Here is a 44451-nt window from a genome sequence, read left to right as displayed (position 1 = left end):
TTTTTGTATCTCCTTCGCAGATTCCCCGGAGCGGTTGCCGCCGCTGGTATCCGGGGTGTCGAGGCGGTATTGCTTCGACGTGGTTAGTATCTCAAATCGGGGCGCTGTCGTCAACTGTTGGTCAAACAATCTTTGACGAATAATTGACTTGACGCGGCGCGCTTTTCGGAGCTGCTTAGATGCCGAGGTGGGAGCGGGAGGTAAACATAAAGCGCGCCCGCGAAGCGGGTGCAGCCCCGCTTTTGCCCTGGAGCGTGAGTCTCCCCCGGTGGATCTGCTCGTCAGCCTTCGGTTGGTCGCGGTAAGCCCCGACTACCCGGAGCTGGGCCGCCGTCATGGGGACCGTGGAATAGCGGAGCGACCGAAGGGAGTGAGCATATGCCGCGAAAGCCCCTTGACGGCATAGGCCCAGCGGAGGGTAGGCGATTAGGGCTGATAGCGGCCAGCCGGAGGGTGATGAGCACACCCAGGACGCGCAGGGGCGGCAAGGTGGCCAGCAGGCCGCCGCGCAGGCCGACAGGCCGGAGGGCAAGCAGAGCGCGCAGCACCTGGCGGGCCAGGTGCGCAGGCGAGAGGGATTGAAGCCCGAAGGGGCGAGACGCGGCGCAGCCGTGGCTCGATGCGTAGCACGAAAGCCCGGGCCGCAGGCCTCGCACTAGATCTTCTCGCTGGCCAGGTGGTGGAAGTACCAGGCCAATTCGGGACGCCCCCCGCCCATTTGTTGCTTGATGGCAGTCACCAGATCCTCGCGAACTTGGCCGGTCGCTGTTTCCAGGCGCTGGCGGATCTCATCAACCTCGGCGCTGGCGACCCATTCAAGGCAAGCCAGGTAATCGAGCACGCCCTTTTCCTCTGTTGGTGTAAGCATCTGCAAATCCCTCAGCAGTCAAACTGTCCGTGACAGAAAGGCGCCATCTAGGCCTTTTTCTGTCGGTTAGGTGTCTTCTTTGTGGTCCCTGGTTGGGCCTCCTTTGGCTGCTCATGCTTGGCGGCCATCTGCTTGACCAGCTCGGCTTCCTCGGGGGTGAGCCAGACCATGACGGGCACAAGGCCGACTGTTTGGCGTTCCAGCACGGCGGTTACGCGCTTGATTGCAGCGTGTACAAGCTGCCGCGACTGGCCGATGTTGTTGGCCACCTCGATAGGTTCCTTGCCCTCCACCAGCACCGCCCTGGCAATGTCCAGGGTTTTGGTGGACATGCCCCGGAGCGCAGGCAGGGAAGCGGTCCATTGTTCGGCGGTGTATTTCGGCTGGGTGGGCTGCATTCGCGGTTCCTTACTGTTGGCTAAATGCCCTGCTACCGGCAGGGCTACGGGTCAAGCGTGCTACTGGTTCATTTGCTCGATGAAGCCCCGCGCATGCGCTTCCAGGCGGCGGGCGTCTGTGGTGCCGGCATGGAGCCGGTGCCGTTTGACGCCCTGGGCGGTGGCTTTCCAGATGACGTAAAACGTCCCCTCGTTGTTGCGCTCGATAGTAATGGCAACGCCCTGGTCACTGGTACCAACCTTGGCGGCGACTGCCGCCACGGTTTCGCTTTCCAGTGTCTGGCGGTCCCATACCAGCAGGGGCACAAACTGCGGGTCGTTGATCGCGTCGGCTGTCTCCAGGCCGCCCGCATCGCACAACCACGCTTCGTCGTCATCGTCCCAGGCTTCGGCGGTGATCGGAAACGTCCACGCCAGAAGTGGCCGACCGCCCTGCACCTGGCAGGCGTAAAGCTGGTCAGAGTCGAGCAGAAACGCCACGCAATCCCCAGGGATGAGCAGGCCATGCCCAGGGTTGGCCTTGAGTAACGATCGGTAGGCTTCCAACGTGCGTTCGTAAGTCATGGTCGGTTCCTCGATCTTAGGCCTTGGCCACGGCCAGGGAGTGGGTAGCGATGCGGCGCATGATGAGCAGGTGGGGCAGGGTGGCCAGGCCCGTCAAGGTCCAGTAGCGCCCGCCCCACTGGGCAAAAATGGTCGTCATGTTGCCGTGGTCCAGGTCGGCCAGCTTGAACGACGCGCCCAGCTCGTCGGCGTGGTAGTCGATGACGGGCCGCTGCGAAAGGTTGAACTCGAAACGGGCGGCGGTCGTGCGTGCCGGTGGCGTGCCATAGGCGCGTTCTTGATCGATCAAAAACGCCTCTTCGTCGCCCAGGATGGCGCCGGGGTAACGCACGCGCAGCTCGGGCAGCATCAGGCCGGAATGCTGGGCCATCCACATGTTTGGCCCGATCTGGCGGGCATAGTCGATGATCGCGGTATGGCCAGGGACATAGAAGACTTTGCACATGGTTCGATCCTCCAAGGGCGGGGGAAAGCCGGGCGTTAAACGCCCGGCTCGCCAGTTACGCGGCGGCTTGGCCGCTGCGCAGGGCCTGGGCCAGTACCCACAAGGCGCGATTGAGTTTCACGTCTTGGTCAATGCCGTTAACGGCGCGGGTAGTTGTCCGGCGTCCTTGCTTGTTGCGGCCACGCAAGCCGCCCTTGATGGTGTTTTCCTGCACGCGGTTGAACGTGGTCCAGAGATCGCTTGCGCGGTCTTCGGCACGGCGTGGCATCAGCAGTTGCGACGGCGTGACCGGGGCAGGGCCTTCGGATGGGTCGTAGCGGTAGGCCAGGGCCGCCATGGCGAACGCTTCTTGCTCTTCCTGGCGCAAGTGGTAGTGCTGCATGTCGTCAAGGTTGGCGTCGATCTGCTCGAACTGGCCCAGCACCTCATAGGCACCTTCGATAACGTCGTTAACAACGTCAATGCGGCCGCTGTGGCGCACTTTCTGATCCATCGCCATGTCGCCCAGGACCAGCCCGTTAGCGCACACGAAACGGAACTTGCCGGCCATCATCTGGTAGCTGCTGCTGCCGTCGTGGCTGTTCAGCAGAATGATTTCGTTCGCTTCCTTGCTCATGATGTTGCTGGCATGGCGCAGGCGAATCATGTGCTTGGTGTGCTCGCGTTTGTCGGTGTTGCGGACGCGGGTCTGGCACGCCATGAACGGCTGAAAACCTTCTGTGCGCAGCGCATCGAGCACCTTGACGGTTGGAATGTACAGGTAACGTTCCGAACGGCTGTCGTGCGCTTCCTCGGCAAAGATCGAGGGCGCCACGCGGGCAATCTCGTCATTGGTCAGAGGGGCATCGCTGCGGATCATGCACGGATTACGGAAGTTGCTGGAAAGACGCATTTTTGTATCTCCTTCGCAGATTCCCCGGAGCGGTTGCCGCCGCTGGTATCCGGGGTGTCGAGGCGGTATTGCTTCGACGTGGTTAGTATCTCAAATCGGGGCGCTGTCGTCAACTGTTGGTCAAACAATCTTTGACGAATAATTGACTTGACGCGGCGCGCTTTTCGGAGCTGCTTAGATGCCGAGGTGGGAGCGGGAGGTAAACATAAAGCGCGCCCGCGAAGCGGGTGCAGCCCCGCTTTTGCCCTGGAGCGTGAGTCTCCCCCGGTGGATCTGCTCGTCAGCCTTCGGTTGGTCGCGGTAAGCCCCGACTACCCGGAGCTGGGCCGCCGTCATGGGGACCGTGGAATAGCGGAGCGACCGAAGGGAGTGAGCATATGCCGCGAAAGCCCCTTGACGGCATAGGCCCAGCGGAGGGTAGGCGATTAGGGCTGATAGCGGCCAGCCGGAGGGTGATGAGCACACCCAGGACGCGCAGGGGCGGCAAGGTGGCCAGCAGGCCGCCGCGCAGGCCGGCAGGCCGGAGGGCAAGCGGAGCGCGCAGCGCCTGGCGGGCCAGGTGCGCAGGCGAGAGGGATTGAAGCCCGAAGGGGCGAGACGCGGCGTAGCTGTGGCTCGATGCGTAGCACGAAAGCCCGGGCCGCAGGCCTCGCGCTATGCCTCGGATGACGGCAGGGCGATCACTCGCCGGCACCCTGCTCCAGCTCCAGCAAGCGCGCTGTGGCGGCCTGCTCGATCAACAAATACAGGCGCTCAACCTGCTGTTGTTCCAGCGCTTTCAACAATTCCAGGGCCTCCACCATGCCCTCGGCGCGGGCCTGGGAAATCAAGCAATTCGCCGCGCTGGTGGCGGTGTTCACTTCGGCCAGGCGCCTGCGCAATACAACCTGATAGCTCGGCGGCAGGATCAGGCCAGGCATCAACTCCGGTTCGTTTCGGATACCGGCCTCCCTCAGTTTTCGCCGACGACCTGGCGCACTTCGGCCATAACCTTGTTCCACTCGTCCACCGCATCAAACATCGCGCCGACCGCTGCCAAGGCGTGCTGTTGCTTGGTGTAAGTGCGGTTCATGTGCTCGGGCACGATCACCACGGTATCCGGGTTGCCGTAGTCCATGAAGCCAACGGTAACGCTGCCATCTTCCATATCGAACATCCGCACAACATCGAGCAGGCGGTTATAGCCTTTCGACTCCCACACCAGCAGGTAACGCACAGCATCTTCCTTGCTTACAACCTTGAAATCGTAATCACTGGACATGTTCAGTTCTCCGCTTGGTAGAAGGTTTGCGCCCATTGGTGCGCTTGTGCAGGTAACGCAGCACGCCCAGGGTCATGCGTGCGTCGGCTAGGGAACGGTGGGCGCCATCCTCCAGCACGCCGCAAGCTCGGGCGGCCTCGATCAGTTTGATCCAGCGCCACTGCCAAGCCCCATAGCGGCCCTCAACCCATTCCCCATGCCATTCGGCATACAGCAGCATGGCGCAGGCGGTGGCCAGTGCAGGCGCGACAAGTCCGTGCCGCTGGTGGGTCTGCGACAGCAGGCGCTCGTCAAAGGAGGCGTTGTAGGCGACGACCGTTCGGCCCGAGACGATAGAAGCGTATTGCTCTGCGATCTCCGGCCAGGCCGGCGCGGTGGCCACCATGTCATTGGTGATGCGGTGAATCCCTGTGGCCTCCGCTGGAATTGGCTGAGTAGGGCGTATCAGCGTGTTGAGTAGGGGCGTGCCGCTCGCGTCGAGGATCGTGATTTCGCACACCTCGTCGCCATCACCCACGCCCGTTGTTTCAGTGTCCAGCAGCAGACAATCCCCCTCGATCAGCGCCTGGGCACGGGCGGCCACGGCCTTCCGCCGAAGCTGCGCCGCGCTCGGCTCCCATTTCCAGGGCACGCAATCGGCGGGATCGTATACATCGTAGGCCCCGCGGCCTTGCCAGACGCTGCCGGCAGGCCGGGTGCTATACCCCGGCATTAGTCGGTGGCGTGCCTTGAGGTCACGGCAGCAAAGCCAGCCGTTGGCCTCCGCTTCCGCTGGGGTGAGGTGAATACGCGCCCTTGCCATGCCGGGGCCTCCTGTCAGTTGTCGCCAGTGATGATCGTGTGACGGGCCTGGGAAACGTCCAGCGTGCCGGCGCGACCGTCTGCAAAGCGAACAGCCATGGTCGTTTCCGGGATGCCGGCGACAGCGTGCGCATCGGCGCGCAACCCTTCCTCGCTGCGGTGGGCCAGCAGCTCGAAAAGCACAAAGGCGTCATTGGCGGCGTCCACGCTATCCCGTGCCAAGGCTTCGTTGAGGCTCTGCTTGAGCCAGTTCGAGGCGGTGGGGTCGGCCAGCGTGGCAGCGATGCTATCGGCAAACTGTGCGGTACCGGATGGCTCGCGGTTGCTGCTGACGGCCTGGGCGGCCTCACGGTCAATAGCGCGCAACTGATCGCGGGCGGGCTGGCTAAGCCCGCTGTGGAACTCGGCAAGCTGGGCCAGGCCGGTGAGCTGCCACCAGGCTGAGGTAAAGCCGTCGCTACGTTCGGGGCCATTGGGCAGGGTAAGCGCACCTTTCAACTGAGTGAGGTGCAGTTGGGCGCAATCAATGATGGCTTGTTCCAGTTCGGTCATGGCGTATCAACTCTTGGTAATGGCGGGTTGGGTCCAGTCCTCAAGGACTAGGCCAGGAACGCGAGCAAATTCGCGAGTGTTGTTCGTGACCAGAACACACCCAGCGGCCAGGGCATGGCCGGCTATCGCTGCATCGTTGTTGCCAATGGGCGTACCCAGGCGGGCGAGGGCGGTGCGGATCTGCGTTGTTTGATCTACGGCGGCGGCGTCCCAGGACAGGATGGCGTCCAGGCGCTGGATGAAGGCATCGACCATCGCTGCAACCTTGGGCGATGCCTTGGGGTTGGCGGCCCCGAAACGCATTTCGGAGTAGGTGATGGCCGAAACGACAATCCGGTGCTGATTAGTGACTGCCTGTTCCAGCTTGGCCAGCACCGCGTCGGGGCGCTCGCGCATGATGAACGAACAGATGTTCGTATCGAGCATGTACGTCTTTTTGCTCATGTGAAGTCACCCAGGAAACGGTCTTCCTCGATCACATCCTTTCGCTCGGTCAGAAAGTCAGGATCTGCGGCCGCCACGTCGCGCAACGATGCCCAGGAGGGGCGCACAGGGCGCAGGATCAGCGTTTCGCCGTCGCGGATAATCTCCAGCTCGGAAACGCCCTGGTACTCCATATCCCGAGGGATGCGGATCGCCTGGTTTCGGCTGTTCATGAAAATGGAAACGGTACGCATGGGAACCTCCTACAAGTTGAAACACGTTGAGGCGGTGATGGTGCTGCCGCGCTCGATGCCCAGGTTTGCAAGCTGGCCGCGTGGCACCTCGATAATGCCGAGGGCGGGCCGCAATGATGAATGCTTGGCGGTTGTGTGTGGCTCCAGCTCTTGTACGCTCTGGATAACCCCGTCTGCTCCGATCCAAGCCGCGTCTAATGGGGCAGGGGTGTTCTTCATCCACACAAATCGCACTGCCGGCGTAGTCCAGAGAAACAGCATGCCTCGCCCTGGATCTGGCCTACCGGCGAGGCCCTGCGCCTGTGCGGCTTCGGTGGTGGCCACGGGTAGGTCGAGTGTCGCGCCATTCTGGAACGACAACCGGCAATCATCGCTATAAGCCGGTGTGGTGAGCACGGCCCCCAAAAGCAACGCAGGTAAGCAGCGGTTGAGCATCGGAACCTCCTTCAATCTCTAAGAGAATCCTAGCATATGGCAAGCATATGTCAACTGAGCAATTGAGCGCTCTGTGGTGCGTCGTTATACTGCGGGCATGCGCTCCTTCGCAGAGCACTAGAAGCCCGTTTTGCATTGCCGTGCAGCGGGCTTCGCCATTTCTGGCCCCCATGTAATCCCTCCCCAAATATCCCCAAATCGTCGTAGAGCCTGGTGCGCGTGGCTGACTAGCGAGGCTTGCCCGAGTCTGTCCGGTGCGAGCGGCTGGCCGCTGCCGGCAGGCAAGAAAAAGCCCGCATCGCGGGCTTGGGGAAGTGCTGATACCGATCAACTCATTAAGTCGGGGATGGTTCGCTTGTGGGTTACTTGCCCTTCTTAGCCAGGCCAAGCTGTTTTTCCAGAGCCTCTACCTGTCCTTCGGCGCGTGCTGCGCGGTCCAGGGCCTGGCGTTCGTTCTTGCGTGCCTCGATAGCTTCTGAGTCCTTTTCGTTGGCCCTGGTGACAGCCCGGTGGATCTCCTGGGCGCTGTGCTCCTTCTGGTGTTTCAACTCCAGCTCGGCGCGTTCCTCCAGAGCATGGTATTTAGCCTGTAGCTCCCGGTATAGGGCTGCGGTTTCCTCCAGGCTGGCGATCTTGGCGCGCAGCTCGTTCAGTTCTGCATCCATGCTGTCAGCCAGTGCAATAGCTTCCTCGGCCTGCTCGCGGATCTGCGCGGCATTCTCTTCGATCACCCGGCGTTTCCCGTCCAGGGCCTGGTCGGCAGCAACGCGGGCCAGATTCCAGATATCGGCGCCGAAGTTCTCAAGCAACTGGGCCAGGGCAGCCGGTGGTGGGTCGATGAGTGGTTGGGCCTCTTGTTGCTTGCGGTTCTTCCACTCGCTCATGGCCTCCTGAATGGTCGTAAAGCTGCCGACGCCACCCAGGCGCTTGCGCACGTTGGCCAGGGTGGGCTTAGTGCCGTCAGCGTCCAGTTCGTCGGCGGCTTTCCAGATCATTTCCTTCGTGAGTGCCATGGGCGTGCTCTGCTGTATGTTGTAGCGTGTAGTATCATACAACATACTACAAAATACAATATAGGCTAACGCGGCCAGTTGGCCTTGTTGGCTCCGCTCCAGCGCGGCGGGCGAGCCACCTCACCAGAGCGCAGCAGCAGATGGGAAGGGTGTCGGGTTGGCCAGGCGTGCCGGTTCGGTGTGCGCCGTGCCGGCGTCGAACGCTACCCGTGAGTTATCCACAAGCCAAGCCAAACCAAGGCCGTTAAAGATTTAAGTTAAAGGGTTAATACGCGCGCGCGTTGTTAGCGTTTTGCGAGGCCTTGATTTACCTGGGCTGGAGGGTGGTTCTGGTCCCCGAAGTGACGAAATTGGCGGTCCCTGGAGTGACGAACCCTAGTCCCCGAAGTGACGAACCGACGGTCCCTAGAGTGACGAATCGTGGTCGCCGAAGTGGTGGAGCGTTTGGGGCGCGATATTCGGTGCGGTCCCTGGAGTGACGAATGCGCAGATAAAGCCCCCGAAGGGGCTGCGGTACAGTTCAAACATATATGAATCAATAGAGAAAAACCCTTACACATCAGTCCATTGCCCCCTTCCGGTCCCTGGAGTGACGAATTGCCATGACTCATGCAGCGGGAGCGGCCTTGGCCTTGCGTGGCTTCTTGATACCGTTGCGCGTGGCTTTGAGCAAGGCCGCTTTGCCGGCGTCGGACTTGTTGAAGAACAACACGGCGTCTTCGTCGGGCAGGTAGGTCATGAAGTAGTCGAGCAAGCTGCCGGCCTCGGCCAGCTCCTTGACCTTAGCGCGAAACTTCTTTTCGGCCTGGGCGCTTCCGACCTTCTTTTGCAGCAGAGCCAGGCCAATCTTCCATTGGCCCTGATCGCCGCAATGTTTCCGGCAAAGCTCATAGATGCGTTTGGCAATGGCGCTGCGCAGCCCAAAATAGTCGCCCGGAATGGTCAACACATCCATGGCCTTCGCGGCGTTAAACGTGGTGTCGGATACCTTTATCCGAATGGCGCACATGCGGTTCTTGGCGCCCCTAGTGATGATCTCCACGTCATCGAGCAGGCCAACCCAGCGACGGCTGCCGTCACGGTCTTTCGTCGACTCAAAGGTGGCCCGCATGCGAGTACCGGTGAGTCTGTCGAAAGCCTTGCTAAGCAGCTCATAGCCGCGCTCGCTGGTACTGCTGCGCGTGAAGCTCAAAAGTTCGTGAGCGGTCGTCTCGATAGTCGGTGATACGGCTATGCCGGCGTTGATCGCAGCCACTAGCTTCGATACGCAAAACAGCACGATATCTTTGTCATGCTGGGTCGCCCGACCGGCAACGCTGGGAGTGATCTCGATTTTGTTCCCGTTGTGCTCGTAGGTGATCTGCCTGGTATCTCCGTCTTCCACGGCGTAGATCGGGTGCTCCATCGTAGGTCGCTCATCTTTGGGGATCGCCGGCAGGCCGGTCGCGATCCAGAAATCGAGCTGCGTTTCGAGCACCACTACTTGTTTGCGTCCCGCTGAGGTCTTCACCGCTTCGCGCCCTGGTGCCTTGTCCTTCGGTTGCTTGGCCTCTTCGCGTTTCAGCCGCTCCGCCGCCTGCTGGTAGGTTTCGCCTGGTCGTGCTTCAGCCTCGATGCGCTTGCGCCACTTGTCGATGTTGATTGCGTCCTGCCCGACCAAGGGGCCTCTGGCCGCTGGCCGACGTTTCGGTGGTGGGGTGGTGGCCACGTCGGGGTCGATATCAAACAACTCATTGGACGACATGCTGGGCCTCCTTGCTCAGATACTTGTAGATGGTTGTTCTGCTGACCTTGAACCTGGCGGCCACGTCGCTCACGGTCGTCAAGGGGTCGGCCAGCAGTATCTTGATATCGCGGATCTCCTTCGCGCCTAGCGTTGGCTTTCGACCCCCTTTGCGTCCCCGTGCGCGGGCGGCCTCCAGGCCGGCCATGGTTCGCTCGCGGTTTAGTTCGCGCTCGTACTCCGCCAGGGTGGCGAAGACGTTCAACTGCATCCGCCCGCCCGCCGTGCTGGTGTCGATGTGTTCGGTGAGCGATTCGAAGCGAACCTGCATGGTTTCCAGTTGGGCCATGAGCTGGAGCAGGTGGGAGAGACTTCGACCGAAGCGGGAAAGCTGCCATACGACAACGGTGTCCCCTGGGCGAAGTGCTTTTAGCATCTGCTCCAGCTCGGGTCGGTTGGCCCTGGCCCCGCTGATCTGTTCCTCATATATCCGCGTGCAACCAGCGGCAATAAGCGCGTCCCGCTGTAGGTCCAGGTTCTGGTCCTGCTTACTGGTCCGCGCATACCCGATGCGCAAGCCACCCGTCAGTATGTCTAGGGTGGACGTGTCTTTGCTGCTACGCATGCAGTTCCTCCTTGTCGGGCTTGCGGGTTCCTGTTTGCGAACACCTAATGATTACACTGAAAAGTTTACGGGAAAGTTTACAGTTTTGTCCCAAAAAAAACGCCCTGGTGTCGTTTTCAGAAGGCGACTGCACCAGTTCACTGGGCTGGCCGCCGTGTGTGCATAGAACTTCTGACCGGGAACGGTCAGAAGTTCTATGCACGAAGCGCCGCGAGAGATCGGAATTGCTCAGAACTCTTGTGCACGGCGCGACAAAGCCGGAACCGCCGAAAATTCCGGCGATCAACCGGCAAGCTGCTTGATGCGCTCGGCCAGGCGGCCGAAAGCCTCGTTCACGTATTCCAGCACCTTGGGTTCTGCGCCCTGCGTGCGCAGCGAGTCTTTGAAGGCTTCCAGGTCGGACAGCCATTGCCGATGCAGGCGGCCCAGCTCGTCGAGCTGAGGCCGGAAGTCTTGGAGACTGCCGCTCGCACGAAACGCCTGGTAGCCACGCTCAAGCGTGGCCGCCGTGGTCAGCAGTTGCGCGCCCATTTGCTTGTGCTGTTCGGAGAACTCGGCCATGCCGTCATAGGGCCGCGAAGCCTTGCGGCGCTCGGCTTCGGATGCCTCTTCCATGATGCGGGCGTAGCGGTAGAACCCTGGGAACTCGCGGGACAGCGCCATGAGCTGCTGATCGGATGTGCCGACCCAAATCCTGTGCAGGTCAGGCCCGTACCCCATCATGCGATTGATGATGGCATGGGCCTCGCTGACACCCTGGGCGGCAAGCTGCTGCATGTGTTGGTCGATCTTCGCGGCCAGTCGGCGGAATTCGTTCATGCTCATGTCCGTCACAAAAGGCGCGTTGATTGCCCTTGCGCCGTGAGAAGTGCCACCGCCTTCTTATCGAAGGAAACGAAGGTTTCCCCGCCAAGCCAGTTGCCTTCGTAGGCAATGACGCCATCGGCAAAGTCTCCGCCCGCGTCGAGCACCAGCAAGCCAGCCTCCACGGCAGGCCGGTTCACTTCCACATTCGCGGCGGCCAGTAGTGCCCGGATCGCGCTGGCCGCGTCGGCTTGCTGGAAGCCGTAGACACGCAGCAGCACCCAAACAAATTCGCATAGGCACGGCAGCGCGACCGCGATCAACTCGGCGTCGGTCAAGACTGCGGCGGCAACGTCCGCTTGTGCGGGATCGTCACGCACAACCGCACGCACAAGGACGTTGGTATCGACTGCGACCTTCATTGCTTACCTGCCCAGCCTTGCGCCGCCGCCTCGTTGATTTCTTCGATGGTGGCAACCTTCTGCGTCTTGCCCGCGAGCAGGCCGACAAAGCTGGCTATCGTCCCTGCGGGCCGTGCCGCCTTGAGCACGCCCCGACCGTCTGGCAACAAGTCCAGCTCGATCTTGTCGCCTGGCCTGATGCCGAGGTGTTGCAGTACGTCCTTCCGAAACGTCACTTGTCCCCGTGCGGTAACGGTCAATGTGGTCATGGTGGTTTGCCCTCGCAATCAAGGTTGATGCTTCACATAGTAATGCAAAAATGCCTTACCGTCAATGTCCGTCAAACGATCATTAGTCGGCCATGCCGGACACTGTCCAGCAAAGTTATTGCACAACGGGTTGTCGGACATTAAGATAGGCGGACGGAATGACGGACAAGAGAGGCGGCAAATGGCACTGATCGGCTATGCGCGGGTATCGACGGCGGAACAGGACACCGCCTTGCAGACGGATGCGCTACGCAAGGCAGGCTGCGAGCGCGTTTTCGAGGACACGGCTTCCGGGGCCAAGGCCGACCGCCCCGGCTTGGCTGATGCGCTGGCCTACCTGCGCGACGGCGACGTGCTGGCCGTCTGGCGGCTGGATCGGCTCGGGCGCTCTATGCCGCACCTAATCGAAACGATAGGCGCGCTGGAAGCGCGAGGCGTCGGCTTCCGTTCTCTGACGGAAGCCATCGACACCACCACGCCAGGCGGGCGGCTCATCTTCCACGTGTTCGGCGCGCTGGGCCAGTTCGAGCGCGACTTGATCCGCGAGCGCACCAAGGCCGGGTTGACTGCCGCCGCCGCTCGTGGGAGGAAGGGCGGGCGAAAGCCGGTTGTCACCGCCGACAAGTTGCAGCGAGCGCGGGAGCACATCGCCAACGGGCTTAATGTCCGAGAGGCCGCTACACGGCTCAAGGTGAGCAAGACGGCCCTGTACACCGCGCTGCAATCCACCAGTGCAGCCGACTCCTGATATTCCGTGCAGTCGTCTTCTGAAAATGACAGCTCACGCGCAGGTAGATGCGTGCGACTTTCATGCGGGCCTCCTGGTCATTTTGGGTATAGGGAAAATGACCATTGTTTCACGCCTAGCCAAAAAGGGAAGGTTCCCGGTTCAAATGTCGTTTTCAGAAGACGGCTGCACGGAATATCAGAAGCCGACTGCACTATAGCAGCGGAGGGGTTGGATCCATCAGGCAACGACGGGCTGCTGCCGGCCATCAGCGGACGCAGGGAGGACTTTCCGCAACCGGCCGTTCGATGCGGCACCGATGGCCTTCGCGCAGGGGTAGTGAATCCGCCAGGATTGACTTGCGCTGCCCTACCTCTCACTAGTGAGGGGCGGCAGCGCATCAAGCGGTGAGCGCACTCCGGCACCGCCAACTTTCAGCACATGCGTGTAAATCATCGTCGTAGAGACGTCGGAATGGCCGAGCAGATCCTGCACGGTTCGAATGTCGTAACCGCTGCGGAGCAAGGCCGTCGCGAACGAGTGGCGGAGGGTGTGCGGTGTGGCGGGCTTCGTGATGCCTGCTTGTTCTACGGCACGTTTGAAGGCGCGCTGAAAGGTCTGGTCATACATGTGATGGCGACGCACGACACCGCTCCGTGGATCGGTCGAATGCGTGTGCTGCGCAAAAACCCAGAACCACGGCCAGGAATGCCCGGCGCGCGGATACTTCCGCTCAAGGGCGTCGGGAAGCGCAACGCCGCTGCGGCCCTCGGCCTGGTCCTTCAGCCACCATGCCCGTGCACGCGACAGCTGCTCGCGCAGGCTGGGTGCCAAGCTCTCGGGTAACATCAAGGCCCGATCCTTGGAGCCCTTGCCCTCCCGCACGATGATCGTGCCGTGATCGAAATCCAGATCCTTGACCCGCAGTTGCAAACCCTCACTGATCCGCATGCCCGTTCCATACAGAAGCTGGGCGAACAAACGATGCTCGCCTTCCAGAAAACCGAGGATGCGAACCACTTCATCCGGGGTCAGCACCACCGGCAAGCGCCGCGACGGCCGAGGTCTTCCGATCTCCTGAAGCCAGGGCAGATCCGTGCACAGCACCTTGCCGTAGAAGAACAGCAAGGCCGCCAATGCCTGACGATGCGTGGAGACCGAAACCTTGCGCTCGTTCGCCAGCCAGGACAGAAATGCCTCGACTTCGCTGCTGCCCAAGGTTGCCGGGTGACGCACACCGTGGAAACGGATGAAGGCACGAACCCAGTGGACATAAGCCTGTTCGGTTCGTAAGCTGTAATGCAAGTAGCGTATGCGCTCACGCAACTGGTCCAGAACCTTGACCGAACGCAGCGGTGGTAACGGCGCAGTGGCGGTTTTCATGGCTTGTTATGACTGTTTTTTTGTACAGTCTATGCCTCGGGCATCCAAGCAGCAAGCGCGTTACGCCGTGGGTCGATGTTTGATGTTATGGAGCAGCAACGATGTTACGCAGCAGGGCAGTCGCCCTAAAACAAAGTTAGAAAAGGAAAAGTATGAGCAAGTTATCTGTATTCTTTATATTTTTGTTTTGCAGCATTGCTACCGCAGCAGAGTCTTTGCCAGATTTAAAAATTGAAAAGCTTGATGAAGGCGTTTATGTTCATACTTCGTTTGAAGAAGTTAACGGGTGGGGCGTTGTTCCTAAACATGGTTTGGTGGTTCTTGTAAATGCTGAGGCTTACCTAATTGACACTCCATTTACGGCTAAAGATACTGAAAAGTTAGTCACTTGGTTTGTGGAGCGTGGCTATAAAATAAAAGGCAGCATTTCCTCTCATTTTCATAGCGACAGCACGGGCGGAATAGAGTGGCTTAATTCTCGATCTATCCCCACGTATGCATCTGAATTAACAAATGAACTGCTTAAAAAAGACGGTAAGGTTCAAGCCACAAATTCATTTAGCGGAGTTAACTATTGGCTAGTTAAAAATAAAATTGAAGTTTTTTATCCAGGCCCGGGACACACTCCAGATAACGTAGTGGTTTGGTTGCCTGAAAGGAAAATATTATTCGGTGGTTGTTTTATTAAACCGTACGGTTTAGGCAATTTGGGTGACGCAAATATAGAAGCTTGGCCAAAGTCCGCCAAATTATTAAAGTCCAAATATGGTAAGGCAAAACTGGTTGTTCCAAGTCACAGTGAAGTTGGAGACGCATCACTCTTGAAACTTACATTAGAGCAGGCGGTTAAAGGGTTAAACGAAAGTAAAAAACCATCAAAACCAAGCAACTAAATTTCTAACAAGTCGTTGCAGCACGCCACTACGTGGCTGGACAGTTTGTAAGTTGCGCTTTTGTGGTTTGCTTCGCAAAGTATTCCACAACGCGCAACTTACAAACTGCCGCTGAACTTAGCGTTAGCGCCCATGAAAGGACTCAGCCACATCACCTTTATCGTCCGAGACCTCGACCGCATGGCCATGCTTCTTTGCAAGGGTCTTGGAGCACGCGAGGTGTACGACAGTTCACGCCACAACTTCTCACTGTCCCGCGAGAAGTTCTTTCTGATCGGAGATATTTGGTTAGCTGCTATGGAGGGTGAGCCGCCCACTGAGCGCTCTTACCAACATGTCGCTTTCGCCGTTAGTGAGACTGATCTGCCCGCCTATCAGGCAAGGCTAGAGGCACTCGGTGTAGAGATTCGCCCGCCGCGTAGCCGCGTTGACGGAGAGGGACTATCCCTGTACTTCTACGACTTCGACAACCATCTCTTTGAGCTACACACGGGTACGTTAGAGCAGCGTCTGAGCCGGTATGGGGTTGGGCTCTAACAATTCATTCAAGCCGACGCCGCTTCACGGCGCGGCTTAACTCAGGCGTTAGATGCACTAAGCACATAATTGCTCACAGCCAAACTATCAGGTCAAGTCTGCTTTTATTATTTTTAAGCGTGCATAATAAGCCCTACACAAATTGGGAGATATATCATGAAAGGCTGGCTTTTTCTTGTTATCGCAATAGTTGGCGAAGTAATCGCAACATCCGCATTAAAATCTAGCGAGGGCTTTACTAAGCTTGCCCCTTCCGCCGTTGTCATAATCGGTTATGGCATCGCATTTTATTTTCTTTCTCTGGTTCTGAAATCCATCCCTGTCGGTGTTGCTTATGCAGTCTGGTCGGGACTCGGCGTCGTCATAATTACAGCCATTGCCTGGTTGCTTCATGGGCAAAAGCTTGATGCGTGGGGCTTTGTAGGTATGGGGCTCATAATTGCTGCCTTTTTGCTCGCCCGATCCCCATCGTGGAAGTCGCTGCGGAGGCCGACGCCATGGTGACGGTGTTCGGCATTCTGAATCTCACCGAGGACTCCTTCTTCGATGAGAGCCGGCGGCTAGACCCCGCCGGCGCTGTCACCGCGGCGATCGAAATGCTGCGAGTCGGATCAGACGTCGTGGATGTCGGACCGGCCGCCAGCCATCCGGACGCGAGGCCTGTATCGCCGGCCGATGAGATCAGACGTATTGCGCCGCTCTTAGACGCCCTGTCCGATCAGATGCACCGTGTTTCAATCGACAGCTTCCAACCGGAAACCCAGCGCTATGCGCTCAAGCGCGGCGTGGGCTACCTGAACGATATCCAAGGATTTCCTGACCCTGCGCTCTATCCCGATATTGCTGAGGCGGACTGCAGGCTGGTGGTTATGCACTCAGCGCAGCGGGATGGCATCGCCACCCGCACCGGTCACCTTCGACCCGAAGACGCGCTCGACGAGATTGTGCGGTTCTTCGAGGCGCGGGTTTCCGCCTTGCGACGGAGCGGGGTCGCTGCCGACCGGCTCATCCTCGATCCGGGGATGGGATTTTTCTTGAGCCCCGCACCGGAAACATCGCTGCACGTGCTGTCGAACCTTCAAAAGCTGAAGTCGGCGTTGGGGCTTCCGCTATTGGTCTCGGTGTCGCGGAAATCCTTCTTGGGCGCCACCGTTGGCCTTCCTGTAAAGGATCTGGGTCCAGCGAGCCTTGCGGCGGAACTTCACGCGATCGGCAATGGCGCTGACTACGTCCGCACCCACGCGCCTGGAGATCTGCGAAGCGCAATCACCTTCTCGGAAACCCTCGCGAAATTTCGCAGTCGCGACGCCAGAGACCGAGGGTTAGATCATGCCTAGCATTCACCTTCCGGCCGCCCGCTAGCGGACCCTGGTCAGGTTCCGCGAAGGTGGGCGCAGACATGCTGGGCTCGTCAGGATCAAACTGCACTATGAGGCGGCGGTTCATACCGCGCCAGGGGAGCGAATGGACAGCGAGGAGCCTCCGAACGTTCGGGTCGCCTGCTCGGGTGATATCGACGAGGTTGTGCGGCTGATGCACGACGCTGCGGCGTGGATGTCCGCCAAGGGAACGCCCGCCTGGGACGTCGCGCGGATCGACCGGACATTCGCGGAGACCTTCGTCCTGAGATCCGAGCTCCTAGTCGCGAGTTGCAGCGACGGCATCGTCGGCTGTTGCACCTTGTCGGCCGAGGATCCCGAGTTCTGGCCCGACGCCCTCAAGGGGGAGGCCGCATATCTGCACAAGCTCGCGGTGCGACGGACACATGCGGGCCGGGGTGTCAGCTCCGCGCTGATCGAGGCTTGCCGCCATGCCGCGCGAACGCAGGGGTGCGCCAAGCTGCGGCTCGACTGCCACCCGAACCTGCGTGGCCTATACGAGCGGCTCGGATTCACCCACGTCGACACTTTCAATCCCGGCTGGGATCCAACCTTCATCGCAGAACGCCTAGAACTCGAAATCTAACGTCCGTTCGGGCATCGAGGTCCATGTCGGGGTGGGACGGGCCCGTGGCACGCATCTGGCCGATCATGCGGAACAGCGCCGACTCATCCACCTGTTCGCGCCCTTGCTGCCGCAGTTTCGCCAGCGCCTGCCGTTGTTCCCAGAGGGTGACAGCCGGATGCGACAAGGTACGGTAGGGAATTTCCAGGTAATGCTGTCCCTCCGGTTCCAGGACCCAGATACGGCTGATGTCGCGCGGATCGCGCCGGATCAGAAAGGACGGCCAGCGTTCACGCCGCGCAATCCACGGCTTGAGCGCATCGGCGTAGTAGTGGATGTGGTCGATGACAAAGCCGGTGCGGGTCAGCGTGCGCCGGAGGATCGGCAGAAAATCGACCAGGAACGAAGTAGCGCGTGTGACGACGGCCGGTACGCCGACACGCGCCACGGCCTCGGCCCAGCGCGCGGCCGGCGGTTGGAGCAGGCCGTTGTGCACCGAACCGTGGTAGGTGCCGACCGCCAATGTGAGCCAGCGCTCTAGCTCGCGCAGCGTCAGGGCGGCCTTGTTTTCGGAATCGTAGTCGCCGCGCTGGTCAGGGTTGGAGAAGGTCGTTCCCGGCAGTTCGTCGTGAATCATCTGCATCGCCGTGCCGATGATCCGTTCCACGATGCCGCCATAGTGCGGCTGTCCCAGCGGGCGATAGTCCAGCCGGATGCCATGCTGCTCGCAACCCCGGCGCAGGGCCTCGCTCTTGAACTCGGCCGCGTTGTCTAGGTAGAGCAGCAAGGGCTTGCCGCTCATCTGCCAATCCATTTCCACGTTCAGTCCTTCCAGCCAAGGGCGCTTGTCGCAGGCGACATGCACGAGGCACAGGCCAACCGAAACGGCAGACGGCGCTTCCAGCGTGACGACCATGCCGAGCACGCAGCGGGTGAACACGTCGATGGCGAGGGTCAGGTACGGGCGGCCAATAGGTTGCCGGTCGCGGTCATCGACCACGATCAGGTCGATGACCGTATGGTCTATCTGCACCTGCTCCAGCGGCGCGGTCACGGCAGGAGGCTCGCCGCCCACACCTTGTAGGTCACGAGCGGCATCCTGGCCTTCCCGCCGGCGGATGACCTTGCGCGGGTCAAGGCTAGCGATCCGTAAGGCCACGGTATTGCGCGCCGGCACTCGCAGTTTTTGAGCCTTGCACACCTGAGTGACTTCGCGGTGAAAGGCCGCTAGGCTGCGCTTCTGCTTGGTCAGGAACCGCTTTTGCAGTAGCTCGTGGATGACGCGCTCGACCGGTTCCGGCAAGCGCCCCTTACCTTTACCTCCACCGGACTGGCCGGGCACCAGATCCGTCACGAGGCCGCTGCCTTGCCGGGCACGCCGGATCAGAACGTATACCTGGCGCCGAGACAAGCCCAGCGCCTGAGCCGCCATATCGGCCGCTTCGTGCCCGACCGTCTCCGACTGCGCCAACGGACTGATGATCTCCGCACGACGGCGCGCACGCTCCCAAGCCTCATCAGGCAGAGTGGCCACGCCTTGTTCTGGAATCCGTGGGGTGTCCGTCGCCATGCTCACCTCGCTTTGGTGCACACGAGTATTGAGCATAGTCGAGATTGGTGCAGATCACTTCTGATATTGAACTGTCAGGAGCTGGCTGCACAACAGCCATTACGCCCAATCAACTGGTGCAGTCGTCTTCTGAAAATGACACCTGGGGCGCTCTTTTTGAAGTGTGCAGCAAACGACCGTTTTCTGCACACTAGATGCAACCCTTTAGGACTTGTCCTTATCTGGCAGGTTGGTGTCCAAAATCGAAACGTCCTCGGCGAGCAAAAATCGGGTATCAGACGATGACTGGTCGATGACGGCCCGTGCGGAATCAACCTTGCGGGTATCAGTAGGCAGCACGTTGTTTTGCAGGGCGCGATGCTCTGCGATGACGGTGCAGTGATCCAGGGAGACAGCTCCCGAAACATCCTCCACCATGATGACCGCTTGGCAGCACATGACGAATGCTCGACCGCAGGTTTTGGTCTGGATCGTCTCGCCCGAACCAAGCAACTCTTCATAGTTCACGGTCACGCCTTCCTTGTGCTGGGCGTTCCAGTCGTAACACTGGATCTTGGCTGCGTCCTCCTGCTCGCGCAGGGTCATATTTGGGCGCATCGGTTTCGGCATAACGGCAGTCCTATGTAGGTGGGTTCTGTGTAGAGATCGCTTGGCGTAGCGCTGACTCGGCAGCGCTATCGTCCATGTCCATGTAGTAAGCATCCGCCACCAGCTCGTCGATCTCGCGGGCGCTCACATTAGCATCGAGCGCGGCGCGTAGCAGGCCGGCGTCGAGTCGGTCGTACTTGTAGGCCATGGCCAGCGCCGGGTTGTCCTGGGCGTTGTTGGCCATGAAGAAGCCGTAGGAAAACCCTTCCGGGGTTGCGCTGCGGGCGTTCTTGGTAGCGAGGCGGTTGCCGCCGAATTTGCGGTGCATCTTCGAGCCGTCCGAGGCCTCGACCGGGGCAATGGGCAGGTTTGCATTGAAGCGGCCCCAAAGCAGGGTTTTCTTCGTGTACGGGTCGCCCAGGTGGTGCGGATCGAAGGCCAGGCGCCACGGCGGAAGACCGCCCAGCTTCTCGATCCGGCCTACCGGGTTCTCGATGGCCCATACGGCAGGCCGGAAATATTCAATGGTGCGCAATGTCTGGTGAACGAGCTGCACGGCGGCAACCGTGCGCCCGTCTGCGTCTTTGGCTGCGAAGTGTCGGGCGCCACTGGTGGCGAATTCTGTGCACGGGCACGCGGCGAGAATGGCGTAGATATCCAGGCCGTCGAAGTCGCCAAACCAGTCACCGAAGAAGCCGGCGCCGAACTCGTTTACGTCGCCGGTAACGGGGTTGTCCTGTATGTCGAAGCGCAGGACCTGGTAGCCGGCATCCTCCCACGGCTGCGACCACTGCCCAGTGTGGTCGAACAGCGACAGCACTACCTTGTCGGCATTCGCCCGCCCTTCGCCCTGGGCGAAGGCGTGGCGTTTCCATTCGGCAATGCGGGCTTGGGCGGCGGCTTGGTCAAGCCAGCCGTGTGACCGGGTGTGGCGGGCCACCTTGTCGGCCAGGCGCACGATCTCGGACGGCCTGGGCGCGTCGAACAAGTGGTGCTCCAGCTCGCCCGAATTCATGGCGCTGAACTCGGCAGCGATCTGGCTTAGCTCGAAGTCGTCAACGCCCAGGGCCTGGCCGGTGAACAGCCCAGGTTGTGCTGGGCGGATCTGCGTACTGAGCATGGTTCACTCCCCCTTGAAGTAGTCGGGGCGCTGCTCCAGCTCGCGGGCGATCAACTCGTCAGCGAACAGCGGCGCGGCCTTCTCGATGCGCTTGGCCATCTTCTGCTTGCGCACCCGGCCTTTGGCCTCGGCACTCCAGCGCTTGACGGCGCGGGACTGGGGGAAGTCCAGGCAAACACCGTAACCCTCGGGGCGGTGCTTCCAAGCCTGGTGCATTTCTTCCGGCATTCGCGTCCCCGCTGGGGCCTCGATCACCAGCAACTCGAAGTCGCCAGGGCAGGGCTGGTGCGGCAGGCACCACCGAAGGGAGTAGCGCCACATGGGCGCTACGTGCTGGGTGGCGGGGGCCATCAGGCGTAATCCCATTTGGCCTGGTCCCAACCGGGCAGCTTGCGCTGTGCCGACTGGCGAATTGCGTGCAGGGTGCGAAACGCAGGGGTCGAGTAGTAGTCGCTGGCCTCGCTCGACTGGTGCTCAAGGCATTCGATCAGCTTGAGGACTTCCAGGGCCGAGAGCCGGCGCACGTCGGTATCCAGCAGGAACAGCTTGTCGGGGGTGTTTTCGCGGGGGTAGCGGACCCGCACAGAACGCACGTTTTCATCCAGCAACTGCTGGCCCTGAGTCTCAAGGATCTCGCGGGCTTCGCGGCCAGGCCTGCCGGTACAGGTGAACATCAGGATGGCCGAAATGTGGAAACGATCGACAACGTAAGCGCTCATCGGTGTATCTCCTTCGCAGATTCCCCGGAGCGGTTGCCGCCGCTGGTGTCCGGGGTGTCGAGGCGGTATTGCTTCGACGTGGTTAGTATCTCAAATCGGGGCGCTGTCGTCAACTGTTGGTCAAACAATCTTTTACGAATAATTGACTTGACGCGGCGCGCTTTTCGGAGCTGCTTAGATGCCGAGGTGGGAGCGGGAGGTAAACATAAAGCGCGCCCGCGAAGCGGGTGCAGCCCCGCTTTTGCCCTGGAGCGTGAGTCTCCCCCGGTGGATCTGCTCGTCAGCCTTCGGTTGGTCGCGGTAAGCCCCGACTACCCGGAGCTGGGCCGCCGTCATGGGGACCGTGGAATAGCGGAGCGACCGAAGGGAGTGAGCATATGCCGCGAAAGCCCCTTGACGGCATAGGCCCAGCGGAGGGTAGGCGATTAGGGCTGATAGCGGCCAGCCGGAGGGTGATGAGCACACCCAGGACGCGCAGGGGCGGCAAGGTGGCCAGCAGGCCGCCGCGCAGGCCGACAGGCCGGAGGGCAAGCGGAGCGCGCAGCACCTGGCGGGCCAGGTGCGCAGTAGGAAAGCCGTGGTCAAGGTTTCGCACGGGCAAGAAAAAGCCCGCTTACGCGGGCTTCTGTGGAGGCTTATCGCCGTGGATTGGTGTGCAGGCCCCAGCCGTACACTGGTGGTTGGTCGCTGATGCGAATGCCGCGTGTGTCTTCGCAAATCCGGCCCGCGACTACTGCGCCTGGCGAGTAGATCTGACCGCCCAGCAGGCAGCCACGGGCAGGAGCTGGGGCAGGGCGGTTTGCCTTCGCTTCCAGGGCGGCGAGCTGGGCTGAAATGTTGACCAGCCCCTGATTGACTTGGTGTAGCTGCTCGTTGGTCTGATCCACCTGTTTCGACGTGGCGCAGCCAGTTAGGCCAACGGTGGCCAGCAACAGTGCCGGCAGCAGTTTGCTGATAGTGCGAGTCCTGTTTTCCATAGAGATTTCCTTAACGTGTCATGCCGAACATTGAAATGATCGGGCTGATGGTGCCTTGGTTTTTGTCCGAGCCAGGGCAGGAATTCAAGAATTCTTCCCTGGCCCGGGCTGTTGCCTCGGGTTTGAATTTGCCCTTCTTCTTGACGACGATTGAGAAGAAGTCGGATACCGCTCCGCTGCAATCGCTGTCTGCCAGCGAACCGCCCTTGAGACCTGCTTTGCCTGCCATGCACATCATGGTCTTGCACGGGTCACGGGCTTCTGCGGTGCCTACCAGTGCCAGGCTGGCCAAGAAGGCGACGACGACCGTTGATCGTTTCATAGGACTACTCTCCTTTTAGTCTGTGCTCGATGTGGAAAAATGCGCGGGCCAGGCGGTCGTAGCCGCCTGAGGCGGCAAGGAAGGCGATCAAACCGACTATGGACAGCACAACCAGCTTTGGATCAGGCCAGCCATTGAAGGCCTGGATCACGAACACCACTAGCATCGACACGGCGCCGAACGTCAGCACTAGGCTGATGGGGCGGCGCACAAGCCAAAGCAGCCTGCCTGCGAGGCCGAATAGGTTGCCGGTGGTGATACGCAAAGCATCGATGGCGAAGCGTTTAGCGCCCGAGGCAGCCTTTGCCAAGAACGACGGTTGCTTACCGTTCGCTGCTCGATCCTTCGTGGCCACAGTGCGGATCTTCTGCACCTGGCGGTTCCGCTTTCTGCCTGCGGGCAGTTCAACGACTTCGCCCATATATCAGTCCTCCTTTTCCTGTATCTCGAACTCCGCGAGCTGTCTGCCGGCGTCCAGATACTCCTTCAACCAAGCGGGGCGTTTACCCCTGCCGCTCCACGTATGAAACGGATTGGTTGGATCTCTATACCTGGCCTGGCCTCGCGGCGGTCTTTCTCCCAAAGGTACGAATTCCAGTTCGCGTGTTGTGGGCACGGATTTCGGTTTCCCCGCTGGTTTGCTCTTGTCGGCATCTTTGTCATCGCATTCGCTTGACATGTTCTCAACTGCCCTCATAATAGCGGTTACTCACTGAAATTGCAATTTCAAGGACAAACGGAATGGCCAACCATCAAACCTTCACCGCAGTCATTGCTCTTGCGCTCGTCGCCGCCGGAAATCCATTGCTGGCTAATGCGAACGGTAAATTGTCGATGAGTGTCATGGCTTTAGCAAAGCAATGTGCGCCGAACGTGGCGCCTGAGACGGTCGGGTATGTGGTTAGCCATGAGTCGAGAAACAATCCATTTGCAGTCCATGTAAACGGCGTGCCCTGGAGTAAGCAGCCAAAGACAGAAACCTTCGAGGACGCGAAGGCAGTAGTCGAAAAGCTTGCTCGTGAAGGCGCCAGTTTCGATACCGGCTACGGGCAAATCTGGTCGGGGAACTTGGCAGCGTTAGGGGTTTCTGCTGTGGACATGCTTGAGCCGTGTAAGAATCTGGCCGCCCTGGACCGAATCTTGTCGGACTGCTACCGGGCCGCTGTTGCGACTAATCAGGACGGGCAGGCTGCTTTGCGAAATGCCCTTAGTTGCTACAACACCGGTAATCAGAGGGACGGTTTCACAAATGGATATGTGGGAAAGATTCTGGCGGTGGCTCAAGCCAATAACACTATGAGAGTGCCTGCGCTGCGCCTCGATGGAGTGGAGAGTGAAGGCGGCCAAGTGGGGAGTAGCGTTGAGCAGGAGGACGCGCTACCCGCTGAGAACGCAAGGCTGGGCCGGTCTGATGGGTTCGACGATTCAACCCCGGACGGATTTGCCAATAGCACTCAAGACGGCTTCGAGGTGATGGCGCGGCAACATGACGGAGCGCCAAATGAAGGTCTTTCTCATCCAGCAAAAACAACTAGAGGAAATGAGCAGCAAGAAGAAATTAATACGGACATGGATTCAGAGATTGGAAGAAAAGAAATGGCTTCCACTCTTTGAAGTCATTAGCGACGACGGGCAAACGGTGTGCTGTTCGTTGCGTGTAAAGGATACAGGGGAGGTTAGAACGTGGGCTGATCTTCGACTGTTGGCCGAGTGGCTGAGGGAAAAGCTAAGCATCGAACGGTGTGAGCTTCTATTAACGGACTTTGATTTACCAGTAACGGAGTGAAATATGGACAAACTGAATGTTGGTGTAAACGGCAAGAAACTGGGCATGGTCTGCATGGTTCTGCTGTGCATCTTCGGGTCGAGTCTGGCCCAAGCAGCGGGGGTTGATACGGCAAACTCTTCGCTGACCTCGATGAAAACCTGGCTCGATACGTGGATTCCGCTTGCCTGCGCCGTGGTACTGGCGGTGCTGTGCATCCTCTGGTGGGCGCACGTTGTTCGCGCTGACTTTGCTACCCGTGGCGCCCTGGCAATGATCGGTGCTGGCTCTGCCAGTTACATCGTCAGTTTCTTCTTCGGCTGATACCAGAAGGGTGGGACCTGCTGGTCCCGCCCTTGGGAGGTTATCGAATTGAATTTCTCACAAGGACGGTTCCCCTTGTTCAAAGGGGCAACTCGGTTGCCGACCTTAGCTGGTGTGCCTAGAACTGTGTTGCTCGTCACCTTCATGTTCTGCGGCGCGTTGTTCCAGTTCATTCACCTGTGGGCCATTGGGGTATTCGTGTTCCTGTTTGTCATCGAATGGTGCATCACCAAGCACGATGACCGAGCTTTTCGGATTCTCTACCTGGCTTGGAAGACCAAGATTGTGAACAGGTCTGAATCGTCTTTTACGAACTTGTGGGGCGGGTCTAGTTACTCGCCCAGGGACTACGGAGATCAAGACTAATGGCCGTAACAGCCCGCGATGTAAAGAGCGTCAAAAAATTCACGAAGGAACCTTCCTTCAAAAAATTCGTACCGTATCAACACCACATCACCGACCACGTAATCAGCACGGAAAACGGCGAGCTGCTGACGATCTTCAAGCTTCGTGGTCGCACGCACGATTGTGCCTCGGATCTCGACCTGATCCGCTGGCACCGAGATCTGAACACCATGTTCAGGCAGATCAGCACCGAGCACGTCAAGTATTGGACCCATCAGCATCACCGCGAGGTCAACGACTACCCGGAAACGGAGTGGAACTTGGCGTTCGCCCAGCACTTTGACGACAGCTACCGCAAGAGCTTCCAGTCTAAGCCGCTGATGGTGAATGATCTCTACCTCACGGTGGTTTACAACCCCGTAGGCGACCTGGCGCAGAAGGTCTTTTCCAAGATGGAGCGACCAACCCGCGAAGAGTTGGTAGACATGCGCAACGAGGCGTTGAACGCCCTGGAAGAGATCAGCAGCCGTGTCATGCACACGCTCAAGCCTTACGGTATTGAGCGGTTGGGCGTCTACTATCGCAACAGCCGCGGCGAAATCGCCACTGCCGAGAATCAGGAAGATGACACCTGGCTGGCTGATGAAACCGGGCTTGAGGCTGATGCCTTCGATATCGATCCTGACGACCTTCTGGCCGATACGGTGAAGACCGCACCAGCGCCGGCAGTTCCTGCGTCAGAAAGCGCCGGGAGCCTTCGGGCATTTTCTACTGCCCTGGAATGGCTGTCGTTCCTCATCAACGGTTACTGGCAGCCAGTACCCGTCTGCCGCTCGAAGATTCGTTCGTATTTGGTGGAAACCCGGCCCGTATCCTCTATTTGGGGCGACATTATCCAGCGCCGCCGCTTCGATGGTATTGATTACTTGGCTGGTGTTGAGATCGTCGATTACGACGATGAGACGGAGCCTGGCCAGCTGAACCTGCTGATGGAAGCTGATTTTGAATACGTGCTGACCCAATCCTATTGCTGCATGTCGCTGGGGGCTGCTCAGACGTTCCTGTCTAACCAGCAGAAATCGATGCTGGAAACCAAGGACAAGGGCAAGTCGCAGATTCGGCAGTTGGAAGACGCCGAGGACGATGTGACCTCGCGGCGGTTTGTCATGGGTTTCCATCACGCGACCATCCACGTTTGGGCAAACACTGCGAAAGACGTACAGAAGCTGGCCCGCAAAGCCAAGGGCATGATGACCGACTGCGGTATCAAGGCTGACTCGGTTGGCCTCGCTTCCGAGGCTGCCTTTTACGCAATGCTGCCGGCCAACCATGCGTATGTTCCCCGCCCGGTCCCAGTGAATAGCTGGAACTTCCTGTGCTTCTCGCCGTTTCACGGCTTCATGACTGGCAAGGCGAACAACAACCCCTGGGGACCAGCAGTCACGTTGTTCAAGACCACGGCAGGTACGCCGCTGTTCTTCAACTGGCACGTGTCGCCGATGGAAGAACAGTCGTTCGGCAAGCGTCCGCCAGGCCACACCCTGATCCTCGGCCAGACCGGTGCCGGTAAGACGACCCTGCTCAATGCGTTGATTACCCAGTCCAGCAAGTTCGAGCCACGGGTTATCTGCTACGACAAAGACCGGGGCATGATGCCCCTGGTGACGTCCCTGGAAGGGCGCTATACCGTGCTGCGCGAGGGCGAATCGACGGGCTGGCAGCCGGCGCAAATCGAGCCGACTACCGCCAACGTTGCCATGGTCAAGCGTCTGATCAGGATTTGCGCGGAAACCACGAACGGCGGCCCGATTGAACAGACCGACGTGGAACTCATCGGCAAAGCTGTTGACCATGTGATGGTCAGTGGCCTGGTCGACAAAGAGCTGCGTTCGTTCTATGCGATTTGGCGGCAGATCCCGGCAGCGGCGCGAGTCAACAACCAGCAGAAATTGTCCCTGGCTGAAATGCTCAAGCCCTGGTGCCGAGGTGGTGAACATGGTTGGTTGTTCGATAACCCGTCCGACGCCCTGACCTTCGACACGCACAAGGTGTTTGGTTTCGATCTGACCGACTTTATCGTGGCCCCGGATCAACCGGCCCCACAAGCCCGCACGCCGTTGCTGATGTACCTGTTCTATCGCGTGCGCCTGGCCATCGATGGTAGCTGCCGCGTAATTCAGGTGTTCGATGAATTCGCCCAGTATCTGGACGATCCCTACATGGATGTGGAAGTGAAGCGCGGTTTGAAGACCGACCGGAAAAAGGACGCGATCTACGTCTTCTCCACGCAGGAACCAAACGACGCCCTGGAAAGCCGGATCGGCAAAACGATCATGCAGCAGTGCGTGACCAAGATCCTGCTGGAAAACCCGGAAGCAGACCCCGTGGACTACATGAAGGGGCTGAAACTGACCGAGGCGGAATATCAGGCGCTGCTAAACATCCCTGAGTTCAGCCGTCAGTTCTTGGTCAAGCAGGGCAGTCAATCGGCCATTGCAACTATGGATCTGCGCGGGATGGAGAAGGCAATAAGCATCCTTTCGGGCACCCCGGACAATGCGGATCGCCTGGAAAGCATCCTTGCCGCCAATCCAAACGCCAAGCCAGAGGTTTGGCTGCCGAAGTATTGGGAAGCGGTTTTACCCAAGCAACAGAACAGGAGCAACTGACATGGAAAAGTACGTTTTCGCCGCTGCGGACACCCAGGACGTAATGCGTCTGCCGGCGCTCAAGGTAAAAGCCATCGTGCGGAGCTGCACGATGGCCATCTTCCTGGGGGCCGCAAGCGTCTCGCATGCACAAGTCGTTGTCGAAGACCCTGCCGTGCTGGCCAACACGGCGCTGCAAGTCCAGAACATGGTCCAGCAGTTGGCCAACCTCAAGTCGCAGCTGGAAACCCAAGAAGGCATGTACGCCTCTATGACCGGCGCACGCGGATTTGGTGGGATGCTGCCTGGTAGTGCTGATGCATTGCAGAAGAACCTGCCGGCTGACTGGAGCAAGGTTTACTCCGACGCGATGAACAGCAATTCGAGCATCACAGGCTCTGTGCGCGACATGCTCACCCAGTTCGATAGCGAGGTCGAGAACATGGGACGAACCGAGGCACTGGACCTGGTGAACCAGCGTCTCAAGGAAAAAGGGGCATATGACCGCGTAATGGCGCAGCAGGCCTACAACAACCAGATGCGCGAACTGGAAGATATCCAGACGCTGACCAACCAGATCGACACAACCACGTCGCAGAAAGAAATCGCTGATCTGCAAGCCAGAATCTCGACCGCTCAAGGCGCGATCCAGGGCGAGCAAGCCAAGTTGCAACTGATGGCCATCCTCCAGCAGTCGCAAGACAAGGTACTGCAACAACAACAACAGACTGCCGTTCGCCGCTATGTCATTGGCGATCAGAACGACAATCTTGAAGCCCCTAACCTCACGGAATGACCGTTATGAAAAAGATCGTATGCCTGTTGCCACTCTTCGCTGCCCTGGCCGCTTGTGGTGAGGCCAACACCAAAGAGTGGTACATGCAGCATGACAAGGAACGGGCGGTTCGCGTTGCCGAGTGCCGTAACGATGCCAAAGAGCAGGTGAGCGCTGATTGCCAGAATGCCCTGGCCGCTGAGGCTCAAGTCGTGACCATGGGCAAAGGGCAGTCGGATTACAGCATCGACCTCAAGCTCGATAAGAAGTGACGGGGGTGAACAATGGCTTATAACGCAACGACTCAGATATTCAGCTACATGGACGAAGTGTCCAAGGAGCTGGTGGCGTCGAACGTGGCGACCATCATTGCCGCTGTGACACCGTTGGTTGCCCTGGGTTTAACCATTGTTCTCATGGTCGAAGGCGCCTTTAAACTCTACGGCGGCGACGGCGAGCCGCTGACAGACATGCTCAAGAAGTTCGCATTCTGGGGCCTCATTCTCAGCATATCGTCGGCGGGCGGTTGGTATCAGACCGAACTCGCAGATGTGGCGCTGAAAACACCCGATGAGTTCGCCTCGATCCTGATTGTCGATGGCAAGTCGGGTTCCAACGTGCAGAACGAAGTCGCCAGTACCATCGACAAGGCGCTGGAAAATGGCTTGAAAACCGCGCAGCGTGCCTTTGATAACGCAGGCGTGACCAGTGGTGCAGGCCTTGCGAGCTTCTTGTTGGCGGCTGCGGTGCTTCTTTCCACGGTGCTGGTCTGCGGCATTGGCGCGGCCCTGATCCTGATGGCCAAGTTTATGCTGGCCATCGCGGTCTGTTTCGGGCCGATCTTTATCATGTGCCTGATGTTCGACTCCCTGCGCGACCTGTTCTCGAAGTGGATCGGTTCGGTTATCAACTTCGGGCTGATAACCATCCTGCTGTCCGCCACCTTCGGCCTGCTGATGAAGTTTTACGGCAAAGCAGTGGCGGCGGCGGCAGACCCGGCAGCCAACTCGCCGATCTTGGTACCAATCATCACCTGCGGCCTTCTGACCGTGGTGACGTGGTTTGTCCTCAAGAAGATCCCCGACCTGGCCGCGTCCTGGGGTAGTGGTGTCTCGGTGCAGTTCGTACCGGGTCGTCAACGCCCAGGCAAGGGTGGCGGTGGTAACGCCGGAAAAGGCGGCGGAGCCGGCGCTGGCTCTGGTGCGGGTGCTGGTGCAGGTGCCGGTGGTGGTGCAGCTGCTGGAGCAGCGGCAGGTGCGGCAGCCGGTCCAGCCGGCGCAGCGGCAAGTGCTGTGGGTACTGCCATGCAGGGCATGGCCAGAGGTTCACGCCGAGCAGGCTAAACGGAATCACATTTGGGCTGTAATAAGTCCTTGAAATTATAATTTCAGGGATTTATTATGGCCCTGTCTTTTTCTCATCTGAGGTAAATCACATGGTGCGGTTTTCGACGGGATTGGTCGGGATCTTACTGGTTGCGGCTCTGGCTGGATGCGCAAGCAAGCCCAAGCCCGCACCTGAGCCTGACATGACCAATTTGGTGCCGGTCAACAAGACGTTGCCCAGCGCCCTAGTAGGACGCCCTGGGGTAATTCCCCAGGCCACGAATGGAGAACGTAAAGAATGAGTCGGGCTGATAAGAACGAGGCAATTACCAAGGCCGACATGGCCGTGTTCCAAGAAGAACGCCAGAACCTGGAAACGGATCTGCTCGATGAGGTGCTGAAATCCCGTCGAGTTGCCTGGTGGGTAGCGACTGGCCTGGGTGCTCTGGCCGGCGTGGCGTTGGCCGTGACCGGCTTCACCATGTACCGCTACAGCCAGCCGGTCCCGGCGCACATGCTGGTTATGAATAGTGACGGCACTATCCAGCAGGTGTCGTTGCTGACCCCGCAATCCAGCTATGGCGATGTAGCAGATACCTACTGGGTTTCTACGTTCATCCGCCATTACGAAAGCTACGAGTTCAACACGGCGCAGGCAGACTATGACGCTATCGGTCTGATGGCCGGCCCTGATGTGGCCGAGGATTACCAGAAGCGCTACAAGTGGGGCACCAAGGAAGCCATGGACAAGACCGTCGGCGACCGCAAGTCTGTCAAGGTCAAGGTTTCCTCGGTCATCCTCGACCGTGAAACAGGTATCGCTACGGTTCGCTTCTCTACCACTGAAAAATACCGCACCCGTGGTGCGGATGAGGCTCCGCAATTCTGGATCGCTACCCTGTCCTATCGCTACGACAACATGGAGCTGACGGCGGCGCAGCGCTACATCAACCCGGCTGGATTCCGCGTCTACTCGTACCGAGTCAATGCCGAATCTGTTGCCAGTGGGGGGGGCCGATAATGAATCTCAAATTCGCTATTGCAACTGCCTTGGCTGCGGCGCTGGTATCGGCGCCTGCCCTGGCGCTCAACGAGAAGACAGACAGCCCCTACGACTATCGGATCAAGACGGTGATCTACAACCCGATGGACGTTGTTCAGATTGACGGGGTGGTGGGCCTGCAAACGCTCATCCAATTTGCCCCGGATGAGGTCTACGTGACGCATAACTTCGGTGCGAAAAGCGCCTGGGAGCTGGTCAACAAGGACAACAACGTATTCATCCGGCCAATTGCCGAACTGAGCGACACCAACCTGACCGTGGTGACCAGCAAGCGGACGTACTACTTCCTGCTGCACTACATCGGCAGCAATGCCGTCAAAGGCCCTGATGGACAAGTGAAAGAAGAGTTCATCAAGACGCCCTGGAGCATGCGCAAAGCCACGGTAGGCGTCATCTTCAAATACCCGTTTGAAGACATGAAGGTTGCTAACAAAAAGCTCGAAGAACGACGCGTCCGCGAGGCGCTGGCCAAGGGTAATAACGGGCCAGTGAACATCGCCTATACCCGCTCCGATGATGAGAACAGCCTGGAGATCAGGCCGACCCACACCTGGGATGATTTCCGCTTTACCTACTTCGAGTTTCCGGCCAATGCAGCGTTGCCAAACGTCTACATGATTGGCCCGGATGGCAAGGAAACCATCCCGCAGACGCACATCGAGGGCGAGTATTCCAACATCATCGTGGCCGAGACAACGGCGCGTGAATGGCGGGTTCGCCTGGGTGATCGCGTGGTGGGTGTAGTCAATGGCGGTTACAACCCGGCGTTGGGCGCTAGCAAGACCGGCACCAACTCGCCCGTGGTTAAGCGCGTGTTGAAAGGGGGTGAGGAATGAGCCGCGACGTAAATATCGACGAACTGGACACGTTCGAGGACGACCGGGGCGGGTTCGATGGTGGGCCGAAAAAGAAAGTGCCAGGCCTGCGAGCGTTCATCGGCGTGTTGTTCCTGATTGCCCTGTGTCTCATTAGCTGGATCGTCTACAACAATGTGATTGCGCCGAAACTCCAGCAGCAGGAACAGGCCGAAAAAGCCTCGCCCAACAAGGCCAGGAACTTGCCGGGTGTGAGCTTCGCAACCACACCTGCGAACGCCGAGGACGAACCTGCCGAGCAGCCAGCCGAGCAGGCGCAAGCCGCCAGTACCTACCAGCAGCCGGTGCAACCGGCTCAGCCCGCACAGCAGGGCAAGGTCGAGCTAACGCCTGAGCAAAAGGCCATGCAGCGCCGGCTCAGTGCGTCGAGCGGGACAGAGGAAATGCGCTCCCAGGGTGCAGTCGCTACGCCTAGTCGTGGTGAGAAGGCCGAGCCGGTACAAACCAGCAGTGGCAGTTCGGAGTTGGCCACACGCATGAATAGCGCCCGGTACACTGCATCCAGGGCGACACTCATGAAAAACATGAGCATGTCGATAGCCGCTGGCACGATGATTAACTGCGGCACGATCACCGAGCTGGATACCACTGTTCCCGGCTTCGTTTCCTGCCAAGTGTCGAAGGAGGTTCGTTCGGCTGACGGTTCGGTGGTGCTGATCGACAAGGGCGCGAAGATCACAGGCGAAGTCAGTGGCGGCATCCTGATGGGCCAGGCCAGGGCCTTTGTACTGTGGTCGCGGGTTCGCAACCGCGACGGCGCCGTGGCCTACCTCGATGCGCCTGGTACCAACCGCCTCGGTAGCGCCGGCATTCCTGGGCAGGTCGATACCCACTTTTGGGATCGCTTCGGTGGTGCCATGTTCATTTCCGTGTTCAGTGACCTGAGCCGTGGTCTGATGCAGGCCCTGGTGAACTCCACCGACAAGTCGGACAGCGACACGACCGTGAACCTCGACAACACCTCGAACACCTCCGATTCGCTGGCCCGCGAAGTATTGCGCGCCACTATCAACATCCCGCCAACCCTGACCGTCAATCACGGCGAAGCCGTTTCGATCTTCGTGCCGCGTGACGTTGATTTCAGCGATGTGTATGGCCTGGAAATGGTGGAGTGAGGGAGGCACATATGGATATTGCGACCGAGCGCGACCTGGCTTTAGCAGACATGGACATGGCCCTGGCGGCGGCGAACTTCGCCCCGCTGCGGAAGTACCTCGACGATCCAGAAGTGTTCGAGATTCGGGTGAACAAGTTCGGCCAGGTGGTATGTGACACGCCCAAAGGGCGTGTCTTGCACGCCGACCCACGGATCACCTACGACTACCTGTGGGCCTTGAATGACCATCTACTGAGCCTGAACGGACTCGGCCGCACGCCTATCAGCTACGTGAAGTTGCCGGACGGATCTCGGGGGACGTTCTGCTGGCCCCCTGCGACTGTCGAGGGGACCATGCTCATGTCGATTCGTAAGCATTTGCCCGTATCGAAGAGCCTGGCCCAGCTTGCCCAGGAAGGCCGCTTTGCCAAGGTGCGACACCGTAAGCAGTCTGAACAGTTCTCTCTTGAGCCGTTCGAGGAAGAGTTGCTTGCGCTGTTGGAAAAGGGGGACGTGGAAGGCTTCTTGACGCTGGCCGTCAAGACTAAGCGGAACATTGCCGTAGCCGGTCCTACCGGCTCCGGCAAAACCACTCTCACCCGCTCGCTGATGGGGGCGGTGCCTACGGTTGAACGTGTGCTGCTGATGGAAGATACGCACGAAATCGACGATAACCGGCTCGATGAGGTGGGCTATCTGATGTACGGCGAAGGCGACGGGCGAATGTCGGCCCGTGAATGCCTCAAGCTGTGCATGCGCCTGTCCCCGGACCGAATCTTCCTGACCGAGCTGCGCGACGATGCAGCCTGGGACTACCTGGCCGGCGCGAACACGGGGCACCCTGGGGGCATTTTCTCGACGCACGCTGACAGCGCGGCCAGCACTCCTGCGCGTATCGCCACGTTGGTAAAGGCCTCGGAAATCGGTCGGGCGCTCGACTACGACGTAATCATGAAGACCATCAACACCACGTTGGATGTGGTCGTGTACATGGAAAAACGTGAAGTGCTGGAAATCCTGTACGACCCGATGTTCAAGAAACAAGCAATGGCAGCGGTGTAGGAACTCAAGCCGCTTAGCGCCCTGCAGGGCTAAACCCAAGGAGTAGTACGCATGACCGAAGCAACCAATATCTGGACTGCCACCGCCAACGAGATCACCAAGGCGGTACGTGAAAGCCTTATCGCCATGGGTTGTGGCGAGCCACAAACAGGCGATGTCTACGACCAGCTGCTGCTGATTGGTCGTAGCGGCGTGGAAGGGGTTCGGGGAGCAATGGAACAGTAAACGCACTTAAGCCCAGTACCTGCCCGCAAACCAGCGCTCTGTCTGGGGAGTACGATAAAACCACCGTTTTATGAAACCGCTTTAACGAACATCAGGAAGGACCGTAAACATCCGAAAAGCGGTTCGATAAACTCGTTTCGACAATCAGAGTTCTCCAATCAACAGTCACATACGAGTAAAGCGAACTCTAATTCGTGCTTACGTTGGTTTTCGGTTCCATTGCTCCCCAAACCCCAAGTCGTGCAGGCGCTGCGCGAGGCGTTCGGCCTGGATGCTGTGGCGCCCTCCCCTGACCTGGCCAGGCCGGCGCCTGTCGAGGACTACCACGGCCCCGGACTCGGTTACGAATCGCTCCTGGGCACCATGTCTGCCGCCAAGATCAGCCGCGAAGTGGGCGTACCCATTGGGGTTGTGGAAGCTCGCCAGCAGTACCTGGGCATTGCTCCCTATCGCCGGGTATCGCGTGCGGAGCGGTACGCGCACTTGTTCGGCCTGGTCCCGAATAACGTGCTGGCCAAACTCGCAGGCGTGTCGCATGAGCGCATCGCAGACATGCGCCGGTCGAGAGGCGTCTAGCGGGCAGCAAAAAGGGGCCGAAGCCCCTTTGCTGATTACAGACCGAATGCCCTGCCCTTTTCTTTGGGCTGTTTGGCCGGCAATTGCTGGCCTTGCTGTTGCTTCTGCACGGCGTCCTTCTGTTTGCCAGCCTGGTCGTGCCCTTTGCGCTCGAGCGCATGCCGCTGGAGCTGCTTGATATCCAGGGCGCCGGCCTTGGCGTTCAAGCGGCTGATCGCATCCCCCAGCTTCTGCCGGTTATCGGTGAAGATTTCCGCTGCATGACGGGCGCGGCTGATAGCCACGTAGTACACGTCCTTGGCGGTGGTGCGCGATTGGGTTTCAAGGTTGATGAGCACCTTGTCGCAGGTGAGACCCTGGGCGCTGTGAACGGTCGAAGCATAGGCCAGGCCGACGAACATAGCCGATGCTGTGTCCAGCTCGACCTGGCGGCCTTTGTCTCCTTCGAGCACCACGCGGTCGCTGTGGATCTCCTTCACCACAAATCGGTCGCCGTTGGCCAAGTCCTTTTCAGCGTCGTTTCGGGTGATTTTCACCTGATCCCCAGCGGCAAGCTCTGTTCTCTCGACGCTGTAGACCGAAAGCTTTGTACAACGGGCTGGAGTGAATTGCAGCGTCTCGCCTTCTGGCCCGCGCACGGTGAGTTTGTTGCCGGGGCCGGTGTCGAGTACCACGTACTGTACGCCACGTTGCAGCCCGTTCTTATAGTCCACCTCGGGGACGACAATGCTGCCCTTGCCGTAGTATTTACTGTGCCGGCGCTCGGCTTGGGTCGTATCCAGACGGTTGAGCAATGGATACTCCGCGCCCTGCCCTTTCAGTCCCAGCGCCTCCCGCACGCCTTCGTTGATTTGGATCCGACTGGCGTTGGTACCGGTGATAATTAGAGCCTGGTCACGCTCGGCCTTCGTCATTTTGGCGTAGGCGTCGACAATCGCCTGGTAGCGTGCCCCGTCTTCCTTGATCTCGCGTATCTCGTTCACCAGTGGCAGCGATTGCTTGGCTTTACCCTCGGCGGCCAGCTTCACCGCCTCCAGCAATTGCGGGTCCTTCTGCCGCTGAATGTCGGTCAGCCGGGACGTTTCCATGCCGGCTTTCATCAGCTGCTCGAAGGGTTTGCCGGCCTCGATGGCTTTGGTTTGTGCTACGTCGCCCAGGAAGACCACGCGGGCGCCGGCAGCCTCGATGGTTTTCATGGCTTCGTGCATCTGCCGCGCAGGTATTACGCCGGCCTCGTCGATGAACACGACGGTGTTGCTGTCGATCTTCTTATCGCGGGCCTTGAGGAACGATTGCAGAGTACGAGCCTCCAGACCCTCGGCCTGGAGCGCCTTCACCTGGCTACCATAGGGCGCCAGGCTGGTGACACGGTATCCGTTCGCCTCCAGCAGATCCTTGGCCGCTACAGTCATGTAGCTTTTGCCGACGCCGGCAAAGCCCTGGACGCCGATGAACTGGTTTTGTGTGCGGGCGATCCGCATCACCGAGGCCTGCTGTTCCGCCTTCAAGCCCCGATCGGCAAGGAAGGCTTCGGCGGCTTCTTTAGAGATCCGTGGCTCAACCGTACCGCGCCCCATTCGCTCGATTTGCAGCACCTCGCGTTCGCGCTTCTGCGCGATGTGCGTGGTAAAACGGTTTTCACCCTGGCGCAGCCGTCCGGTGCGGATGCCCTCATCAACGAGCCTGGCGGCCTCTGAGCGCGATTTGCCGGCGCGGACAAGGGTTGCCACCCATTCCTTGCGGCTGAGCTGTGGCGCCTCTTCGCGGGCCTTCTCGGCGGCCTTCCCCTTCTTTCCATCGGCAGGGTTTTGTGAAGAGTAAAGCGGTTCCTCGCGGATCAGGTGGCCAGATGCGGCACGCCGCTCGATGCCGGCGCGCACGTCGTCGATGGTGAGGGCGCCGTACCCGTGGCGCAGCGCGGTATCCATCAGCTCCTTCTGACCGATAACCGCCTGGCGCTCGGTCAGACTCTTGATCGCGAATTCGATCACCTGGTCGGCACGGTACTCCAGGGGCTTCTCGATCTGCGGAGTGGCGGCGCTGTTTCGCTCCCTGCCGCCCTGCGCATCGGCGCCGACGCCGGCCCACTCGCGGCTGTGGTAGTCGATACCCAAAGCCCTCGACCGTTCAAGCCAAACCTGGCGCAATTCTTCGCGGTCGATTCCACCCTGCTTTTTGTCGCGGGTGGCCAGCGCGGCCTGGTTCTTTTCAGCATACGACGCTGTGCTGCGGTCCAGGCCTTTCGCCGCTAGCGCTGCCTCGATCTGCTGGCTGCGCGAACTGAATTCGCGGATCTGCTCGTCGGAGAAATGCGCCAGGTCGAATGTACCGTTGCGCTCATAGCGCAACTGGAAGCCGGCCTTTTCCAGCTCGCGGGCCAGTTCCGCCTTGTAGACGTTGCCCAGGAACATGGACGAATTGAACACACCGTCATTTTTCAGTGCCCGCCATTCGCCGTCGCTACGCTGGGTCATGTTCAGCACGAACGCATGGGTATGCAGGTCGGGGTCCAGGGCGCGTGAGGTTTCGTGTCGGAACTTGGCCACCACCAAGTTGTTGGTGTTCTCGGTACCGGTCTTCTTGTTGACCGTTATTCGGGCCTGGGACAACCGTTCAGCCTCGCGAATGGCTGCTGCCACCGCCTTATCGTGGGCTTCGATAATGCTGGCGTCACCGTGGACCAAGGCCTGGAGCGACACACCTTTGGGCGCTGAAAAGGTGAGGTCATACCCAAGCCTTTCCTTGCTGACCACTTTGCCATCAGCCTCTTTGACAGTGCGCATGAGCTTCGTGCTGTCGCTAATTCGGCCATCCAATAGCTCGCGGAATCGGGCCTGCTCTACTTCCCCGGACAGGCCCAATGCCTCGGCGCCGGCACCTTGCCATTGCATGGCGCCGCCGTCTTTTGCGTAGTAGTCATCCGCACCATCCGCGTAGTACGACACGACTTTGCCCAGTGATTGCCGAGAAATGGTCGTGATATCGAGCATTTAGATGATCTCAAGGTTTGGGACGATGCCCGGTACCGGGTTCGTGCGGGTGAAGTTGATCGGGTCGATGGTCACACGCGCAATCGGGATGCTTCCGGGGAACGACAGGAAGCCTTCGAGGTTGTTCAAAGCCATGATCTCCGACGACATAACGATGCGCTCGGGTTTCACATCCTCGTTCTCGCTGCGAGTGCCCCAGTCACCCCAGCGCGAGCTGCGGCCTTCCTTGGTGCGCAGTACTTCATGCTCGCTCAAGGCTTTGGACATGCGTTCGGCGGTTGCCGTACCCATGCGGCCAACGGCCAGGGCAACCATTGTCCGGTGGTTGGCCAGCATCGTTTCAGCCAGTTTCTCGCCATACACGGATTCGAGCTGGGTGTAGGACTGGTAGCCAGATACCACGCAACCGCCCTTCTTCCGGCCCCGAGTCAACATGTCGCCCAGGGTGGGCAGTCGTTGCAGCGATTCCAGCTCGTCAAGGAAGGTCCAGATCCGGCGCTTGGGATTGGACTTCATCCCAAGAATGCTGGTGAAAATGGTATCCACCCAGCAACTAATCAATGGGCGCAGCGCTTCGCGCATGTTCTCGTCCCAAGTGATAAACAAGTTGCCGCCGTTAGGATCTTCGCACCACTGGCGCAGCGAAAAATTGCCTGGTGGCATATCAAAATGCGCAGGTAGTTTATTACTGAGGACAAACCGGACGCTGCCTGTAGCGCGCTCGTTTTCAGTAAACAAAGATACGGCTCTTGTGCCTTTTACAAAAGCCTGGAGAGTTTCCGAGTCGCACTCGTTAGTCCATCGGAATACTTCCCGCATGCCAGGGTTGCGCGTGGTGTTATACAGCTTCTTGGCCACCTCTGCGAACAGCAGACGGCCATACTGGTTCCATTCTTCCGAGTCGTTACTGTCTGAAACTTGAATAATGGATTTTGCGTAGCGCTCGAAATCGTAGTGACTACGGATTTCGTTATAGAAGTTCCAACCTTCCGTCCTGGCATCATATGGATTCAGGATTTTATCGCCCTTGCGGTAGAAGGTAGATAGGAACTCTCCATCGGGATCAAGGATTACCATGCGATCTTTCCGCTGCATGCAGCCATACATCATTTCGCGGAAAATCGTACTCTTACCCGTACCCGTGGCCCCGCCAACTGAGAAGTGTGTCGCCTCGGCAGCAATAGGAACAGGCACCCCGGCAATAGTTATTTGTTCCTCTTTCTCCTTTGTCAGTCGTTTAAGCTCACGCTGGGAGACAAGTTGGCTACCACGGAAATACTTATCAAAGTGAGCGCCGGCAAAAGTGGTCTTGCTCAACTTCACGATAAGCACGCACAACGCAATCGCGAGTATCAGCCCACCAACTAAAGCAACCGCAAGCGGCCACAAGGTGAACGTGTTTTTCGCCAGGTAGAACACCCTGTCTCGGGCGCCTTGCTTTTCAATTCCATACATCAGCTTGGCGGTAAAGAACCACGCGAACAGTGGCACCAGCACCATGACGGCGAGGCAGATTTGAGATCGTTGGCGCTCGTTCATCAGCTATCCCTCTTTGATGAATCCCATACGTCGAAGCCCAGGCGCTCGACCTCGGCCTGGGCTTCCCTCTTAGCATCCGGTTTGGACGCGGTGCGCAGAAGCAATAGCAGCTCGATCAAGATGGCCATCGACTGGCGGTCGATTCCAGCGGTCGGCTGGCCGTCACCGCCAGGCCGTTGATCGAGGCGCTGGAGGATCATTTCTAGCGTGTCCTCCTGCTCCATCTGCCGGAAAAGCTGCCGGCGTACATACTCCGAAATGTCGCCCTGGGACCGCTCTTCCAGCTCGATTTTCTGTGTTTCGGTGCATCGAAAGCTCACTGTGGGCACGGATGGCCTCCTTGTCTGACGTGTGTCAGACACAAAATACAGCAAAATCAGGGCTTGCACTCACTTTTGTCTTACGCAGGTATTACGCTTTTTCGCGAGTCGTTGAAAATGCTTTATTTTTCAACGACTTAGCGATGCGAAGCATTGCGTATGGTGTATAGCTCGTTAAGGGAAAATACCGCTCTGCTTTTAAGGGAGAAAATAGCCGTCTGCACCCCTCGGAGGCCGCAAAAAAGCGTCCTCCTGATCCCTCACGCGCAGCGTGAGGGGCTTTTCGCCGCCCAGGGGTGCCACTGAGTACGCATTGAAGACAACCGAGAGACGATGTGAAGACACCGGAGAGACAAAAAAGGGACTTGCCAGAGTCAAAAGGGACGGCTAGAGTACGGATCAGAGACAAAGAGGGGACAAAAGTGCCCGAGGTCGATAACGAGGGGTAAGCGATGCCACTATCGCGACTAAAACCACGGAGCGATTCGGCCCTGGTGCGGAACATGCTCGGCGAGATCGAGGCCGCACTGACAGCCGGAGCCTCACGGGAGGATGTTTGGAAAACGCTCAAAGAAGAGCACGGGATGGGGATTGGCTTTAACGGGTTTTGCAAGGCGCTGATGCGAGCGAGGGCCGCAAGGCAGGAGCGAGCTGGAACACCAGCGACGACCACCCCACCGCCACCCCGACCGGAAAGTGATGGCCAGGGAAAGGATGTGGATTGCGCAATCCAGAAAGACGAACCAACGCCACCCGAGGCGGGCGCACCCGTAAAGGGTCGCATCGTCACCAGTAGCGATTTCGAGAAAGTCCACTCCATGGATTTCTCTGATCTTGATGATAAATATACGGGCAAAAGGAAATAGCGTATGAAACGAGCGATCTTGAACTACAGCGGCAGCATCGGCAAAACCACTATTGCAGCGCACCTGCTCTACCCTCGGATGCCAGGCGCGGCATTCTTTGCCATCGAGTCGATTAACCAGTCGGCCCTGGACTTGGGTATTGCCGAAGTGGTTACGATGCGAGGCCGCGAAGCGGGCGAGCTGATTGAGGATTTGGTACTTGAAGATATCGCCATTATTGACATTGGCGCTTCTAACATCGAATCGTTCTTTGAGGCTGGATCGCGCTATCACGGTTTCATTGACGAAATTGAACAGTTCATCATTCCGGTAACTCCCGAGCAAAAGGCCTGGCAGGAAAGCTTGAAAACTGTTGAGGCGCTGGCGACCATCGGCGTTTCTCCTGATCGCATCATTCTGCTGCCGAACCGAATCCGTGATAATCCCGAAGCTGAAATTCCGTCGATCTACAACTATGTAAAGAAAACCAAGAAGGCGACCATCAAACCGGGCGCGTTCCTGTTTGACAGCGACGTTTATGGTTATCTCGCGGCCAACAAAATGTCGTTCGATCAACTGATTGGCGAAGATACCGACTACAAGGCAATGGCCAAGGCCGAAACTGATGTTGAGAAGGCCAAGGAATATGCACGCCTTCACCGTTGGACAAGTTACGCGAAGCCCGTTCGCGCTAACTTGGACGAATGCTTCGCCGCTTTGACGGCCTAAGTGCACCGGAGTGCCAGTGATGGATTCTAGGAAACCGAGAGAAGAAGTATTAATTGAGTGGTTCCTGGGCGACTCGAAAGAGATCCTGGCCGATCTCCAGGGCGCGGTCGCGGCGGCCCGTGAGGTCCACCAGTCGATGCAGGAGGCCGGCGCAAGCCTGGCCTCCACGGTCGAAGACGCACGCGCCGAGCTGGTGACGGCCAATCGGGAGCTGACCGCCGCGATTCGGGAAACCGAGGCACGGCATGACAAGGCCCTGGAGAAGCTGGACCGCCAGGCCAAGAGCCTGTTGGCCGCGACCCAGCGGCGGACGGTATGGGTGGCGGCGATCTGCGCCGGCATTGCCGGCCTGGCCGGAGGCCTGGGCGGTGCCCTGCTCTTCTACCGCTTGGTTGCCGGCTAGCGCCGGGTTGTGACACACGCTGAGGCCGCCGCAAGGCGGCCTCGCCGTTTGTGGGAGTCGCCGCAGGCGCTCCCGTGCGGCAAGCGGAGCGCGCAGCGCCTGGGAACCGGGCGCGGAGGCGAGAGGGATGGAAGCCCGAAGGGGCGAGACGCGGCGTAGCCGTGGCTCGATGCGCAGCACGACAGCCCGCGCCGAAGGCCTCGCCCTGGATTGCGCAATCCACTTCTATTAAACTGGATTGCACAATCCACAAGACAGGATCGTCACCATGTCGCTACTGCCGACTCATGAGGTCTATGCCGAGCTGCAACTGGCGTATGAACACTTCAACGTCCAGCTGTTCGACGGCCAGCTACCGGACTGCCTTATCACCCTCCAGCGTGAACGCCGAACCTACGGCTACTTCTCGCGCAAGCGCTTCGCCCGTCGTAGCGGTGAAATGACCGATGAAATCGCCATGAACCCCGGCTACTTCGCGATTCGCTCATTGCGCAAAACGCTGTCGGTGCTGGCCCATGAAATGGTGCACCTGTGGCAGTTCCACTTTGGCGCGCCTGGCCGGCGTGGCTACCACAACAAGGAATGGGCCGCCCGCATGGAAGCCCTGGGCCTGATGCCCAGCAATACCGGCGCACCTGGTGGCAAGCGCCTGGGCGAACAAATGGATCACTACATCATCCCAGGCGGGCGCTTTGACGTGAGCTGCGCGGAGCTGCTGACGCGGGACTTCTCGCTGTCGTGGTACGACCGTTTCCCCCCGGAACGACCGCAAATTGACCCGCCGACCGGCTCGAACGGTCGCGGGTTTGTCGATGACGTAGACGGTGAGGACGAAGGCCAGGGGCAAGCTCTGGATCAGGGCGGCGATGAACTGGGGCCGCTCGGTGAGCTGGTCGAGCTGCCGCCCGAGGTGCCGCCGAACCGGTCAAACCGGGTCAAGTACCGGTGCCCGAAGTGCGCAACGCAGGTGTGGGGCAAGCCTGAACTGGCGATTCTTTGCGGCGGCGAACACTGCGCCGGGTCGCCATTCCAGCCGGTCGCACGATGACAAAGGCCCGCGAAAGCGGGCCTTTTGGATTGCGCAATCCACATCCTCAACGGTGGCCAGGTCCTGCGCCCTGGCCTCGATCTCCGGCTTCCCAGCATGCGGCGGCCTTGCGCAGCAAGCCGGCGCTATCGCGGTGCGCCAGTTCGCCCGGTTTGGTGATGAACGTCGCGGCGGCCTCGTAGAACTCTGCGGCCACTTCCCAATCGTGTTGCAGCTCGGCCTTGCGCGCAGCGGCGGCAAGCGCCTGGCATGTCCTGGCGGCCTTGGTCGGCGTGGTCTGGTGTCCGTACATATCCTGTTCTCCAGCGGGGAGCGCCGGGGCGAAGCCGCGGCGCTCGGTTGGGTAGTGGGGTTAGGCCCGTTTAACAGCCCGTGCGAGGGTCAGAAGGTCGGCGGACTCCATTAACTGGTCGCGCTCGGCCAGTTGCTGCATGGACGGCACCGGGCGAGCTGGGGCCGCTGCGCGGCGCGCAGAAGCGGCCAGGCGGGCCAGGAAGACACGGAACGAGGGAAGGGCTTGAGTAGCCATAGGTAACTCCTTTTTTCGCAGAGGAAGGCCCGGAGCGGTTGCCGCCGCTGGTATCCGGGCCAGGATTGGTTTACTTGGTCAGGCGCTCGCTGCGCACAAAGCCTTCGCACATGTCACGGAAGATCGTGGCGTGCAGTTCCAGCGGGAACTCGGCGATCACCTCGCGGCGACCGATGCCGCCACGCTGGGCAACGATCATGTACATGGTGACGTTGGCTGGGGTCTGGTTCGGGCGAGCCTGATGGGACACTTCAACGGTGAAGCCGCTGAACTCGCGCAGGGCCTCGGCTTCGCTGAAATACAGGATGTGGGTTTCGATAGTCATGGGTTGAATCTCCTTTCGCAGATTGCCCCGGAGCGGTTGCCGCCGCTGGTGTCCGGGGGTGTCGAGGCGGTATTGCTTCGACGTGGTTAGTATCTCAAAAAGCGGCCCTTACGTCAACTATTCGTCAAACAATATTTGACCTAAAGTTTACTGGAATTCCACCGATCACAGGGCAAAAAAAAGCCCCGGACGTGTCCAGGGCGGGGAAGGCAGTCGCGTCACTGCATCATCCAAGTGAAGCGGTACGGATCCATGAACGGAATATCGTCGTCGAAGCTGTCGAAGTCGGCGGCGGGCTGCGGGGAGGGTTGCGGCGGCTGTTGCTGCGCTGGTCGCCGTTGGGCCTGCTGTGGTCGCTGTGCCTGCTGGCGGGGTGCCTGCTGCTGGCCTTGATTGTACGGATCACCGCCTTGCTGTTGGTTCTGCGGACGCCCGCCCAGCAGCTGCATGGTGCCTTGCATGTCCACGATGATCTCGGTGGTGTAACGCTTGATGCCGTCCTTCTCCCATTCGCGGGTCTGCAACTTGCCCTCGATGTAGCACTGGGAGCCTTTGCGCAGGTACTCGCCGGCAATTTCCGCGACCTTGCCGAACAGCGAAACGCGGTGCCACTCGGTGCGCTCGACCTTCTGGCCGCTCTGCTTGTCTGTCCACTGTTCGCTAGTGGCCAAGCTCAGGTTGGTAACGGCGTTGCCGTTGGGCAGATAGCGGACTTCAGGGTCTTGTCCGCAAGTGCCAACGAGGATCACTTTGTTTACGCCACGGGCCATGATGAGTCTCCTTTCTCGCGAAAGTGCCCGGTCTAGACCGGGCACGCTGGGTTAAATGAATGCGTCGTTGATTGCTTCGATCAGCAATTGCTTTTCGGTTTCGCTGTGCATGTTGACCAGCATCTCATTGAACAGGTCCACCCCTTTCCGCGAACCCAGCTCGTCGTCCTCGATCACCTCCAGCTCGTAACGGATCAGGTCGATGAGATCGGCCAGAACAATGACCGCGCAGACGTTAAACGGGTGTTGGATCACTGCCTGAGAATCCATGGTTGCCGCCTCCGGTTTGCGCATCCCCTTAGCGAACGAAAGGAAGTCTTCTTTCGTCAGGAAATCGCCGTCCTCTAGAAAGGTGCTGGTATTCAT

General features: G+C 59.3%; 58 protein-coding genes and 2 pseudogenes. 24 read left to right on the top strand and 36 right to left on the bottom strand.

The genetic code is table 11. From position 1 onward, the window contains the following. Positions 1-655: 655 nt before the first annotated feature. The 18 genes from AC05QJ_RS33025 to AC05QJ_RS32940 all read right to left on the bottom strand — a co-directional run bounded on the left by AC05QJ_RS33025 (position 656) and on the right by AC05QJ_RS32940 (position 11728). Complete coding sequence (locus tag AC05QJ_RS33025; RefSeq protein WP_172671999.1) at positions 656-868, bottom strand: hypothetical protein; 213 nt, start codon at positions 866-868, stop codon at positions 656-658. 47 nt (positions 869-915) lie between these two features. Continuing rightward, positions 916-1266, bottom strand: a complete 351-nt coding sequence (locus tag AC05QJ_RS33020; RefSeq protein ID WP_046094857.1) for a TrfB-related DNA-binding protein — start codon at positions 1264-1266, stop codon at positions 916-918. A gap of 60 nt (positions 1267-1326) precedes the next feature. Further along, on the bottom strand, positions 1327-1830 hold the full coding sequence (locus tag AC05QJ_RS33015) for a hypothetical protein (protein WP_054882242.1): 504 nt from the start codon (positions 1828-1830) through the stop codon (positions 1327-1329). A 16-nt stretch (positions 1831-1846) separates the two neighbouring features. Further along, positions 1847-2275 carry a hypothetical protein gene (locus AC05QJ_RS33010; protein WP_015272401.1) on the bottom strand — a complete coding sequence of 143 codons (429 nt, stop codon included), beginning with the start codon at positions 2273-2275 and terminating at the stop codon, positions 1847-1849. A gap of 55 nt (positions 2276-2330) precedes the next feature. Continuing rightward, a complete protein-coding gene (locus AC05QJ_RS33005; protein ID WP_015272400.1) occupies positions 2331-3167 on the bottom strand; it encodes a DUF932 domain-containing protein in 837 nt (278 codons plus the stop codon). A gap of 680 nt (positions 3168-3847) precedes the next feature. Beyond that, positions 3848-4087, bottom strand: a complete 240-nt coding sequence (locus tag AC05QJ_RS33000) for a hypothetical protein (protein ID WP_220467819.1) — start codon at positions 4085-4087, stop codon at positions 3848-3850. Between the two features lie 32 nt (positions 4088-4119). Further along, complete coding sequence (locus AC05QJ_RS32995; RefSeq protein WP_054882062.1) at positions 4120-4428, bottom strand: hypothetical protein; 309 nt, start codon at positions 4426-4428, stop codon at positions 4120-4122. Further along, positions 4418-5230, bottom strand: a complete 813-nt coding sequence (locus AC05QJ_RS32990) for a 3'-5' exonuclease (RefSeq protein ID WP_054882063.1) — start codon at positions 5228-5230, stop codon at positions 4418-4420. The genes AC05QJ_RS32995 and AC05QJ_RS32990 overlap by 11 nt, the downstream gene beginning before the upstream one ends. Positions 5231-5244: 14 nt before the next feature. After that, positions 5245-5781 (bottom strand): hypothetical protein, encoded by a 537-nt coding sequence (locus AC05QJ_RS32985; protein ID WP_053221386.1) that lies wholly within the window; start codon positions 5779-5781, stop codon positions 5245-5247. A gap of 6 nt (positions 5782-5787) precedes the next feature. Continuing rightward, positions 5788-6225 carry a type II toxin-antitoxin system VapC family toxin gene (locus tag AC05QJ_RS32980; RefSeq protein WP_012477632.1) on the bottom strand — a complete coding sequence of 146 codons (438 nt, stop codon included), beginning with the start codon at positions 6223-6225 and terminating at the stop codon, positions 5788-5790. Continuing rightward, positions 6222-6458 carry a type II toxin-antitoxin system VapB family antitoxin gene (gene vapB, locus AC05QJ_RS32975; RefSeq protein ID WP_012477631.1) on the bottom strand — a complete coding sequence of 79 codons (237 nt, stop codon included), beginning with the start codon at positions 6456-6458 and terminating at the stop codon, positions 6222-6224. The genes AC05QJ_RS32980 and vapB overlap by 4 nt, the downstream gene beginning before the upstream one ends. Before the next feature lie 9 nt (positions 6459-6467). Continuing rightward, a complete protein-coding gene (locus AC05QJ_RS32970) occupies positions 6468-6893 on the bottom strand; it encodes a DUF192 domain-containing protein (RefSeq protein ID WP_015272397.1) in 426 nt (141 codons plus the stop codon). A gap of 362 nt (positions 6894-7255) precedes the next feature. Next, entirely contained in the window at positions 7256-7906 is a 651-nt protein-coding gene (locus tag AC05QJ_RS32965) for a DNA-binding protein (protein ID WP_012477619.1), read from the bottom strand. Positions 7907-8513: 607 nt separating this feature from the next. Continuing rightward, positions 8514-9650, bottom strand: a complete 1137-nt coding sequence (locus AC05QJ_RS32960) for a replication initiator protein A (protein WP_012477617.1) — start codon at positions 9648-9650, stop codon at positions 8514-8516. After that, on the bottom strand, positions 9637-10254 hold the full coding sequence (locus AC05QJ_RS32955) for a recombinase family protein (RefSeq protein ID WP_012477616.1): 618 nt from the start codon (positions 10252-10254) through the stop codon (positions 9637-9639). Before AC05QJ_RS32955 ends, AC05QJ_RS32960 begins: the two co-directional genes overlap by 14 nt. 282 nt (positions 10255-10536) lie before the next feature. Next, the gene (locus tag AC05QJ_RS32950) at positions 10537-11073 is read right to left on the bottom strand and encodes a hypothetical protein (RefSeq protein WP_003159187.1); all 537 of its coding nucleotides are present in this window, start codon (positions 11071-11073) and stop codon (positions 10537-10539) included. 11 nt (positions 11074-11084) lie between these two features. Next, positions 11085-11480, bottom strand: a complete 396-nt coding sequence (locus AC05QJ_RS32945) for a type II toxin-antitoxin system VapC family toxin (RefSeq protein WP_003159186.1) — start codon at positions 11478-11480, stop codon at positions 11085-11087. After that, positions 11477-11728: an AbrB/MazE/SpoVT family DNA-binding domain-containing protein gene (locus AC05QJ_RS32940; RefSeq protein ID WP_003108276.1), complete on the bottom strand. Its 252-nt coding sequence runs from the start codon at positions 11726-11728 to the stop codon at positions 11477-11479. Before AC05QJ_RS32940 ends, AC05QJ_RS32945 begins: the two co-directional genes overlap by 4 nt. A 181-nt stretch (positions 11729-11909) precedes the next feature. Between AC05QJ_RS32940 and AC05QJ_RS32935 the strand changes: the two genes are divergently transcribed. Then, the gene (locus AC05QJ_RS32935; RefSeq protein ID WP_003159185.1) at positions 11910-12476 is read left to right on the top strand and encodes a recombinase family protein; all 567 of its coding nucleotides are present in this window, start codon (positions 11910-11912) and stop codon (positions 12474-12476) included. A gap of 348 nt (positions 12477-12824) precedes the next feature. Here the strand turns inward: AC05QJ_RS32935 and intI1 are convergent, their stop codons facing one another. After that, positions 12825-13838, bottom strand: a complete 1014-nt coding sequence (intI1, locus tag AC05QJ_RS32930; protein WP_000845048.1) for a class 1 integron integrase IntI1 — start codon at positions 13836-13838, stop codon at positions 12825-12827. Positions 13839-13990: 152 nt separating this feature from the next. Here intI1 and AC05QJ_RS32925 point away from each other — a divergent pair, with 152 nt between their 5' ends. The 5 genes from AC05QJ_RS32925 (at position 13991) to AC05QJ_RS32905 (ending at position 17233) form a co-directional block, all read left to right on the top strand. Then, a complete protein-coding gene (locus AC05QJ_RS32925; RefSeq protein WP_003159548.1) occupies positions 13991-14731 on the top strand; it encodes a subclass B1 metallo-beta-lactamase IMP-1 in 741 nt (246 codons plus the stop codon). Positions 14732-14863: 132 nt separating this feature from the next. Further along, positions 14864-15268 (top strand): FosX/FosE/FosI family fosfomycin resistance hydrolase, encoded by a 405-nt coding sequence (gene fosX, locus AC05QJ_RS32920; RefSeq protein WP_476748268.1) that lies wholly within the window; start codon positions 14864-14866, stop codon positions 15266-15268. A 156-nt stretch (positions 15269-15424) separates the two neighbouring features. Beyond that, a complete protein-coding gene (locus tag AC05QJ_RS32915; RefSeq protein WP_000679427.1) occupies positions 15425-15772 on the top strand; it encodes a quaternary ammonium compound efflux SMR transporter QacE delta 1 in 348 nt (115 codons plus the stop codon). Then, a complete protein-coding gene (gene sul1 / locus AC05QJ_RS32910) occupies positions 15766-16605 on the top strand; it encodes a sulfonamide-resistant dihydropteroate synthase Sul1 (RefSeq protein ID WP_000259031.1) in 840 nt (279 codons plus the stop codon). Before AC05QJ_RS32915 ends, sul1 begins: the two co-directional genes overlap by 7 nt. 127 nt (positions 16606-16732) lie before the next feature. Further along, positions 16733-17233 (top strand): GNAT family N-acetyltransferase, encoded by a 501-nt coding sequence (locus AC05QJ_RS32905; protein WP_000376623.1) that lies wholly within the window; start codon positions 16733-16735, stop codon positions 17231-17233. Positions 17234-17282: 49 nt separating this feature from the next. Here AC05QJ_RS32905 and AC05QJ_RS32900 read toward each other — a convergent pair. The 10 genes and pseudogenes from AC05QJ_RS32900 to AC05QJ_RS32855 all read right to left on the bottom strand — a co-directional run. Then, positions 17283-18782: pseudogene (locus tag AC05QJ_RS32900) on the bottom strand (Mu transposase C-terminal domain-containing protein); the annotation flags it as partial. Positions 18783-18856: 74 nt separating this feature from the next. After that, positions 18857-18922 (bottom strand): annotated as a pseudogene (locus AC05QJ_RS32895) (hypothetical protein); the annotation flags it as partial. A gap of 64 nt (positions 18923-18986) precedes the next feature. Next, positions 18987-19391 carry a hypothetical protein gene (locus AC05QJ_RS32890; RefSeq protein WP_223271153.1) on the bottom strand — a complete coding sequence of 135 codons (405 nt, stop codon included), beginning with the start codon at positions 19389-19391 and terminating at the stop codon, positions 18987-18989. Between the two features lie 10 nt (positions 19392-19401). Beyond that, on the bottom strand, positions 19402-20490 hold the full coding sequence (locus AC05QJ_RS32885; RefSeq protein WP_054882066.1) for a DNA cytosine methyltransferase: 1089 nt from the start codon (positions 20488-20490) through the stop codon (positions 19402-19404). Between the two features lie 3 nt (positions 20491-20493). Then, positions 20494-20841 carry a theronine dehydrogenase gene (locus AC05QJ_RS32880; RefSeq protein WP_223271152.1) on the bottom strand — a complete coding sequence of 116 codons (348 nt, stop codon included), beginning with the start codon at positions 20839-20841 and terminating at the stop codon, positions 20494-20496. After that, positions 20841-21209, bottom strand: a complete 369-nt coding sequence (locus tag AC05QJ_RS32875) for a hypothetical protein (protein WP_054882067.1) — start codon at positions 21207-21209, stop codon at positions 20841-20843. The genes AC05QJ_RS32880 and AC05QJ_RS32875 overlap by 1 nt, the downstream gene beginning before the upstream one ends. A 635-nt stretch (positions 21210-21844) precedes the next feature. Continuing rightward, positions 21845-22186 carry a SadB/YajI family lipoprotein gene (locus AC05QJ_RS32870; protein ID WP_054882156.1) on the bottom strand — a complete coding sequence of 114 codons (342 nt, stop codon included), beginning with the start codon at positions 22184-22186 and terminating at the stop codon, positions 21845-21847. A 10-nt stretch (positions 22187-22196) separates the two neighbouring features. After that, the gene (locus AC05QJ_RS32865; RefSeq protein WP_054882155.1) at positions 22197-22508 is read right to left on the bottom strand and encodes a TrbM/KikA/MpfK family conjugal transfer protein; all 312 of its coding nucleotides are present in this window, start codon (positions 22506-22508) and stop codon (positions 22197-22199) included. Between the two features lie 4 nt (positions 22509-22512). Further along, positions 22513-22929: a hypothetical protein gene (locus AC05QJ_RS32860; RefSeq protein WP_044275517.1), complete on the bottom strand. Its 417-nt coding sequence runs from the start codon at positions 22927-22929 to the stop codon at positions 22513-22515. 3 nt (positions 22930-22932) lie between these two features. After that, complete coding sequence (locus AC05QJ_RS32855; protein ID WP_086239839.1) at positions 22933-23187, bottom strand: H-NS histone family protein; 255 nt, start codon at positions 23185-23187, stop codon at positions 22933-22935. Positions 23188-23249: 62 nt separating this feature from the next. On the opposite strand from AC05QJ_RS32855, the gene AC05QJ_RS32850 reads away from it, so the two are divergent. The 14 genes from AC05QJ_RS32850 to AC05QJ_RS32785 all read left to right on the top strand — a co-directional run bounded on the left by AC05QJ_RS32850 (position 23250) and on the right by AC05QJ_RS32785 (position 34587). Next, complete coding sequence (locus AC05QJ_RS32850; protein ID WP_054882154.1) at positions 23250-24122, top strand: lytic transglycosylase domain-containing protein; 873 nt, start codon at positions 23250-23252, stop codon at positions 24120-24122. Between the two features lie 175 nt (positions 24123-24297). Next, the gene (locus AC05QJ_RS32845; protein WP_054882153.1) at positions 24298-24597 is read left to right on the top strand and encodes a hypothetical protein; all 300 of its coding nucleotides are present in this window, start codon (positions 24298-24300) and stop codon (positions 24595-24597) included. Between the two features lie 48 nt (positions 24598-24645). Further along, entirely contained in the window at positions 24646-24963 is a 318-nt protein-coding gene (locus tag AC05QJ_RS32840) for a VirB3 family type IV secretion system protein (RefSeq protein ID WP_044275511.1), read from the top strand. Further along, entirely contained in the window at positions 24963-27611 is a 2649-nt protein-coding gene (locus tag AC05QJ_RS32835; protein WP_054882152.1) for a VirB4 family type IV secretion/conjugal transfer ATPase, read from the top strand. The genes AC05QJ_RS32840 and AC05QJ_RS32835 overlap by 1 nt, the downstream gene beginning before the upstream one ends. A 1-nt stretch (position 27612) precedes the next feature. Then, a complete protein-coding gene (locus tag AC05QJ_RS32830; RefSeq protein ID WP_082438073.1) occupies positions 27613-28386 on the top strand; it encodes a TrbJ/VirB5 family protein in 774 nt (257 codons plus the stop codon). 5 nt (positions 28387-28391) lie between these two features. Next, positions 28392-28637 (top strand): EexN family lipoprotein, encoded by a 246-nt coding sequence (locus tag AC05QJ_RS32825; protein ID WP_019692591.1) that lies wholly within the window; start codon positions 28392-28394, stop codon positions 28635-28637. A 12-nt stretch (positions 28638-28649) separates the two neighbouring features. Then, positions 28650-29708, top strand: a complete 1059-nt coding sequence (locus tag AC05QJ_RS32820; protein WP_054882151.1) for a TrbL/VirB6 family protein — start codon at positions 28650-28652, stop codon at positions 29706-29708. A gap of 92 nt (positions 29709-29800) precedes the next feature. Continuing rightward, positions 29801-29992, top strand: a complete 192-nt coding sequence (locus tag AC05QJ_RS32815; RefSeq protein ID WP_032491391.1) for a hypothetical protein — start codon at positions 29801-29803, stop codon at positions 29990-29992. Then, positions 29989-30711 (top strand): VirB8 family type IV secretion system protein, encoded by a 723-nt coding sequence (locus tag AC05QJ_RS32810; RefSeq protein ID WP_135192801.1) that lies wholly within the window; start codon positions 29989-29991, stop codon positions 30709-30711. Before AC05QJ_RS32815 ends, AC05QJ_RS32810 begins: the two co-directional genes overlap by 4 nt. Continuing rightward, entirely contained in the window at positions 30711-31589 is an 879-nt protein-coding gene (locus AC05QJ_RS32805) for a TrbG/VirB9 family P-type conjugative transfer protein (protein ID WP_054882048.1), read from the top strand. Before AC05QJ_RS32810 ends, AC05QJ_RS32805 begins: the two co-directional genes overlap by 1 nt. After that, positions 31586-32743, top strand: coding sequence for a type IV secretion system protein VirB10 (virB10, locus tag AC05QJ_RS32800; RefSeq protein WP_054882047.1), 1158 nt, complete (start codon positions 31586-31588; stop codon positions 32741-32743). The genes AC05QJ_RS32805 and virB10 overlap by 4 nt, the downstream gene beginning before the upstream one ends. An 11-nt stretch (positions 32744-32754) precedes the next feature. Beyond that, positions 32755-33786: an ATPase, T2SS/T4P/T4SS family gene (locus AC05QJ_RS32795; protein ID WP_054882046.1), complete on the top strand. Its 1032-nt coding sequence runs from the start codon at positions 32755-32757 to the stop codon at positions 33784-33786. Positions 33787-33837: 51 nt separating this feature from the next. After that, positions 33838-34011: a hypothetical protein gene (locus AC05QJ_RS32790; protein ID WP_156327455.1), complete on the top strand. Its 174-nt coding sequence runs from the start codon at positions 33838-33840 to the stop codon at positions 34009-34011. 219 nt (positions 34012-34230) lie between these two features. Continuing rightward, positions 34231-34587, top strand: coding sequence for a hypothetical protein (locus AC05QJ_RS32785; RefSeq protein ID WP_256221718.1), 357 nt, complete (start codon positions 34231-34233; stop codon positions 34585-34587). Positions 34588-34622: 35 nt separating this feature from the next. Here the strand turns inward: AC05QJ_RS32785 and mobF are convergent, their stop codons facing one another. The 3 genes from mobF to AC05QJ_RS32770 are packed head-to-tail and all read right to left on the bottom strand — an operon-like array spanning position 34623 to position 39445. After that, complete coding sequence (mobF, locus tag AC05QJ_RS32780; RefSeq protein WP_054882045.1) at positions 34623-37577, bottom strand: MobF family relaxase; 2955 nt, start codon at positions 37575-37577, stop codon at positions 34623-34625. After that, positions 37578-39116 (bottom strand): type IV secretion system DNA-binding domain-containing protein, encoded by a 1539-nt coding sequence (locus AC05QJ_RS32775; protein WP_012477637.1) that lies wholly within the window; start codon positions 39114-39116, stop codon positions 37578-37580. Continuing rightward, positions 39116-39445, bottom strand: coding sequence for a hypothetical protein (locus AC05QJ_RS32770; RefSeq protein ID WP_046094785.1), 330 nt, complete (start codon positions 39443-39445; stop codon positions 39116-39118). Before AC05QJ_RS32770 ends, AC05QJ_RS32775 begins: the two co-directional genes overlap by 1 nt. Before the next feature lie 494 nt (positions 39446-39939). On the opposite strand from AC05QJ_RS32770, the gene AC05QJ_RS32765 reads away from it, so the two are divergent. From AC05QJ_RS32765 to AC05QJ_RS32750, 4 genes are all read left to right on the top strand, one after another. After that, entirely contained in the window at positions 39940-40302 is a 363-nt protein-coding gene (locus tag AC05QJ_RS32765) for a hypothetical protein (protein ID WP_054882044.1), read from the top strand. A 3-nt stretch (positions 40303-40305) separates the two neighbouring features. Next, positions 40306-41010 (top strand): StbB family protein, encoded by a 705-nt coding sequence (gene stbB, locus AC05QJ_RS32760; protein ID WP_012477622.1) that lies wholly within the window; start codon positions 40306-40308, stop codon positions 41008-41010. A gap of 19 nt (positions 41011-41029) precedes the next feature. Next, positions 41030-41413, top strand: coding sequence for a plasmid stabilization protein StbC (gene stbC, locus AC05QJ_RS32755; protein WP_012477621.1), 384 nt, complete (start codon positions 41030-41032; stop codon positions 41411-41413). Between the two features lie 268 nt (positions 41414-41681). Continuing rightward, a complete protein-coding gene (locus tag AC05QJ_RS32750) occupies positions 41682-42461 on the top strand; it encodes a SprT-like domain-containing protein (RefSeq protein WP_012477620.1) in 780 nt (259 codons plus the stop codon). A 46-nt stretch (positions 42462-42507) separates the two neighbouring features. On the opposite strand, the gene AC05QJ_RS32745 is transcribed toward AC05QJ_RS32750, so the two are convergent. From AC05QJ_RS32745 to AC05QJ_RS32730, 4 genes are all read right to left on the bottom strand, one after another. Then, entirely contained in the window at positions 42508-42753 is a 246-nt protein-coding gene (locus AC05QJ_RS32745) for a hypothetical protein (RefSeq protein ID WP_015272406.1), read from the bottom strand. 307 nt (positions 42754-43060) lie between these two features. Beyond that, positions 43061-43315, bottom strand: coding sequence for a hypothetical protein (locus tag AC05QJ_RS32740; RefSeq protein ID WP_054882043.1), 255 nt, complete (start codon positions 43313-43315; stop codon positions 43061-43063). 218 nt (positions 43316-43533) lie between these two features. Beyond that, positions 43534-44085 (bottom strand): single-stranded DNA-binding protein, encoded by a 552-nt coding sequence (locus AC05QJ_RS32735; protein WP_012477636.1) that lies wholly within the window; start codon positions 44083-44085, stop codon positions 43534-43536. A 51-nt stretch (positions 44086-44136) separates the two neighbouring features. Continuing rightward, complete coding sequence (locus AC05QJ_RS32730) at positions 44137-44451, bottom strand: hypothetical protein (RefSeq protein WP_054882042.1); 315 nt, start codon at positions 44449-44451, stop codon at positions 44137-44139.

The sequence above is a fragment of the Pseudomonas sp. TUM25319 genome (assembly GCF_056388475.1).
This window is presented reverse-complemented; position numbering and strand designations above follow the sequence as displayed.

Coding starts and splice junctions, on each gene's coding strand:
- AC05QJ_RS33025 (WP_172671999.1), bottom strand. CDS start 868: ATGCTTACACCAACAGAGGAAAAGGGCGTGCTCGATTACCTGGCTTGC.
- AC05QJ_RS33020 (WP_046094857.1), bottom strand. CDS start 1,266: ATGCAGCCCACCCAGCCGAAATACACCGCCGAACAATGGACCGCTTCC.
- AC05QJ_RS33015 (WP_054882242.1), bottom strand. CDS start 1,830: ATGACTTACGAACGCACGTTGGAAGCCTACCGATCGTTACTCAAGGCC.
- AC05QJ_RS33010 (WP_015272401.1), bottom strand. CDS start 2,275: ATGTGCAAAGTCTTCTATGTCCCTGGCCATACCGCGATCATCGACTAT.
- AC05QJ_RS33005 (WP_015272400.1), bottom strand. CDS start 3,167: ATGCGTCTTTCCAGCAACTTCCGTAATCCGTGCATGATCCGCAGCGAT.
- AC05QJ_RS33000 (WP_220467819.1), bottom strand. CDS start 4,087: ATGCCTGGCCTGATCCTGCCGCCGAGCTATCAGGTTGTATTGCGCAGG.
- AC05QJ_RS32995 (WP_054882062.1), bottom strand. CDS start 4,428: ATGTCCAGTGATTACGATTTCAAGGTTGTAAGCAAGGAAGATGCTGTG.
- AC05QJ_RS32990 (WP_054882063.1), bottom strand. CDS start 5,230: ATGGCAAGGGCGCGTATTCACCTCACCCCAGCGGAAGCGGAGGCCAAC.
- AC05QJ_RS32985 (WP_053221386.1), bottom strand. CDS start 5,781: ATGACCGAACTGGAACAAGCCATCATTGATTGCGCCCAACTGCACCTC.
- AC05QJ_RS32980 (WP_012477632.1), bottom strand. CDS start 6,225: ATGAGCAAAAAGACGTACATGCTCGATACGAACATCTGTTCGTTCATC.
- vapB (WP_012477631.1), bottom strand. CDS start 6,458: ATGCGTACCGTTTCCATTTTCATGAACAGCCGAAACCAGGCGATCCGC.
- AC05QJ_RS32970 (WP_015272397.1), bottom strand. CDS start 6,893: ATGCTCAACCGCTGCTTACCTGCGTTGCTTTTGGGGGCCGTGCTCACC.
- AC05QJ_RS32965 (WP_012477619.1), bottom strand. CDS start 7,906: ATGGCACTCACGAAGGAAATGATCTGGAAAGCCGCCGACGAACTGGAC.
- AC05QJ_RS32960 (WP_012477617.1), bottom strand. CDS start 9,650: ATGTCGTCCAATGAGTTGTTTGATATCGACCCCGACGTGGCCACCACC.
- AC05QJ_RS32955 (WP_012477616.1), bottom strand. CDS start 10,254: ATGCGTAGCAGCAAAGACACGTCCACCCTAGACATACTGACGGGTGGC.
- AC05QJ_RS32950 (WP_003159187.1), bottom strand. CDS start 11,073: ATGAACGAATTCCGCCGACTGGCCGCGAAGATCGACCAACACATGCAG.
- AC05QJ_RS32945 (WP_003159186.1), bottom strand. CDS start 11,480: ATGAAGGTCGCAGTCGATACCAACGTCCTTGTGCGTGCGGTTGTGCGT.
- AC05QJ_RS32940 (WP_003108276.1), bottom strand. CDS start 11,728: ATGACCACATTGACCGTTACCGCACGGGGACAAGTGACGTTTCGGAAG.
- AC05QJ_RS32935 (WP_003159185.1), top strand. CDS start 11,910: ATGGCACTGATCGGCTATGCGCGGGTATCGACGGCGGAACAGGACACC.
- intI1 (WP_000845048.1), bottom strand. CDS start 13,838: ATGAAAACCGCCACTGCGCCGTTACCACCGCTGCGTTCGGTCAAGGTT.
- AC05QJ_RS32925 (WP_003159548.1), top strand. CDS start 13,991: ATGAGCAAGTTATCTGTATTCTTTATATTTTTGTTTTGCAGCATTGCT.
- fosX (WP_476748268.1), top strand. CDS start 14,864: ATGAAAGGACTCAGCCACATCACCTTTATCGTCCGAGACCTCGACCGC.
- AC05QJ_RS32915 (WP_000679427.1), top strand. CDS start 15,425: ATGAAAGGCTGGCTTTTTCTTGTTATCGCAATAGTTGGCGAAGTAATC.
- sul1 (WP_000259031.1), top strand. CDS start 15,766: ATGGTGACGGTGTTCGGCATTCTGAATCTCACCGAGGACTCCTTCTTC.
- AC05QJ_RS32905 (WP_000376623.1), top strand. CDS start 16,733: ATGGACAGCGAGGAGCCTCCGAACGTTCGGGTCGCCTGCTCGGGTGAT.
- AC05QJ_RS32890 (WP_223271153.1), bottom strand. CDS start 19,391: ATGCCGAAACCGATGCGCCCAAATATGACCCTGCGCGAGCAGGAGGAC.
- AC05QJ_RS32885 (WP_054882066.1), bottom strand. CDS start 20,490: ATGCTCAGTACGCAGATCCGCCCAGCACAACCTGGGCTGTTCACCGGC.
- AC05QJ_RS32880 (WP_223271152.1), bottom strand. CDS start 20,841: ATGGCCCCCGCCACCCAGCACGTAGCGCCCATGTGGCGCTACTCCCTT.
- AC05QJ_RS32875 (WP_054882067.1), bottom strand. CDS start 21,209: ATGAGCGCTTACGTTGTCGATCGTTTCCACATTTCGGCCATCCTGATG.
- AC05QJ_RS32870 (WP_054882156.1), bottom strand. CDS start 22,186: ATGGAAAACAGGACTCGCACTATCAGCAAACTGCTGCCGGCACTGTTG.
- AC05QJ_RS32865 (WP_054882155.1), bottom strand. CDS start 22,508: ATGAAACGATCAACGGTCGTCGTCGCCTTCTTGGCCAGCCTGGCACTG.
- AC05QJ_RS32860 (WP_044275517.1), bottom strand. CDS start 22,929: ATGGGCGAAGTCGTTGAACTGCCCGCAGGCAGAAAGCGGAACCGCCAG.
- AC05QJ_RS32855 (WP_086239839.1), bottom strand. CDS start 23,187: ATGTCAAGCGAATGCGATGACAAAGATGCCGACAAGAGCAAACCAGCG.
- AC05QJ_RS32850 (WP_054882154.1), top strand. CDS start 23,250: ATGGCCAACCATCAAACCTTCACCGCAGTCATTGCTCTTGCGCTCGTC.
- AC05QJ_RS32845 (WP_054882153.1), top strand. CDS start 24,298: ATGGACAAACTGAATGTTGGTGTAAACGGCAAGAAACTGGGCATGGTC.
- AC05QJ_RS32835 (WP_054882152.1), top strand. CDS start 24,963: ATGGCCGTAACAGCCCGCGATGTAAAGAGCGTCAAAAAATTCACGAAG.
- AC05QJ_RS32830 (WP_082438073.1), top strand. CDS start 27,613: ATGGAAAAGTACGTTTTCGCCGCTGCGGACACCCAGGACGTAATGCGT.
- AC05QJ_RS32825 (WP_019692591.1), top strand. CDS start 28,392: ATGAAAAAGATCGTATGCCTGTTGCCACTCTTCGCTGCCCTGGCCGCT.
- AC05QJ_RS32820 (WP_054882151.1), top strand. CDS start 28,650: ATGGCTTATAACGCAACGACTCAGATATTCAGCTACATGGACGAAGTG.
- AC05QJ_RS32815 (WP_032491391.1), top strand. CDS start 29,801: ATGGTGCGGTTTTCGACGGGATTGGTCGGGATCTTACTGGTTGCGGCT.
- AC05QJ_RS32810 (WP_135192801.1), top strand. CDS start 29,989: ATGAGTCGGGCTGATAAGAACGAGGCAATTACCAAGGCCGACATGGCC.
- AC05QJ_RS32805 (WP_054882048.1), top strand. CDS start 30,711: ATGAATCTCAAATTCGCTATTGCAACTGCCTTGGCTGCGGCGCTGGTA.
- virB10 (WP_054882047.1), top strand. CDS start 31,586: ATGAGCCGCGACGTAAATATCGACGAACTGGACACGTTCGAGGACGAC.
- AC05QJ_RS32795 (WP_054882046.1), top strand. CDS start 32,755: ATGGATATTGCGACCGAGCGCGACCTGGCTTTAGCAGACATGGACATG.
- AC05QJ_RS32790 (WP_156327455.1), top strand. CDS start 33,838: ATGACCGAAGCAACCAATATCTGGACTGCCACCGCCAACGAGATCACC.
- mobF (WP_054882045.1), bottom strand. CDS start 37,577: ATGCTCGATATCACGACCATTTCTCGGCAATCACTGGGCAAAGTCGTG.
- AC05QJ_RS32775 (WP_012477637.1), bottom strand. CDS start 39,116: ATGAACGAGCGCCAACGATCTCAAATCTGCCTCGCCGTCATGGTGCTG.
- AC05QJ_RS32765 (WP_054882044.1), top strand. CDS start 39,940: ATGCTCGGCGAGATCGAGGCCGCACTGACAGCCGGAGCCTCACGGGAG.
- stbB (WP_012477622.1), top strand. CDS start 40,306: ATGAAACGAGCGATCTTGAACTACAGCGGCAGCATCGGCAAAACCACT.
- stbC (WP_012477621.1), top strand. CDS start 41,030: ATGGATTCTAGGAAACCGAGAGAAGAAGTATTAATTGAGTGGTTCCTG.
- AC05QJ_RS32750 (WP_012477620.1), top strand. CDS start 41,682: ATGTCGCTACTGCCGACTCATGAGGTCTATGCCGAGCTGCAACTGGCG.
- AC05QJ_RS32745 (WP_015272406.1), bottom strand. CDS start 42,753: ATGTACGGACACCAGACCACGCCGACCAAGGCCGCCAGGACATGCCAG.
- AC05QJ_RS32740 (WP_054882043.1), bottom strand. CDS start 43,315: ATGACTATCGAAACCCACATCCTGTATTTCAGCGAAGCCGAGGCCCTG.
- AC05QJ_RS32735 (WP_012477636.1), bottom strand. CDS start 44,085: ATGGCCCGTGGCGTAAACAAAGTGATCCTCGTTGGCACTTGCGGACAA.
- AC05QJ_RS32730 (WP_054882042.1), bottom strand. CDS start 44,451: ATGAATACCAGCACCTTTCTAGAGGACGGCGATTTCCTGACGAAAGAA.